Below are 57,671 nucleotides of genomic sequence, written 5' to 3' on the forward strand. Positions count from 1 at the left end.
AATAATAATATCCGGGGAGGGCGTTTTTGCAAAAACGCCCTCCCCGCACCCCTCCCCAAAAACTCCCGTATCATGGGATGTTAGGTCGACCGGTCTTGCAAGAGGTAGGCCCTCGGGTAACAAAAGTCACGGTTGGGGTTGATTTTGACTCGGGCACGGACCTGGCAAAACCCAAGTCCGTGGCACCCAACAGCGGCTTTGCCGTGTCCCGATTACTTGCGTGGGGCCGGAACTGGTGAAGGTTATTGTCGAAGTCTCGTAATCGACCTCAACAGATATGAAAGTTTTTTGAAGGGGGGTGCGGGGGGAAACTTTTGTTCACAAAAGTTTCCCCCCGCATATTCTCCTCTCCACTCTTCTTCTCCTCCTCCTCCTCCTTCTCCTTCTCCCGTCTCACCTGCTACGCAGGTGGAGCGGGGCAGAGTTCACGGCGGTCGCAGGATGTGCAGTGGGCTCCCATCCAGACGTAGTCGAAGTAATCCACGAATGGTTCGGTTTCTTCTTCTCCTTCGAACAGGAAGGCTATTTCGAAATTCCTTTTGGCCTTGCCCTTTGCTCCGATTCCTGCGCCGGTGAGGTTGGGGCTCCCGACAAGGGCTACTTGCCCGTCAACGATGAAGATCTTGGCGTGCATGCGAATGCACTGAAGGAATTCAACACCTGCGCTAAGCTGCCCTTTCGTGTCGAGTTGCTCGTACCGCTCGCGGAATGGCCCGGAAGGAAGTTCCGCGTGAATTATGCGGAAAGACACCCCGCGATTCACGAGTATAGCCATCAAATCTACGAATGATATAAACTTGTTACGATAACGAAGGCCGGTACCTTTTATGTTTGCCGTCGCAATCCAGACGAAGCGTTGAGCCCTCACCAGCATGGTCTCAGTGAACTCTTCATAAATTTCTCGATCCCGGAGAATTCTCATGGCGGCGCCTGCGAAGTTGGAGATCTTAAGGATGAAGCCTGTGAGAGAATATTGTTACAAAAAATGGTTCTCCCAACGGCTTCTCCGGCCTGTTCATGCCTGTTCCTCATATCTGACTGCTTTGGCCCATGCGCCCCTCTGTTCCAGGTCCTTGTCGAGTTCAAGGTCGGGCCTGGACGCTGCCAGCAACTCCACGCCTTCTTGCTCAAGAATGAGGCGCCAGAGGGTCACAAGGCCTTTTTCCGCGAGTCTTTTCATGACCGCCTCTACGCGGGGCAGATCGTCATCCGAAAATTGCCCTCGCGGGTCCTTGAGAACAGCCCGCGTCGAAAACCAGCCCGGCTGTTCTATTCGGGCCAATACGATCTTCTCGATCTTTTCGTCCATCACTCACCCCTTTCGGGAACCGCTTTACCACTAATGCACGCGACTTGGAACCTGAATATTCATAGGGTTAAGTGCACTGGTGTCCCAGTACTACTCAATTAGTGATTGTCCGCGGCGGTGGCAACATTGCTCCATGCTCTCTTAGATCTCAATAACGCGAACGCCACCATGGGGACGCGGCAGGATTTCCAGCGAGGTTTGCCGAACGAGCGGGTGTGAAACGGGGTGTCTTCTAACTGAGGCTCTTGACACCCCTTGAGGACGATGATAGCGAGACTAACAATTAACCCTGGAATGACCGGCAGTGAGGACGGCAATGGGCCGCATCAGAAGAATGCTGGGGTCGCTAGGCAACTTTTACGGCGTTTTCGCGGTAATTTGCCTGAATTCTTTGCTACTTTTCGTGTTGATCAATCTGGTTGCCCAAGCCGCCTTGGACGTAAGAACATATTTCCAAAAAAGGGCCGCGATGCAAGGAACTCCCTGGGCATACAGAGGATTTCACGAATCCTTAACCGCTCTCCACCCGGGCATGACCAAGGAACAGATTAGCAGGCTTATCGCGGAGACGAGAAGGCTTACCCAAGGTTATGATTGCTACACCCAGTTCAAGGAAAACCCCTGTGCAGGCGAATACGTTAAGGTAGACGCGCGCGGGTTCCGACCAATAGGGAATCAAAAGCCTTGGCCTCCTCCGGACGGGGAATTCATAGTCTTTGTCTTTGGTGGTTCAACAACTTTTGGGTATGGAGTAGCGGACGACTCTACAATTGCGTCGCACTTCCAAGAGCTGCTGGCGGCCCGTTACGGTGTTTCGGCAAGCGTATACAATTTTGGACGAGGAAGTTACTTTTCTGTGCAGGAAAGACTGCTCTTTGAGAAGTTGCTACTCGCTGGATTTGTGCCGAATATGGCAATATTTATCGACGGCTTGAACGATCTGACGCTATACGACGGCGAGCCGGCCCGTACCGGAGATCTGAAGAAATTGATGGAGGAAGGCGAGGTGCCTTTGGACCGAAAGGTTATGCGGGCACTCCCGGTGGTGCGGGCCTGGGAGGCAATATCACCGTGGAGTGAAAGCAACAAGCCCACCAAGCTCCAAGAGTCCTTCCGGCGGGCATCCCCGGACCAGCGAGTCAAGCTCCTTCAAAACGTCGTGGACCGTTACCGAATAAACAAACGGATTACTGAGGCCATTGCCGGAGAGTTCCAGGTTGTTCCGGTCTTTGTTTGGCAGCCGGTACCGGTCTACAAGTACGACGCGCAGTACAACGTGTTTGGGAAGTTCGATTACGAGGCGGACCTTCCTTGGCTCAAACCCGGATACACGTTGATGGCTAGCGAAATTAAGGCCCATCCTCTTGGCCCGAATTTCATCTGGTCCGCGGACATTCAAGAGACTCTGCAAAAGCCTCTGTATGTCGACGCGGTACACTACAGCAGTGAGATGTCCAAAATCTTAGGGGGGCACATTCTCGATGCAATCATTGACCGCGGGCTTGGTGCCAAGTTCTACTCCGCGAAGCCTCTTTCGCAGAGTGGTGAAGGCCACCACTTGGCAGCCGAATTCTAACGCCCGCTGACTGCAATCGGGACCGGCGGGTCCTTGGCCGAATCCTCAGCCAAATGGGCTCTCAGCGGTTTGGCATTTTGGGTGAACACATAAAAGTCCTTGGTACCCGGAACCAGGTTCCAACCTTCGTCACTGAGCTTGGCAAAGTCTTTTCCTTTGGCCACTACTGCACTTACCCCTGCCGATTTCAGCTTGTCTAAAGCGACTTCCCTCTCTTCGCGAGTAACAGACAACATTTCTTCGTTATTGGTAATTTCGCCGACGATCTTCACCCCGGCCATTCGACCCCAATAGGAAGCGGGAAAAGCTACCACAGCCACCTGGGACCCAGCCGGCAACCCTTGACCATTCAGATAGTCTTTCACCGCGACCAGGTGAAAAAAAGTCTCTTTGTACGAAGGTTTTTCAGGGTTAGGGACCAGGCTCCTGACGCTCTGATCGTGCACCGTAGTCACTGTCAGTCCGAGCAGCAGGGCGAGCAACATCAACGCGGAGGCCATACATTGGAGCCTTGAGGCGACATTTCCCTCACGGTACCTTGCACAAAGGATAGTGCCCATAAACACAAGGAATATGAATGGGGCCACATATCGCATCTCCACATGTATGAAGCTGTACATCAGGATGCCGATCACTGCCGGCAGAGCCAAACACAAAGGAACGGAAAGTGGCCGTATCCGTCCTATCCTCAGCGAGCCGAAGTGGATATTGCAGGCGACCCACAGGAGCATTGCCACGATGAGACAAGGCCGGTCCCAACAGATCTGGCCAATGTGCTCCACAAGACGATTGGCAAGCATTCCGGGATCGAAGAGCGGCTCTATTCCTATCTTCCAATAGCTGGGGTCAAAGGTAGCCGGCCTCGTGGAATTCTTGAAAGGGCTGTCTTGGTACAGAAGTATTTCAGGTCTCGCGGTCAATAAGGCCGGCGTATGAGCGCTCTCGCCTTGACCCTTGATATAGAGGCCGTAGTTCAGTCTGCCTGTTTCGCCGTACGATGGCCGCCCCGCCTTATATGACAGGGCAACCAGCCAGGGCGAAGCAACCAAGATCATGATTACGGCAGCAAGTGCAATTCTTGGGAGAGCTTTCTTTAGTGACCCGGCGGTCAAGGCTGCCGTCGCGAAGAAAAAGACCGAAAACGGAAAAAAAAACGTCTTGAATAGATACGCCAGTCCCGTTGAAAGTCCTAACAAAACGAAGGTTACGTACCTATCAGGGTCTTCTTTGATCCGGAGAATGATGGCCATTGTCACCAAAACGAATGCAAAAACGGCCATGTCCGGAGCGATCGTCCGGGGGCGGACCCAGTTAAGAGCACAGAATAAGAACATACTGTACGTCAGAGCCATGATCATGGCCCAAGGCAGGGGAGCAACCCCCCCCTCGACAAACCTCGCGTAATGTCTTTTCGCTGATGTCAGTAAGAGATCGCAGGCCCACATTGCAAATATCAGGCAGCCGAAGTTTATGGCCTTCAGGAGAGGTATCTCGTTGATCTGATTCGTATTTAGAAGGATCTGTCCCAGTCCCAGGAGAGCGGCATAACCGGGACTGGCCGTCAAGTTGACGAAATCTCGCCAATTGCCGTACCGCAGCGCCTCCCCCATTTCTATGTAATTGATAGCGTCGCCGTTGATGAAGTGCCGGGTGGTATAGGTAAGGATGCCTCCCAAAAGGACCCCGAGAACCCAGAAAATTACGCGAGTCCTTATTTCCCATTTATCGGAAACGAGCATGTTCAGCGTAGTGCTCATCAGGGGCTTCCCAGCATACGAGTGTCGGCAGCCTACAACCGCTGTTCAATAATCGTCGGCAAGGTCGAGAAAGTGAAAACAAGTCCAAAGCGGCCGCGCAATTGCCAAGAATCCGAAATAACGCGAATAATGAGATCTTTCTTGCCGAGAATTAACAAATAATAGCAAAAATACCGAGAAAAGTCAAAGACTTCTCCTCAGCGCAGGTAAGTATTCAGTAACGGGAAGGAACAAGGCAGGGTCTTCTCGCCGAGCCTTGAGGATTCCATTCAAAATCCCCCTCAGTCCTCCTTTATAAAAGGGGGAGAAAGCCACTCCCACCCCCCTTGGTAAAGGGGGGCAGGGGGGATTTTTCCGCGTACCTAAAGGGTTACAACCCCGGGGAAGAAATTCTTGACACCGGGCCATCTCAATATTATTCTACTCCTTCGTATCATTGTTCGGCAATGATGACGGTGTACGGCCCTCCAGGGCTCTCGGAGAGAGCTTTTTAATACAATCCGACAGAGCTGATCGTGCAGGTGACGGAGGTGAAGTGCCCGCCAGGGGAGCCCAAAGACATCTCCCGGCAACAGCTGTTTCCCGAGCCCGCACGACGCTGATAAAGAGGAATCATGGCAGGATCCACTTTTCCCAAAGGCGGGGTACATCCCGAAGAGCACAAAGAACTGACCGAGCACCTTGCGATAGAGGAAATGCCTGCGCCCGCAGAGGTTGTTTTACCGCTGTCCATGCATTTCGGCGCTCCGGCCAAACCTGTCGTCAAGAAGAAACAGGAAGTGCAGGAGGGCGAGGTCATCGCCACCGTGGAAAAAGCGCTCGGCGCCACTATCCATAGCAGTGTGACAGGTGTCGTGAAGGCAATCGAGCCAAGGCCTCATCCGACCATGGTAAGGTGCGAGGCTGTGGTCATCGAGACCAATCCCGAAGCGCCCCCCCGCAAGTATGAACCCGAAGACTGGCGTAAGCTGACCGGGGAGCAGCTCCTGGCAAGGGTCAAGGACGCGGGAATAGTCGGGCTGGGCGGTGCGGGATTCCCGACCCATGTGAAATTGTCACCACCACCGACGGCCAAGGTCGATACTCTCGTCCTTAATGGCGCTGAATGCGAGCCTTATCTGACCACCGATCACCGCATCATGCTGGAACAGCCGGAAAAAGTGGTCGAAGGGGTACAGATACTTCTTAAGGTATTGGGGATCAAACGCGGGATCATAGGGATCGAACTGAACAAGCCCGACGCGATCAATGCCATGAACAAGGCGGCTCAGAAGTCCTCAGGATCCGATGGCGCAACCGTCCAGGTCCAGGGGATGGTGGTCAAATATCCGCAAGGTTCGGAAAAGCAGCTAATATATTCGCTTACACAGAGGTCGGTGCCTGGTGGAGGTCTTCCCTTCGATGTAGGCGTGATCGTGCAGAATATCTCTACAGCGTTGGCGATTTACGAGGCAGCGACTTTGAACAAACCGCTGTACGAAAAAATCGCCACGTTTTCCGGACGAGCGATCAAGCGGCAGGCAAACCTAAAAGTAAAGGTCGGCACACTCCTGTCCGACGTAGTGGCCTATCTCGGAGGAACGACCGACGACCTCCTCAAAATAGTGTCGGGTGGTCCGATGATGGGCTTTGCCGTGTCCAATATCGACGTACCTGTGGTGAAGACCACGTCGGGCGTCCTCTTTTTGAACAAGGACGAGACGGACACCGATACCTTCGGCCCCTGCATTCACTGCGGGTGGTGCCTGGAGGCCTGCCCCATGGGCCTTTTGCCTAAGGAAGTGGCAATCTATGTGGAAGCAGGTAAGGGACATTTGACCGAGAAGTTCGGTGTTTTTGAATGCTTCGAGTGCGGTTGCTGTGCTTATGTATGCCCTGCAAAGCGCCCGCTGGTCCAATTTGCCAGGCTGGCCAAAATAGCGATTAAGAAACACGGGTAACGGCCAGGCGGGGAGAACCTTTTTGTAAAAAGGTCCCTCCCCGCACCCCTCTCCAAAAACTTCTATAGTCTGTTCGCTGGGTAGCTTCCGCTGCCGGCGGATGCTACCCAGCGGGCAAGATATGGAGTTTTTTGAAGGGGGCACGGGGGAAACTTTTTTACACAAAAAAGTTTCCCTCGGATCTGATTTTTATTCCGGGGAGGATGGAAAGATAGAAACACTAGAGCAAAGAGATCGAGGTATAGAACCTCAATGGGCTGTTTCTGTATCTCCCCATATACGAATGGGGAAAACCACATCGGGGATCATGTGGACCGTGTCCGCGTCGTTGATTCCCGTAATGTTGCTGTCAATCTACAACTTCGGCTTGCGCGGGCTCATCATAACGTTGATAAGTGTGATTTCCTGCGTTGTCGTCGAAGCGATTTGCCAGAAGGCTATGGGAAGGCCCATCGCGGTCGCTGACGGCAGCGCGGTGCTGACCGGTATTCTCATGGCCTTTGTTATACCCCCGGGAGTCCCGTATTGGCTGCCGGCTGTAGGTGCTGTCGCTGCTATCTTCATCAATAAAGAGCTTATGGGAGGCCTGGGATTCAATGTCTGGAACCCCGCGTTGGTGGGACGGGCGTTTCTCATGGCTGCCTTTCCCGTGGCAATGACTGCCGCGTGGGTCCCTTCTGTGGACTGGTCCAAATCGGCCCTAAACGTTTACCTGGCTCCGGGGGCCTTGGACGCGGTTTCCACTGCTACACCTCTTTATATTTTGAAGCATTACGGCCTCGGCGCGTTGACCGAGAAGTTCGGTGGGCTCACCACCATATACCGGGATTTCTTTGTCGGCTTGAGACCCGGTTGCATCGGGGAGACATCTTCGGGTTTAATCCTTCTCGGCGGGCTATTCCTCATGGTCCGAGGCATCATCACGTGGCATATTCCGGTTTCCACTATCGGCACGGTTGCTTTGCTCACCTGGATATTCGGCGGAGAGAGCTGGTTCACGGGTCAGCCGCTTGTGGCAGTCCTTTCCGGGGGACTCATGCTGGGGGCCTTTTACATGTGCACGGACTATGTGACTTCTCCCACCATGAAATCAGGGCAGATCGTGTTCGGCATGGGCGTTGGCCTTCTCACCGTGCTCATTCGCCTCAAGGGTGGATATCCGGAAGGGGTGGCGTACGCGATCCTGTTGATGAACTGCCTAACGCCGGCACTGGATGAATGGTTCCAACCAAAGAGATTCGCACCTCCGAAGCAGGCGCCGGTCGCGGCTGTCAAGTAGGGGCTTTGGTCTAATAAGAGGGTTCAATGAAAGAAATCATCAAGATCACTTTCAGTCTGACGGTTATATGTATTGCTGCGGCTCTGATACTGGGCGCGGTGTTTGCAAAAACGGACCATGCCCGTAAGGAAATCAAGGAAGAACAAGACGCTGAAACAGATCGAGGTCTTATCGGCTTTGGGGCAGGGAAAAAGGTACCGGCAGACCTCAAGATCTATCCGGTTTACCGGTACGTTATAAAGGACGAGAAGGGCGCTACGGTACTAGGGTACCTCTTGCCCTTGAAAGATAAGGGCCAGGCCCTGCTTGAGATAGACCTTTCCGGCAAACCCCTAAAGGCTGTGCCGGTGCAGGGAGACGCCGTCCAGTTGGCGGACAGGGCCACAAGGGACAAGGCAGTCAGCGATGCCCTGGGAAAAGGGTCGCAGGCAACGTATGCAGAGACATTCAACATCGCGAATCTGGGTGACAAACGATTGGCGTACGTGATTCCGGGGAGCAGCCAGGGGTTCAAGGAACGCATCAAGCTCAAGGTTTCGTTGGAGCCGGAACTTACTGTTATGGGTGTGGCCATAGAGGAGTCCAAGGAAGACCCTGGCCTGGGTGATAAAATCAAAGAGGATTTCTTTAGGAATCAGTTCGTGGGCAAGACCCACGATCTCCTCAAAGAACTAAAAGTCATCAAGGAGCCTTTGCCCGCTGACTACCTTCCGGCGCTCGAACCTGAAAGGGCCAAGAAAGACAAGTTGACCCCTGAACAGGTCAAGGAAATCAAACAAAAGCATCTCAAGGATGACATATACGCTCTAACCGGCGCGACCATTTCAAGTCGAGCGGTGACCGTCGGCGTAAAGGATACGGTCCGAAGGTTCACGTACAGGCTTGGGATCCTGAACGACGCCATCAAACAAGAAAAAATCCAGGTTGCCTTTTAGCGGAGGTTTGGAGTGAACAGGAATATACAACTTCTCTGGAACGGGCTGATACCCGAGAATCCGATTTTCCGACTGGCATTGAGCCTGTGCCCCGCGGTCGCAGTGACTACGTCGGTGAAGAATGGCGTGCTGCTGGGAGCCGCTGTGCTTTTCGTCCAGGTGGCGTCAAGCTGCACGGTCACGCTACTAAAATCGTTCATACATCCTCGCATCCGAATCCCGGCTTACGTCATCATCATTGCGACATGGGTGAGCGTAATCGACATGGTGCTCCCGGTTGTGTCACCCGCTGCGTACAATGAGGTTAAGCTTTTCGTGGCACTCATAGTCGTGTTTGCAATTATTATTTCACGGTTGGAGTTGTTCGCTTCAAAAGAGCCTTTTGTCCCGTCTTTTTTTGACGGTATGGGCATGGGCATTGGCTTTCTTTTTGGGCTTACGGTCACATCGGCAATTAGGGAGTTCTTCGGGGCGGGAAAGATTTGGGAACACGACATTCTGGGATTCGAACCGCTGCTGATAATGATCTTGCCGGCTGGAGGCTTTTTCGTCATTGGCTTCATCATGGCGACATTCAACTGGTTGGAGTACAAGATTACCGGCAAGATACCAGCATCAGGCGGAGGGCACTAGCATGAGAATCGCCAAGGTCCTGATCGCAGTCGGCGTCCTCCTGGCATTTACCCTGCTAACGGTCGGCCTTTCCGCGGCCCAGACTATGGGCAGCGGATCATTCAAGAAAGACAAAGAAATAGAAATACCCTTCGGTGTTCCAGTTGACGAGGCTTGGGCCAAGAACACGGACAACTACGCAGTATATGAGAAGCCGGATCCGGACATTCGTGTAAAGCCGGAGTCGGTAACTCTGGATCCAAGAAAGACCACCGGGACGCTCAAGTTCAAGGAAGCCCTAAATACTTCCGCCGAATACATAGTCGACGTCAAAGACATAGTTTCAGACGGCAAGGCCATCGGCTCGCGGGAGTTTTTGGTAAAGAAGGGGCAAGCTCAGATTCTTTTCGGCCTTCTTCTCGGCGCGATGCTCATAAACAACTTCGTTTTTACGCAGTACCTTGGATTGTGCATCTTCTTCGGAGTTTCCCAGAAGAAGGACACAGCCATCGGAATGGGTATTACCTTTACTGTGGTAATGTTCCTCAGCGCGATCATGTGCTGGGCCTTGTACACCTTCTTCCTGGAGGTGTTGCACCTGGACTTTCTCAAGATCATCGTGTTCATCGGAATGGTGGCTATATTTGTGCAGGCCATGGACACGATCCTGAGGAAAGTGAACCCTTTCTTGTTCAAGAAGCTGGGCGTGTACCTCGTGTTGATAACCACCAACTGCATCATTCTGGCCGTGCCTCTTCTGAACGTGGATACCAGCCGCGGACCTGTCGGTAGTATGACCTTTGGCCTGGGCGCGGGGGTTGGATTCGCACTGGCGTTGTTCCTTATGGCCTGCGTCAGGGAGAAGCTGGAAGTGTCCCGTGTGCCCTTAATGTTCAAAGGGCTCCCGATTGCATTCATAGTCACCGGGCTTTTTGCGCTGGCTTTTCTGGGCTTCTCGGGGCTTGCGATCTTCTAGTTGAGGGACTTGATCGAAAGAGAACAAGAGATTATTATATGTATTCGGAGCGTTCACATAACTCGCCAATATATCCCATCGTCGTTGATTCGTGAACGAGAGAACAAGCACTGCCGCGAATATGACTCGCGGCCTGTTTAGAGGTGTTAACGTATGGAAAACGTTTGGGCTATAGCAAGTTTTGGTATCATATTCTTTGCCGGCTTCGGCATAATCTGCGGAGTGGCTTTGGCGTACGCGGCAAAGCGCTTTGCCGTGCAGGTGGATCCGAAGATAGAAGCTGTTAGAGCTTGTCTACCCGGCGCTAATTGCGGCGCTTGCGGATTCGCAGGTTGTGAAGGGTACGCTGAGGCGGTAGTTACCGATCCGAGTTGTCCGGCGGGAAAATGCGCACCGGGCAAGGGGCCTGTAGCGGAAAAAGTGGCGGAAATCACCGGCAAAGCCGCTGGTGGGGCCAGCCCCGTCATCTCCTTCCTACGCTGCTCCAGGAACGACGGCGAGGTCAAAAGGAAGCATTCCTACGTGGGATTCGATACCTGCCAGGCCGCTTCCATAGCTTTCGGCGGACCGTACGAGTGTGACTTCGCGTGCGTAGGCTACGGTGACTGCGAAGCCGCGTGTCCTTTCCACGCGATCCACATGAAAGACAACCAGCCGGTTATAGACCCTGAGGCCTGCACCGGCTGCGGCGTTTGCGTGAAGACCTGCCCGAAAGCCGTGCTGCAACTGCTACCCAAGGACGCGACCTGCTATGTCCCGTGCAGCAACCATGATTCCGGCAAGGCTGTTACCAACGTGTGCAAGGCCGGCTGCATCCATTGCATGGCCTGCACGAGGAAAGCCAAAGATGTCGTAAACATGGTCAAGGACCGCATCGAAATAGACTACGAAAAGTGCGACGAAGAATGCGCCAAAGCAGGCGTCTGGGCATGCAACCGCCAGTTCATCTTCCGATACACCGACCCCGAACGCCAGGCAAAGGCTGTAGCTGACATCAAAGCCGACCAAGCCGCCAAAAAGGCCGCTGCCGCCGCTAAGAAAGAAAAAGAAGCGGCTGTCGAAGAGGCAGTGGGATAAGAGAGAAAGCAATGCGGGGTGCAACTTTTGTGAACAAAAGTTTCCCCCCGCACCCCCCTTCAAAAAACTTCCTATCATGTAGGGTTCGCTCCGATCCATTGAGAATAGCGGGGTGAGACCCGCTTCCTCAAAATCCTCCAAATCAAATTGCATTTCCCGCAGCAAAGCGGTACCAAGGACCGTAGGGGCACGGCGTGCCGTGCCCAACCCAAGTTGGGGCGGGAGGCGGGGAGCCAAACGAACCGCATCGGTCGCGTTTCCTATCGAACGACGTTGTTTCCGTTGGAGGCGGCATTTTCGGGTGCTTTGTTTGCCAGCGCATCTTTCTAGGTTGACAGGCAGACTTATTAGACGTATCTTTTGGGTAGGAATATACGGCACGTGGATAGCAAGGCAGTCCATGCAGACAAAACTCACGCTGCGGCTGGATGAAGATTTGATCCGACGAGCCAAGTCCTTCGCCAAGGATAAAAGCAAATCGGTCTCTCAGATTGTGGCCGACTATTTCGCTTCCCTGGAAAACGAGCCACCAACGAAACAGAGGAAAGAACTAACTCCCATCGTTCGTTCTCTTAAAGGAGCATTGCGCGGGGCTGATGTTGAAATTGAGGATTATCATCGGCATCTTGAGGAACGACACCTTTGAAGATCATTTTCGACACCAATGTAGTCCTGGATGTCCTGCTGGACCGAGAGCCGTTTTCAAATCCTGCCGCCCAATTGTTTTCCAAAGTTGAAAAGGGGGAGCTTTCAGGCTACCTTTGCGCTACGACGATCACCACAGTCTATTACCTCGCGTGCAAGACATTGGGAAGCCGCCAGGCAGCGAAGCATGTCGGGAGTCTTATGTCCCTCTTTGAAATTGCGCCCGTTAATCGTGCGGTTTTGGAGGGGGCTCTTCGATCCCGATTTGCGGATTTCGAAGACGCAGTGATTCATGAGGCCGCAATACATGCCGGCACGCAGGCACTGGTTACCCGCAACTCTAATGACTTCAAGAAGGCTAAGATCCCGGTCTATTCACCTGACGAGCTGCTCCGAGTCCTGGCAGTGAATCCGCAACCTGAATAGCCTGTGTAAACAAACACGGGCGTATGGATCAGGCAAACAGATTGCCCGACGGGGCTTCATGAGCACGACATGGCGGCCGTCTGAAACCCGCAAAACCGGTTGCGACCAGCGCCATGTGTTGTACGGCGCGGTTCGTGAACCGCCCCTACACGACCACCTCTGCTCTTCATAGATTGGAGACAGCGTCCGGGTCGCGCAGCGACAAGAGGTGATTTCCGGCCCGAGAGTAGCCCCGACAGTCGTTGGTGGGGCAGTGCCTTGAGAACAGCCCCTCCTGTTCCTTCGGAACCCGGACGCAGTGGCGTCCGGGCCACCCGCCAGCCCAAGGGGCTGCAAGGGCACGGCATGTCGTGCCCCTACCATTTCCGTCCCTTGCTTGTTTGCACGGTGGGCCGGGATTAGCACTGCTGGACAAGCCAGCAGTGGCACCCGGAGGAAAAGGATTTTCCGCAGCGCCCTCTAAAAGCCTCGATATTCGGCTCACTGAGGGGCGTTCGCTAGCAGCGAACGCCCCTCAGTGAGAGATATAGAGTTTTTTGAAGGGGGTCCGGGGGAAAGCTTTTTTGCACAAAAAAGTTTCCCCCGGATATCTTCCTCTCTTCTCTTCTTTCTCTAATCCTTCTTCAAGTATTCGTGGGCGGTGTTGCGGAGGCCTTTGTTCTGGAGCATGTGGAAGGTGCGCATTCGCTTGACGTGGAGGGGGTTGAGCGAGCCCAGCGGGATATAGATCACGCGTTTGCCCATGCTTTTGGCTAGCTTTTTCCAACGCAAGGCAGGGGGCTTCTTCGCGACGTATACTATGCCGGTCTTTTCCGAATAGGCTATTCCCGCGACCAAAAGCCGTTCGTGCCGCGTGGGGACGAAATCGAAGTCCGGATCCATCCATACGTCGAACATCCTCAGCGGAGGGTACGACATTACGAACCCGCCATATTCCATTCGGCTGATTCCAGGGCCGATGATTTCGGCTCCAGGCAGCGTTGAGTAGAAGGCCATGTCCGATTCCTGAGAATGTTCCCCGAGCCATGTCATCTGGAACGGATAATGGATGAACTTCTCGTCGTCGTCGAATACCACCACAATAGATCCGAATTCCAGCCCGCCTTGATCTTCGGTTTTTACATAGATTCGGTTCTCATAGAACCTGCGTAACATCTCTCGGATGTCCGGTCCGCCTCCGAAGTCTGCCACAAAGGGTTCGGCGTCGGTGTGAGCGGATTGGAGAAGATGGTTGGCATGCTTCATGAGCGTGAAGCCCCAGCGTTCCACCTCCACGTCTTCCGGCGGAAATGAGCAGATGTCCACTTCACGGGGATCAGCGGTCTCCCATTTGCGCTTGAGATGCTCCTTCCACTTGGTATCCCCAACCGCCTTCATGCGATATTTTTTTGACGCGTGGAAAAGCGACCGGAGCTTCTTGTGCAGGACGATCTTGTGCCCGTGAAACATGAGGTTGTCTTCGTCGAGCAGAACCGCGGAAGGGTCCATAGGATCGTTGGCCCAAGCATAGTCGGACACGAATTCGTGAACGTGATACGCGAAATCCTCGTCCATGGCCGCTCGCGCGGAGGCAACCAGATGATAAAGGTCGGGCAGTATCTCACCCTTGAACGCAAGCCATTTCCTGAGAAATTTCGCCCAGGTTAATCGAACATATTCCGGCACTTCCTGCCGCGTCAGCCGGCTGAAATACGCGGCGGATTCGACCATAAGAGACAGGATCAGCTCATGACGGTTCTCCGGCGGTGGCTCCTCCGGGTTCTTGCGCCAGTTCTCGAATGCCTCGGTTATCTTGGGTATCTCGCTGAAGCCCTTCTTCAATGAATCAGGGTGCAGCGGCGCGACCACAGCCGCGGACACACCGGTTTTCATCAAAGGGAGCGCTTGAGGCTGGTCGAACCTGGCCATGATGCCGGGAACATGGCCGAGCCCGCCCACGAAAAGGACCTTGTCGTACTCCTTGGAGGCTTCCTGTAATCGAGCCGCCATGAAGGTTTCTCGCAGCGAGTTGTCTTCGTCGTTTTGGAGGGGCTGCTTGGATTCCGACCGCAGGATATCCAGAAAGGTCTTCTGTCCAATGCGGTCTATCAGATAGGCGTCGGGAACGCGATCGTTGAAGAGAGGGTAGCGCAACGGCAAAGGGTCGATGAATCTGAGAGGCGTTTCCGTTTCCAGGGCGCACCGAACGGCCTCCTGCACCCCGTCTGCACCCTCCATAATGAGAACCGCGTTCTCCTTTGCAGCGGTCTCGTAGAGAATAACCGAATGGTGAGGCAACTGCCGCACGGCAGATGCGATTTCATTGCGCAGAGCATGTGGAAGCTCCACGCAGATGCAATCCGGCTTTTCGTTTCTGATGAACGTGTTCACCAGGACCGAAAACTCAATCCGGTAATGGAGGACCCCTATGAGGGTGATATTGCGGACCTTGACGAGATCAGACCAGTTTTGGCCCATCAAGTGCGGCACGATTCTCTCCTGTTACTTGCAGGATTGACTGGTCAAGGGCTTTCCGCTCACCCAGTCTAGGGCTTGTTTTAAGTAGCCTGTGAGCATATCGGGCAATATTGAGGCCGTCGCGAACGCTCAAGTCTTCGTCTCTTACGTGTGATTGCTGAAGAACATCAACCACTTGTCGGATGAGTTCATCTGAAGGGCCGTCCAGCTTGCCTCTTAGAATGCGGAACTCCTCGTCTCTACTGGGGAAGTCCATGGTTATGGCCGGCTGCAACCTCGAGTGGATATACTCCGGCACCTCGAAAGTGGAAGCATCCTCGTTCATCGTCACGCATACCCGGAACTCGGGCCTGGCTTTGATTTCTACCCCTGCCACGATGGAATAGACACTGCGGCGCATGTCCAAGAGCGGCGCGATGGAAGCCCAACTCTTTTCACTCATGCGGTTGCCTTCGTCCAACAGGCAGATTCCGCCTCGAACCATGGCCGTGACCAAAGGTGAAGCCATGTATCTGATCTTGCCGTTGTCTGCAATTACCGGCGAAACGATGAGGTCCTCGGGCTTGGTGTCAACCGTGCACTGGGTGATGTAAAGGTCCTGTTTCATTCTCTTGGCAGCGGTTATCGCCAGGGAGGTCTTCCCGACCCCTGGTTTGCCCAATATTCTGGGTTGCATAGGCGGATCGATTCCGTCATCCGACCAGGCGGCCAAGAGCTGAGTCAACGGCTCTTTCATTCCCACCCATTCCACTTCGAGCGCGGGCGGGTCCATCAAATGGATTTCAATACCTTTAACTGTAATCTTGTCCAATGTTTGATGCATCATGTTCCTATTTTATCCTTTTCCCGCCGCGTATGACAGGAACTCAGGCATTGCTTCGCTAGAGATCAAATCGCAAATAAATTCTAGGGGACTGGGCACAAGCTGTCAACCTAGCTGGAGCGGGGGTAGTGGGTCAGTTTCTAGTTCGTTTCCCTGGATTTCCGCAACGGGGCGTGGCATTCTCATCGGGACATCCCTAGTCGCTGGAGGAGAGTGAAGTGGAGTATGCGCCACATTTGGCGAAGCTGTTGGAGGGCGTTGAGGCTTGGAACGCGTGGCGGGAAGCCAATCCTGAGATAAAACCCATCCTTCATGGGGTTGATTTATCGCCACAAAATCTCACTGGAACATCGCTCTATGCCCGAGACGATCTTGACGGCCACCCGTATGCTAAACTTCAGAATGTGAATCTTGCGGGGGCTACCCTTACTAGCTCGAATCTTCAATTCGTAAACCTTTGTCGAGCTAATCTGCGGGGGGCATTCCTGACTTATTCGAACATTCAGTTTGCCAAGTTCGGTGCTGCTTGCCTCCAAAAGGCGCATTTCGGGTGGGGAGACATTAGGAATGCAAGCTTTGGTGATGCGGATCTCCAGCGAGCATATTTCGAGGACGCGGATTTGAGCGGTTCCGATTTTCGAAAGGCGAACCTCCAGGGCGCAATCCTTCGAGGCTCAAAACTTTGCGGTGCAAACTTAGGCGGAGCTAATGTCAGTGGTGCCGACTTCAAGCGAGCTGATTTGGAAGGCGCAAATGTAACCGGCGTGAATTTTTACCCTAATTCACGTCAACGTAAATTTCAGGGCATCCGAGCTGCAACCTGCTATGGCAATCAGATTTTCAGAAGTTTCGCGCAGGACCAGGATTACATCGAGACACTTCGTGCCACAGGGCTGTCGGGTGAGGTGAAATTCTGGCTATGGTGGCTCTTTGCTGATTGCGGTCGTTCATTTGTCCGCTGGGCTCTCTGGTCGTTAGGACTTGCTATCCTATTCGGATATATCTATTACTGGATGGGATCCTCCCATTTCAAGCTGGACCATTTGACCTTTGATTTCTTGTCCATGACTTATTACAGCGTGGTCACGTTCACCACTTTAGGCTTCGGAGATGTGAAACCCTGTACGCCGGAGGGAGCGGCAGTCGTCGTAATAGAGGTCATTCTCGGATACCTGATGCTAGGGGGCCTGATCTCGATTCTTGCAAACAAGATAGCTCGCCGCGCGTGAACTGCTTGACGTTTCAAACTGACCCACTACCGGAGCGGGCAGGAGGTTATACCCACCTGGAAAAAACTGTATTGGAAAGAAGCCGGCCTCTATCGGTCAAAGAAAGGACGGCTCCATTAAAGACAAAAAGCCCGGCGTCCGACAGGTCTCCGATGGATTCCATTACAAACGAAACTGCATCCACTCCGTACCGTCTTCCCAGGACCGCCAGGTCCATTCCTTTTACCAGCCGCAATCCCATAATGAGGGCATCCTTGAAACGGACTTCGGGGGGCAGCGCCGCTGAGGATTCAAAAGGCAGGTTTCCTGCATTCACAGCAGCTTCGTAGTCTGCCAGGGTCGCCACATTCGCGTACCGATCCCGACCTGTCATGCCGTGGGCTCCCATGCCGAGCCCCAGGAATACTTGATCCTGCCAATATTTCATGTTGTGGCGGGACTGGTAGCCGGCGAGGGCAAAGTTGGAGATTTCATAGTGCTCTAACCCGGCCCCTTGGGCGATTTCACGAACATCCTCGTACATATCCGCGGCGAGATCTTCATCAGGACCGGGGATTTTGCCCGCTCGTATCATCGCATCCAGGTGGGTGGCGCTCTTGACTTCCAGAAGGTACACCGAAAGATGCTCGGGGCGTAATCGGAGCACCCGCGAGAGGGTTGCCCTTACGGATTCCCTGGATTGACCGGGAAAACCTGCTATCAGATCAATTGAGACGTTATCGAATCCTGCTGAACGTAGGTCCTCATAACTTTTCAGGGCCTCTTGAGAGGTGTGGCGCCGGCCCATCATTTCGAGTTCCGCATCGTCCAGTGATTGAATCCCCAGACTTACGCGGTTAACTCCGGCTCGCCGAAGAGTAGACAAAGCCGCCCTTGTCACCGTTGCAGGGTTCATCTCGATGGTCACTTCGCTGTCTGGGGAGATGCGGAACGCCGACCTGCACGCTTCGATCAGTTCGGCTATAAGGTCGGGCTTCAAAAGGGAAGGGGTGCCTCCACCGAAGTATATTGTGTCAGCTTCCAGCTTGCTCAGACGCGGGTCTGCACCAAAAGAGTCCTTCCAGAGGCCCAATTCCTTGATGACAGACCTGATGTAACGCTCCTCTAATACCGCGTCGTGCGGATTGGTAACGAACGCACAGTAATTGCATCGCCCAAGACAGAACGGCACATGGACGTAAATGCCTATGTGGCCATCATCATTGGGAAACACTGGATTAGAGCTTTTCATTGGTCGTTCACATTGATGTAAGACCGTCATTGCGGCCGCGCAAGCCCTAGGTAATCTCTATTGGTGGGACAGGCTTCCAGCCTGTCTATTGGAATGACTGGCAAGATGCCCGTTGCACCGAAAATGATATTGCCTTGTCGTTTCGCTCCTGGCCCTCACACAAAAAGTAATAATCACTTGCTCCTAATTCCTGTGGGTAACTGAAGCCCAACATTCAGAGCGACGTTATCTTGATTTCTATCCGGCGGTTCAGTCTTTTGGCATCCGGCGAGTCTCCCTTTTCCACGGGATGGAATTCCCCGAGCGCGGCCGCTCCCAGCCTTGTGGCCGGGATTCCTTTCTCGATCAGGTATCGGACTACCTGCATGGCTCGATCCGAAGAAAGCTCCCAGTTGGTTCGATATTTGGCAGACCTTACAGGATCGATGTCGGTATGCCCTTGAATCAGAATTATCAGGTCAACTCCTGTGGGGATCTTCGGAATCATTTCTTTGTAGATGCCTGCGAACTTGTCCAATTCCTTTTTGCCGGACTCGTTTATCTCGGCCCTGCCGGAGGCAAATAGTATCTCGGACTGAAAAATAAATCGGTCGCCTTGCACTTTGATGTCGGATATTCCGGCAAACACCTCTTCGAGCTTGGCCAGAAATTCGCTGCGATACCGCGCGAGCTTTCTCAGCCGATCAATCTCCTGGTCTTTCTGTCCCAATAGGTCCACTAACTGAGACAACCGAAACTTCTTTTCAGCCTCGGCCTCGGTGCCGGCCAACTTGCTCGATATTTCCTCCAGTTTGGATTGCAATGAGACGATTTCCTTTTGCAAGGCCGCTGCTTTGGTTTTTTCAGTAGTTTTCGAATCCTGCGACTCTGCAAGCAGTTGATTCAATCGGCTTACTTCGGCGACGTAACCTGCTATTTTTTCGTTGAGGCCCGCGACGCGGCTGTTCAGCATTTCCAGCCTTGCTCTCAAATCCAGGAGTGACTTCTCTTTGTCCGACAGTTCAGCCTTGGTTTTGGTAAGGTCCTGGTCCTTGTCACTGAGTTTCAGTCCCATTTCCCATATGCGCTGTTCCCTGTCCTGCAAGAGGGTCGTCTTTTCTTTGATGCCTTCAAGGGCCGATTCCACTTCCTTTTTCTGGTGAGTGAGCCGTTCATCCTTTGCCGCGAGAAGTTCAGTATTGGCCTTAATCTCCGCCAGGGCCAGCTCAAGCTCTTTGCCCCTTGAAGCCAATTGCTCGTGCAATTTTGTCGCGCTGTCCACCTGAGCCTGGAAGAGCTGCTCCAATTTGCTGATCTCCAAGCTCAGCCGCTCCAATTCCTGACTCTTGGCAGAGATTTCCCCGTGCAGTCGCTGCAATTCCACATCCTTCGTGGTGAGGACACGGGAGAGGATGGTTTGGGTCATGGTAAAGAGGGTCACAACAAAGACGAATACCAGGAGCAAGCCTACTATAATGTCCGTAAAGCCCGGCCAGACGTTGAAACTCTCATGAAATGAACCCGCTCTGCGACTCCTCATGGCGATTCATCCTTTTTGGGCTCTGCCCTTGGGTCGCCCTTCCGGCGAATGGAGTCGAGTTTTCTAACCAGGTCGCCAAATCCCATTGACAGGGTCTTGTTGGTAATTTCTCCTTCCAGCTTCAATCTATCCAAAACCGTCTTGGCCATTCGTTCGGACGACTCGCGAGCAAGCCTAGTCTCCTTTACCAGCAACTCAATCTGGCGTCCCATGGTATCAATGTGTTCCAGAAGACTTTGGCGCATCTGATTGGCCATGACCGCGGCTTCTCGGCTCCGAAGCTCTTCTTCTCCAAGACTCTCGATCATGCCCTTGATCTCTACGATGGAGTCGGTGATCTTTTCATCCGTTGTTCCCTGAAGGGCTATGACCTCGGTGAGTCGGCGGAGGTTCTCGCCGAGCGCCTGTTGAGATGCCACTAGGTAGAGTTCCCCATCCCCGGACTCGATCCGTTTGGACACCGGTTCCACAGTCACAACGCCTCGTTCCTGTCGCGCCGCGGGCATGAGAATCGTGACTACGAACCGATCCAAATCTGCGAGAAAGCTCGATCGAGCCTGGCGGGTTTGCACCTCGACGAATCCAAGGATAACCGATCCCGCCAAACCGAAAAGCGATGTGCTGAACGCTGTGGATAGTCCTCCAAGCATCCCGCCGACAGAGGACTTGAGTTGGCTGATGAAAGCGACGGGGTCATCTACTCGTGACGGGTCCAATGCCTGCAACACGTTCTGGACTCCGCCGACGGTAATAAGCACGCCCCAGAACGTACCAATTAGGCCGAGGAAGACCATCACTCCCAAAATATATCGAGCAAGCGCTCCACGGCTTTCAGCGGCTTCCGCGTCCGCGTCGGAAAGCAGCGAAAGCCCCAGGGAAGCATTGCCCGTATCCTGACTCATGAGTTTTATTGACCGCAAAGAGCGATCTCTGACAGCGCCGCGGCTCGCTTCGTTGAGGACCTCTTCCAGGGCCTGGCGGGAGGCCACTGACCGAGGAGAAAGAGCCTCAACCATTGAATCCATGCTGCGCGCCTGCACCAGGAGTCGCATAAGCTCGACAAACGACAGGCAGAGCCCCAGAATGCCGAGGCCGAAAATCACCGCATTGATGGAAGGACGTGTCATGAAGAACTGGACGAGGTCGTCCCTGATCCAATAGCAACCAACCGCGACAAGACCGAGGAAAATCACAGCGAACGCAAGGGCTCGATAGACACGCGGAGCACAAGGCGGATAGTCCATGAATTACCTCCCGAGAGAAGGGCTGAGCGCGAGGTTGGACAACAGGTACAAGAGGATAATGGCATAGCCGGCCGGAGTCATCCCGGCCGTTCGAACAAAGCCCGCTCCGAAACGGCAATTCCCGGCGAGGCGGCTAGACAGGGAATGCCCGAGCGAGGTACCATATTCTAGTCAATGCAGCGCATTAGTGCAAATCACCTGTTCGTTTTCCCGCAGAGGGCCTCGTACCAAGTCGCGTTCAAACAGTGAAAAGTCTGTTAGATCCAGCACAGACCTGGGCAAGCTGTGGACCGTGGCACCCCAGGGCCGCTCCTGATTGGCTGTTGGGTGCCACTGACCTGGGCACCAGGTCAGTGCTGATTTGGCCCTACGCTAATTGCCAGAATTGATGCCCGTTGGCCCTCGACGGCCCTCCCCGGACATTTCTGCTTTACTCACCTCGTCGTTCCCGCGAAGGCGGGAACCCAGGGAATCCCGAGAGACGCGGGACTGGATTCCTGCTTCCGCAGGAATGACGGAATGGAGTTCACCCGAATCGGACAAGAATTTGGCAACTAACGTAAATCATCCTCCCGTTTGAAAGCGAACTCGTATCAGACAGCCCACGTACACCGATCGTCAAAATCAGTGTCCGCAAAGTGGCCCGATCGAGAGTGTAGGGAGGAATCAGGATTGGCGAGCACGGCGCGCCCTACGATTGGCTGACGCGCCTCCTGTAGGGCGGGCTGTTCCCGCCCCACTACAGTGATTTCCAGAAAAAGATGTCGGAATGGGGGGTGCGGTTGTAACGCCGCAACTTGAGGGATGGTTTATGTTCTACGGCACTATAGCGGGCACCAACAGTTCCCACTCTCCTGAGCGAAGCGCTTCCGCTGCATCGGCGTCAGCCCGTGAATGATCTCTAGGCACAAAGTCTACCTGCGGGAGGTTCACTGACGTGCCGCGGGCGTTTCTTTCCTTCAAGGGACTGGTGGCATGGCACACACTCAGGATGACTACTACTACAAAGATCAACGCAACCGCCACCGGAAAGAGATCGGCAATGACACTGGCTATTTTTTTCAATTGATCCGTTCTCCTTTCATACTAGCCTTAACGTACAATACCGAGGTCCGACCTCGATCTCGCGAAAAAGTTCCCGGCAAAACTGCGTGTACGCGATCAGGGAGAGACGCGGGGGGAAAATAGCTTCGTACAAATCAACTCAGACTGGATTCGCTGAAAAATCTTCTGTAATGTGCATTGCAGAGTTCGTAGGAAAGGGGGTTGTATACATGAAACATAGGCTGGTGCTGTGGCGAATTGCTCTGCTGTCCGTGGCCGCTCTTCTCGGTTCCACATCTTACGTGCACTCCCAGGACCTTTTCCGTGACATGGACCAGGTAAAACGGGACCTTACTGAATTGAAGAATGAAGTGAACCAGCTTCGGACCTTGGTTTACAGTCTCAGGGAGGCAGTGTTGAAGTCCGTCACTTCTCAGGATCAGGGACAGCCTGAGAAAGCGCGACCCAAAGAAGAGAAGGCGGCAAAATCGGAAATCCCCGCGGATGACAAGGAAATCACCCGCGAGGTGTGCCCGGTTGTCGGCAAATTCTTTACCGAAGTCGACGCTGCGCTGAAGGCAAGCGATGATTCTGCCGCCGAAGCCAGAATGCGAGAGGCCTCTCGTAAAATGAACGCGTCACTAGCCAAGTACGCTGGTACTCACAGGGTCTCCAAGCTTCTGACTATTTATGAGGGGCTCGCCTGGGACACCTACGTGGCTGTGGAACTCCGCGGAAGTATCCAAGGAAACCAGGAATTTATCGAAGCCCTAAACAGGCACAAGCGAAAATACCGCGAAACGTGCGTTGGAAATTGAGACAAATTCTCCTGCACGCAAGAATTCCACCAGGGGGAAACTCTCAAGTAGCGAGGATTTCGCTAGTAGCGCGATCTGCGGTTGTCGGCAGCCTTCGAGGTCACTCCCCGAAGGGCGGAGACCCCATGAGCCATCGAAAGAGGCCGGTTGCCTTACCCCAATAAATGCCAAGTCTTCCGGCGGGATACCCTATGATGCCCGGGCAACAGGCAGTTGATCCGAAACCAAAGGATCGAGTTTCAACAGGCGAGCCGCATTGTTCCAGAACATGGCCTTTATTGTTTCGTCCCTCAATGGCAGCTTCCGAATCTGTTGTATCTGCGCTGCTATGGATTTCACCAATGGCCAATCCGTTCCAAATAGAAAGCGATCGGCAAGCTTATCCAGCTTAGGAAATACTCTTGGAAGATGCTTTGGAGGGATGCCGGCGACATCGATGTAGGTGTTCTTGTGGCGCCGAAGCAACCATTCTGCTTCAGCATACCAAAAGGGTCGTCCACCATGGGACATAACGATGGTTAGGGTAGGGAACTGGGCTGCGACATCATCCAGGAGAAGGGGATGAGCATACCGAATCCGAGTGTCCGGAAAGAGCGATGTCCCGGTGTGAAACATGACCGGAATCCCGGCATCTCGGGCAACTTCATATGCCGGCATCATTCGGGGATTGTCAGGGTAAAAATGGGAATAAGAGGGGAGAAGCTTCAGCCCTCTGCAACCAAGTCTTATCAGATCTTCAGTTTGAGTTGCGGGAAGGACCTCGCTTTCAAAGAGAATCGATCCGAAGGGAATCAATCGATCTGAACCACGACAGAATTCGACCGTGAACTCGTTCGGTATCACACCACTGGTTTTAGGGGTTGCTTCTGCCAGCACTACGGCTGCTTCAACTCCCTCCCTGTTCAAATAGTCTATTAGACCTTTCGGAGTGAGTCCATCCAAGAATTTCAGTGCATGCGGTCCGATCCTGTCTTCCATGGCAGAAATCAGCCACGAAGTGAAATGATGTTTCCTGCCAACATGAACGTGAAAATCGAGAACCTTCACCAAAATCCTCCTTGGAGTGCTCTCATTCCTGTCGCATGGACATCGGGTAGGCGGAGTTCACGAAGCTATTGCCGCCAGGGTCGAAAAACGCCTTTCGACGCTGGATCGCCAATTGTGAGGACTGCCTCCCTGATTACGGGAAGTCACCCTACCGCAATGAATTCGAGGTCCAAGGGAAGATTACCGGTTCTTATTGATTACAAATTCACAGTCCTGCTATGTAGTTCGCAAATAGCGGAGGAGATTTCTAACCGTGAGCGCATCGAGTTCTTCCACAGTCTTGACGCCTTTCAAATTCAAGATCTTCTGCAATTCCTTGGGGTCCAGTTCTTCAAGTATTATTAGGGCCTTGATCGCTCCCATATCCATCTGCGAGGCCTTGTCGCCGTCCCATAATGGACTGTCATCGCAGATCGTGTCTTGTCCTCTTTCCCTCATCATCAGGGTTCGTCCTGTAATGGATAGATGACTAACTGCCCCAAACCCAGGAACCTCGGCTTTACCACCGGTAGGGCTTAAATCACACGGAAGAGATCTTTGCAAGTCTTTTTTTGAGAAGGCGGAAACGGCCGGGAATTCAACAAATTGCATTAACGGGCAGGTCTTGCAAGGCGATTTGCGAGGGCAAAAGAGACCCTAACTATCCAATATTCTCCGAACCATTTCGTGAAGTTCTTTCGCACAGTATGGTTTTGTCAGGACTGCTTTGGCTCCCCAATCAACCGCCTCTTTCATGGCGTTTTCAGAATAGCCACTAGCGATTATGATTTTGGCTTTTGGGTCAATCTTAAGAAGTTCGGCCAGACACTGCTTGCCACCCAACCCGGGCATTATCAAATCCAGAATGACGAGGGCTATTTGCTTTTCTCGTTTGCGGTAATTCTCTAAACCTTCCCTTCCGTTAGCGGCCGTGATCACCATGTACCCAGCCGGAGTGAGCATACGTTTTGTCAGGTCCCTCACGTGGTCGTCATCGTCTATTACCAGTATAGCTTCCGATCCTGTCGGCGGTTTAGTTTCGACAATCGACGCCTCCCGGCTCAGTGTGGATTCGATAGCCGGCAAATAAATCCTGAATGCGGTACCTTCCCCCGGTTCGCTGTAACACCAGATATAACCGCCATGTTGTTTGACAATTCCGTAAGCTATGGCAAGTCCCAAGCCGGTTCCTTTGCCCATCTCTTTCGTGGTAAAGAATGGCTCGAAAATATGATCAATAGTGCTCTTGTCCATGCCATGTCCCGTATCCGACACGGTAAGCTGAACGTAGTCTCCTGGTCTCGCCCCCAAATGTGTTCTCGAGTAGGATTCATCCAAGTAAATATTTTGCGTCTCGAACATAAGAGTTCCGCCGTCAGGCATGGCGTCCTTTGCGTTAACCGCCAGATTTAACAAAACTTGTTCTATTTGAGCCGGATCCGCGTTCGCTGAGGCCAGACGCTCGGCCAAGTGAAGCTCAACTTGAATCATCTTGGGAATCGTCCGCGTCAATATCTTCTTGATCTGCTCCACTGCATCATTCAGATTGATGGGACGCATATCCATGTCAACTTTCCTGCTGAATGAGAGCAGTCTCCGAACCAGCTCAGCCCCGTGTTTTCCTGCTTGGGTTATCCTTTCGATGTCTCTCCGGCAGTTATCCGGTATATCTGCCTGGGATAGGATTATCTCGGAATAGCCCAACACCGCCTGCAGGATGTTGTTGAAATCATGTGCAATTCCTGCGGCTAGTGTCCCGACAGCTTCCATTTTTTGGGCGTGTCGAAGTTGCCTTTCCAAAGCAACTTCCTGCGTTATGTCTCTTTTAACAGCTACGTAGTTAGTTATCTTTCCTGAGGTGTCTCGCATAGGAAACACCGTCCCATCCTCTTCGTACAGACTTCCGTCCTTCTTTCTATTCACAAGACGTCCTGTCCAGACCAGTCCGTTGGCAATTCGCCGCCATAGCTCCTGCCCGAACTCTGTATCATACAATCTACTTTCACCCAGATTCGGCTTTTGGCCTATTACTTCCTCTCGCGAATATCCTGAAATTCGTTCAAAAGCAGGGTTCAGGTAAACGATGTTCCAGTCCGCATCGGTGATGAAAATGGATTCGGCAGCTTGCTCAACGACCGCCGCAAGAAGCCTCAAAGCCTCTCGCGACTTCTTGCGATCGCTGACGTCACGCAGCGTTACTATATGGCCGGCCGGATTGCCGTTCTCGTCTCTGAATAGGGCGGAACTTATATGAACATCAAGAATCTTGCCGTCCTTAGTTACGCGTTTGGTATCAAAGGAAGGAACCGGATCGCCCGAGAAAAGACTTTTCAGCGTTGCCTCAGTATGCGAAATGCACTCTGCGGGCACGTATGGAATGCTCTGGCCAATCAATTCTTCCGGAAGCCATCCGAAGGTGTTGACGAAGGCCTTGTTCACGTAAAGGGTGATTCCGTCCTTGTCGTACACAACGATCGGTTCAGGAGAGGAGTCCAGAAGAGACTTGTGCCTTGTCTCGCTTTCTCTGAGTCGTACATAAGCCTTCTGACATTCCTTTTCCAATTTTTCGAATCGTTTTACTTGACCATGCATTTCTAGCAACGCTGCAATCAGCTGCTTTTTCGTCATCTCCTGATAGTTCATAGGCTCAACACCCTCTCATCGAAATTCCCCAATTAAGGCGGTTACCCAAATTAATGTCCGTTATAACAGGGACACGGCATATGAACGCTGGAAATGGTGGCAAGCGCCGGTGCGAGAGCGCAAGCCCGAAGCACTTTCTCATACCAAGCAAGGAAGATCATTCAGCGAGACCCGAGATCGTTTCACTCCCTGAAATGAAGGCGATATAGTTTCCCCCAACCAACCACCCTCAGCCAATCGGATAAAATTCTTGCCGACACCTAGAGTATCTTTCAAATGAGTTCCGTGTTCAAACAAAATCGGCTCATCACTTGTGTTGGCCGGTCTGGAAGCAATTCAGTGGCCCTGTGTCAGACCGCGATCTTATGTATTCTTTTTGCTCCGCGTCTGCACGAAGCACGGACCGACTCATGTGCATGACCGGAATCCGTCGCGGCCGGAAGGCCCGGTCCAGGTAATGTTACGTTTTTCCCCTGGTGGCGAATATTCCCTACAGAGGTTGGAAACTTAGAACCTCGCCATGCGGAAAAATGGAAGCCAAGGGGGACCAAAAATGAACTCAAATGCCGGACCAGCGAGAATACTCTACATTTTGACGGGTGTCCTTATTGTCCTTGTAAGCACGAGCCTATGCCTCGCAGCGCCTCCGGGACAAGGTCAGCTGACAATCATAGAACCCGATGGAAAGCCGGGTTCAGGCTGTCCGCTGGAGCACACATCCGTACAGTCCGAGATTTCAGGATTTGTTGCCAGAGTCGAAGTCAAACAGATCTTCCACAACCCGCGTCAGGAAAAGATTGAAGCCGTCTATACCTTCCCGCTGTCCGCGGCCGCGGCCGTGGATGAGATGTTGATGAAAGTGGGCGAAAGGACGGTTCGCGGGGAAATCAAGCGCCGGGAAGAAGCCAGGCGCATTTACGAAGCCGCGCGCGACAAAGGCCATGTGGCCTCCCTTCTCGACCAGGAACGGCCCAACATCTTCACTCAATCCGTTGCCAACATCATGCCGGGTGAGAGAGTCGAGATTACCATCAAGTACGTCGAGGTCCTCAATTACGAAGACGGGGCCTTCAGATTTGTTTTTCCCATGGTGGTCGGCCCAAGGTTTATTCCCGGCAAGCCCGAAGGCAAGCAGGGAACGGGATGGGCGAAAGACACAGCCTCGGTACCAGACGCAAGCCGTATAACGCCTCCCGTGGCTGAAGAGGGGCAGAGGGCCGGCCATGACATAGATATTACTGTTTCTATCGACGCAGGAGTCCCGGTGGACAAGGTGGACTCGCTTCTGCACGAGGTGGATACCACCAAAAGGGACAAGAACAAGGTAACGGTGACTCTCAAGAACAAGAAAGAAATCCCGAACAAGGACTTCGTTTTGAAGTATCTAGTCGCGGCCGACCGGATTCGTTCCGGCGTATTGGCTCACAAGGCGGGTGAAGACGGCTATGTGACCGTAATCATGATTCCTCCCAAACGAGTCACACCCGAACAGGTGGCTCCGAGGGAGTTGATATTTATCATCGACACATCAGGGTCCCAGCGGGGTTTCCCGCTTGAAAAGGCCAAGGAAACGACCAAATACGCGATTGACCGCATGAACCCGAATGACACATTCAACGTCATTGATTTCAACGACACATCTCGTGTGCTCTTTTCATCTCCGAAAAAGAACACTCCGGAGAACCGGGAAAAGGCCCTGAAGTACATTGCATCGCTTGAAGGCAATGGAGGGACTCGGATGATTCCTGCAATCTGGGAGGCGCTTAGTACGTCACCCGCTGATAACCGGCTCCGGGTCGTCACCTTTATGACCGACGGCCTTGTGGGGAACGACTTCGAGGTCATTTCAATGATCAAGAAACTCCGGGACCAGAGCCGGTGGTTCTCATTCGGCACGGGCAACTCCGTGAACCGGTTCCTCCTGGACAATGTAGCGCGAGTTGGCGGCGGAGAAGTGGATTATATTTTGCTCAACACTTCCGGAGACGCGGTGGCCAAGAAGTTCTACGAACGGATAGCAGCTCCGGTCTTGACTGATTTGTCGCTGACCTTCAGCGGAGTGGCTCTGGAAGAAGTGTATCCAAAGGTTGTTTCGGATCTTTGGTCTCACAAGCCTTTGATCTTCAAGGCGCGATACTCCAAACCAGGAGAAGGAACCGTAACAATAAAGGGATTCAAGGGCGGCAAGCCGTACGAGGAGACCCTAAGAGTGAAGCTTCCTGAAAAGGAACCCGCCAACAGCTCGGTGAAATCCCTGTGGGCCCGGGCAAAGGTGGACGATCTCACTGACCGAGACCTGATGGGCATCCAGCGGGGCAACCCGAAGCAAGAAGTCAAGGAGGAGATCGTCAAGGTTGCTCTTTCCCACAAGATTATGACTCAATTTACCAGCTTCGTGGCGGTAGAAGAAGCCATGGTAACCGTAGACGGCAAACCCACGAAGGTGACCGTTCCCGTGGAAATGCCTGAAGGGGTGAGCCGGGAAGGCGTCTTTGGCGAAAGAAGGCCTGCGACTGTTGCAGCTCCCAGCAGTCCGCCGGGGGCGTGGAACCTTCCCCTTGCCAAAGGCCGAGTGCTCCAAGGCAGCCTCCAGACGCAGAAACTGGAAGGATTCGCCATGGCGAAAGGCCTGTCAAAACCTGCCGGCTCGTTTGCCCCTTCCGCGGTGGAAGAAAAGAAGGGGCTTCTATCTGATAAGGAAGCGAGAGCTGACCTGGCTGCTTCCAAGCTTTCACCGGAACTTGCGGAATTGCTGGCGATGAAGGAGAAGCCACGGACTTTTGCCAAGGGTAAGGTCTCAGTAAAAGACGGCAAAATAGCCGTTCAGGTGTGGCTTAACCGTTCCGGCGAGGATGTAATAAAACTTCTGAAAGAAAAAGGGCTGAAAATAACCTTCACTGCTTCCACAGGAAAGACGGTCATCGGAGAAATTTCGATCGAGCTGCTTGAGGAACTGGCGAAAGTCCCGGAAGTTCGACTGATTGAACCCTTCACTGTTGCGGGTTGATTTCGGAGCAAACGGGAGGCTGCTTTATAACGGTTGTCAAAATTTCTGTCGTTTTTCATCCGTCCTCGAAAGAGCACAGATGGTCGCTTGGGTGCCACTGCTGGCTTGTCCAGCAGTGCATCCTCCAAGAACACAGCTGGACAAGCCAGCAGTGGCACACGCAATTCAATCCGTGATTACTTCTGAGAACCGCTATAATCGGTAACTTCGCCCGGTTATAAGGCGAGGCCCAGGCAGGAGGCAACTTGCCGGATGGGATTTGTCCCGGGATACGACCGGGAAGATCGCGATTGACCGGGAAACCAGGGGCGAGGTATCCTTATAAGATGGACACGAGCCGCAGCATTACTTCGGGACGAAAACTGTAAAAGCTGTGGGAGCACACTTCAGGGGGGATGGTGCCATGAAACGGGAAACTATGTTTTCGGCAACAGCAATCCTGTTAGCTCTGGCAGGGTTTGCATATTGTTTTCAAGTGCGCCCGGCGGATTCTCCAACGCAGGCCGCCGGGGGGCCGCAGTACGGCAATATTGACCTTTTTCAAGGAGCTTCTGGCCGAGACGATTGCCTGCGAGATTGCAGGGAACGTTACGGCGTAATGTTTGGTCCCAATGATCCGCGAGCCAATCTTTACGCCCGATGCGTTCAGGAATGCGAGCAGCAGTTCTGGCAAGACTTTGACCGCCGAGAAAAGGACCTGGAACAACAGAAATAGTAGAAACGGTTCCGGAACTCACGCCACAATAGAAAAGCCGAGCACGCCAGGAAAATCGCGGATGAGTACTGGAGACCTCACATGCGGGGAATCCTGTCTACAGTCCCGATCCTCTGGACCCGTCTTTCTAATTTGCTCATCCGAAGGTCTATTAGTAATATCTTTGCAAAACCAGATAGTTATCCTAAGATTTGTTGCCGGTGGGATTTGGTACACAAGTTGCTTTGCAGGAGTGCGCAAGAAAAACATACACTAGAAACGCCAGCCCGCCTAACCCCCCCACGGACACTGGCGTTTCATTTTTGATACACCTCCGTCCAACGCTGAAAAACCTCGGGGAATTTGCATAGGGATGTTAGAATGAAGTGGGTCCTTCCTACCTTCCCAAGCCATCCGCTTTCCATCCGGGGAGGAAAGATTTATATAGTTCTAACTTAACAAGTGGTACATAATCTGGGGGCATGTCAACAATTTGAAGGCTTTCCGGATCTGACGTACTTTTGACCTGCCGGTCACCTGGGAGATCAGCCGGTTAACCAGGCCCAAAGGGGTTCTCATGGATCATGAAAGAAGATTAAAGCTACCGGTGATTGTTCTGGTGCTTCTGCTTATAGGGCTTTCAGCGGCAACCCCACCTTTATCGAGCGCTGCGGGCACGGAAAGGCCGAACATAGTATTCATCCTCACCGACGATCATCGCTGGGACTTCATGAGCTGTGCGGGCCATCCGGTCGTCAAGACCCCAAACCTGGATCGGTTGGCCTCCGATGGGATGCTCTTTTCAAACGCGTTTGTCACATCTGCGCTGTGTAGTCCCAGCAGGGCGAGCTTTCTTACCGGCCTGTACGCCCACAGCCACGGCGTTCAGAACAACCTTACGCCTTGGAAAGACCAAAGCGTCACGTTTCTGGAACTCTTCAAGCAAGCAGGTTACGACACTGCGTTTATAGGTAAGTGGCATATGCCTGGACGGTTGCCGAAGCTGCGGGGCGTGGATCTATTCGTGACTTTCACGATCCAAGGTGGGCAAGGGCGGTACTGGAACTGCCCCCTTATTGTGAATGGCGTGGAAACCCCGTCTCGTAAACCATACGTCACGGAAGAACTCACTGACCTGGCCATGGAGTTCATCTCCAAGAAACGTGACAATCCTTTTTGCGTGTACCTGTCGCACAAGGCGGTCCACCATGAATGGAGTCCCCCCAAGGACTTGGCCCGCTTATACGAGGACGTGAAGATTTCCTATCCCAAGGAGTCCGATACCTGGGTAACCTCGATGAACGGCGCGGTGTACGCGGGCACATTCGGGACGCTCGATCATCATTACCGAAATTACTGCCGCGTGGTCGTAGACGTGGACCGAAACGTAGGCCGCCTTTTGAAGAAACTTGACGAGTCGGGGCTCGCTGACAACACCATCGTGGTGTACGGAGGAGACAACGGATATTTCTGGGGCGAACATCGCCTGGTAGACAAGCGATGGGCTTACGAGGAGGCCATACGCATTCCGTTGATCGTGCGTTGTCCTTGGCTGATCAAAGACCCGGGTAGACGAGCGGAACAGATGGTGCTGAACGTAGACCTTGCGCCGAGTCTGCTGGAAGCCGCAGGCTTGCCGGTACCCGAACACATGCAAGGGGAAAGCTTTGTGCCCATATTGAAATCCGAGTCCTCTCCCGGGAGAAAGGCCTGGTTGTACGAGTATTTCAAGGACTTCCCGTACAACGTGCCCGGTATAAATGCAGTGCGGACTAAGACGCACATATATATTGAATATTCGAGCAAACGGCCCCCGGAGCTATACGATGTGGTCAAAGATCCTCGCCAACAGCATAATCTCATCAACACCGATGAGGGAAAGCGTCTCCTGCCTGAAATGAAGGGGATGCTGGAGGACCTGAAAAAGGGGAAGAAGATCGAATAATCGTGCAAGAGACGGCTCCGTGGGTTGGCATCGTCATCCAGCGAACTCTGTCCCATGTTCCCGACATTCAGGGGTTGGCCATGCAAAGAACGACTTTGGCACAACGGTTCGTGTTTCCTGCGGCCGCAGGCGTGGCAATAGTGCTTGGCATGCTGCTGATCTACAATGCGGCCTGGCGGATTAACAATGAGGCACTACACCAGTGGACGGCTTTTTTTGCCGGTCTCGGGCACATTGTGATCCTTATGGGCGGCTCTCTGATTATCTATCCTATTGCTTTTTTCAGAGGCGCGAGTTTGAGAGAAAGGGTTGTTGCCTGTCTGGCGATCCCCCTGTTTTGGTCTGTTACCGAAATCATTAGGGTAACGGAGTTCTTCACATTGGGTGAGTCTCTGTACTACGCCCTGAACAGTCAGTTTATCGTGTACCTGGCGGCCGCGTCGCTGCAGATGGGCCTGTGCGAAATAGTCTGTCGCTGGTGGGTCCGATCGAGTCACGACGCTCCGACAAAGGTGGTCCCCTTGGGCGCCGTGATCTCCATTCTGGCGGGAGCCGCGGGAGTGTATATCGTCATGATTTGGGGCGGCGGAGTACATTGGTTCTACCTTTACCAACAGGGTTATAAAGCACTTTTTCTTTAATGAGTATTGGGACGGTAGGAAGCATACGTTTCCAGGCGTTTTGCACGCCGAGATGCATGTCAGCAAAATTGAAGTTAGTCTGGCAAGAGAGCAATCGAGTGCCGGCAGATAATATTTGTTACGCACGACACATTTTTCTAGGGTCGGTCTGAAGGGGATTACAAATGCTGTGGCATCTGGATGTTCAATTATCAAGGAGTTTCACCATGTCAGGGAACACAATTGGCGTCTTGGCACCGAGGCGGCTGAAGCTCAATTCATCCATAGGTTTCTTGTGCGCGTATGCTTTGGCGGCTATTCTGGGGCTGGGGTATGCCACCACGGCTCACTCACTATCGTTTCCACCAACGACTATGAGACAGCTTGCAAGTGAGGCGGATTTAATTGTCGTGGCGAAATTACGTGAGACCAGATCTCGATGGCTAAATGAGTCTAAGACAGTGATAGTTACTGATCACGCTTTCGACGTGGAAGATGTCATTGGATCCTTCCAACCTTTCGCACTCAAAACCTTTCACCTGGAACTATGGGGCGGTACGCTGAACGGCAGGTCCATGCAGATATTAGGCATGCCAGAGTTTGAAAAGGAAAGAACCTATTTGTTGATGTTAGATAAGGACTGGCAAAGCAACAAAGCCGTCGTGCCGTTCTCCGGGGGTGACCAGGGAGTGTTTAGAGTGGTCGAAAAGAATGGAGAGAAATTGGTTGCTCCATTAGTTAGTTCGCCTTCGGGAGGCCAGCCATGTTGTACCAGTCTCAGGGATTTTGCTGAGTACCTGAAAGCTGTCAGGCGCTCAAGCACGAGTCCGCGCGACAAGTCTCTGACGCATCCGGGACTTGCCCCCAAAGCGCCCTCTGAACCCAATGCGGCGGAAGTGTGTTGCCCCACCTCACAAAAATCTGGGATGGTCACCGCTCAGAGTGCCAAGCTCCCCATCGAGGTGAACATCCCTATGAGCGACCCGTGGAGCGGCCTTGTTAAGAATGGAATGGACATTTGGAGTGATTTCCGGCCCGGGTTACTTGTTCAGCGGGCAGGATCAAGTACCCCTGCTTGGACTGGAGGAACGGGAGACAACGTTTTCGATATTCACGGATTCGTTGACGATGACTATCTTCAAAGACAATTTGGGCGGGTTTTTGGCAGGGCTTCAGGTGTTACTGCGGCCGCTTCTGACTCGACGGGGCAAATCTTGGAAGCTGACATCTTCTTCAAAGGTCCTGACTCGCTATGGACCTCGACCGAAGACGAATCGTGGTATCAGGGTACTTCACCGAAATGGCCTTTTCGGAATCTAGCGCTCCATGAACTCGGCCATATGTGGGGTGAAAAACACGTGGCTGGTTTTCCCTCGATAATGAACTACCCGGAGCCTGGAAATTATGGGGCAATTGCTACGCTGTGGGTCCATGATGTCTCGACCCTTTTGCAACGATACCCTGGGGGGGAGTTGCCCAGATTCCGGGATCACGCTGTTCATCTTTTCACAGTGGAGCCTGCCAGCAGCCCCGACCCTGCTACACCTCGACACGTGTATACGGAGTCCAGCTTTCCGAAAGAAATAAGTCGGGGAGAATCGTTCAATCTTGACAAGGTCACTATTACTAGCATCAGTTTGGGCAACAATGAAGCGGCACGAATTGATTTCTCTCTGGTAGACCACAGACGCGCCGATGATCCGATTGGTTCGTCCTGGCCCATTGGCAGCTACAAGCTACCCAATAGCTTTCCAGGCTTAATAGTAGTGCAGAATGGAATCAAATGCGTAGTGCCGACAGATATTCCGCCTGGCTACTACTTCATTAAGGCGGAAGTCGATTTCGGAGACCGCCGAGGGTGTGACTGGGGTATCAGCTTCCCTTTCAACAACAATGTCAGTTTCAGCTTGCACCAGATCCAGGTGAAGTAGCCGGATACAATCGGAAAGGCCGACCAACTAAAAGACCGGGTTTATTGGTCTGAGTGCAAGCAGGTCTTTAAGTAGGCCGTAATGGTAGTCCATGAAAGTCTCACAGCACAGGGCGCGGCAGCCTCATGTAATGGCTCGCGCCTCAAAGCCTTCCTCCGAGGCGAGGGGTTTTCTCACTCCTCTTATTTGTAGAGGCTCCGGAGGTCGCCGAACATCCTTGGGGATTGTAAGAAACGATTTGCCAAGGGGGGTACCAAGCTAGTGGGCACTTGTGACGGTTTGGTGTCAGTCACAGTGAACGAAATTGTGGGAAGGTTCGCAGGTGAAGGTAAAGGCGCCTCTGTAGAATTTGCATCGGGATTTGAAGGAAGGCGATTCTAGTTATTTCAGTGGGTTACTGGCTGGGGGACGACGATTTGCCCCCCGGACTTTCGGTCAATGAGCAAAGACGGTCACCTTTTCTCTTCCAAGTCTTTGTCTTTTTGATCGACTTTCTTCCAGAATTCCCGGCTACAACGATCCAGACACTCGGCAATAACTTGATAGGGACCTACTCTTCCCCCCATTTCCGTGCGGATGCCGCATCGTCGCTCACAATCGGTAATTGTCTCCTGAGAAAATACGTTCATAGAGATCGCCAGCAACAAAGTCAGAGTGAGTATTGAAATGGATAACAACTTCGTCATTGATTCACCTCTATCATTCGTCTTGCATAGTCTATAGCTGTTCTCGAAAGTAATCACGAATTGACTAACCCATGCCTCTGGCAGCTGCATGGTAGATCAATGTGCTGGTCAGACAGCCTGCCAAAGCTGCGAGGAGATACTCCACGGGATTTGCTGCGAGATCCTCACCCAAGAGGACCGGAGGCTCATCCTTGTCAATGACGAAAGGCTTGCTGTGCTTATGTGTTTCGCAAGCTCCGTAGAATTCCTCGATCGTGGTTCGATTGCGGCCGCCTTTAATCCATTGATTCTTGGCACGAAACGTAAATTTCGCGATTCCCGGCTTCTCGGTTATCGCGTCGACCATTGCGGACAATTGGTCAACATCCACACCATTAATAATTCCTTTTTCCGCCATCTTGCAAACCTCCTGTACCCACGGGTTACGCTTTCGGGTCCCACTAATTCCGAGGTGTCCCTAATGTAGAGATGCACCGCTGATCCGATAGGATTCCGGTTTTTTGAGAGCGGGACTATGTCTGAGGGAAGAAGGCTGGCGAAACGGCTATCGAACAGGCGTTCCAATTCTTCTCATGTCATCCGCCCAATAGATATACAGAGGCTTTCCTGTTATTTCGCGGATATCTACAAAACCAAAGAACCTGCTGTCATGGGAGAATTCTCGGTTGTCCCCCATGACAAACACATGGCCTTTTGGCACAATTACTGGCCGGACATTGTCTCGTGGTCCTTTCGCCTCGGGCCAGATTTCAGGCGAGCGATGAACTGCCCAAGGCTCCACTAATTCTTGGTCATCCACAAAGAGCTTTTTGTCGCGGATTTCAAGCTTTTGACCTTCAACGGCCACAACTCGTTTAATGAAATCCAATTCCTTTGACGGTTCCCCCCGGTACACAAAAACCACAATTTCTGATTGCTTTGGTTTGTTATGGGCGTAGTAGTCCGTTCGCGCGATGAGGTGGTCGCCAGGTCTGAGAGTGGGTTCCATTGAAGTTGCTGGCATCCTGTAGCTCTCCACCCTATAGAGAGCCCGGTCTGACCAAACGAAGTGATTAACCACCGCCTGGATGACTATCAAGAGGACATACACGTACCACCTGTTGTATCGCCGCAAAACGATTGAACCTAACCTGCGAGAGGTCATGACTGCTTCGACAATTGCTGCCGCGCTCAAGATAAATGGGAAGGCAAGGAAGGCAACCAGTCCCCAGAGATTGAAAAGCAGCCCGCTCAAGCCCGCAACCAAGATAAACAAATCCAGCGTAACATAGAAAACCACGCCTTTTAGTACCTGCCCATTGTAAACCTGACCAAGGCCGGGTACGACGAGTGACAAGACTCCAGCCCAAAGAGGGTTCCGACGTTTCGCACCGACCTTGACAGAATTTTTTATGGCTGCGGGCACCCCTGAAATGAAATCGAACCCGCAGGAGCATTTCGTCGCGGATTCCGGGCTTTCCAATCCGCAGTTAGGACATTTCATGTCCAACCCCCTAAGGTATGGGACAGCAAAAAATAGCGGTTAGTCGGTTCGCCAATGGCAACTGATTTGCCATAACACGAATGCTGCTTTTGGAATTCAACATGACATGCAAACTGCAGACACTTCTTTGAAGGACGTAAGCCTAATGATATGAAAGAGTTACTGGCTGGGGGACGAGGAAGCGACTCCCCGGACTTTCGGTCAATGAGCAAAGACGGTCACCTTGTCTCTTCCAGGTCTTTGTCTTTTTGATCGACCTTCTTCCAGAATTCCCTGCTACAACGATCCATACACTCAGCAATAGCTTGATAGGGACCTACTCTTGCCCCCATGTCCGTGCGGCGGCCGCATCGTTGCTCACAATCGGTAATTGTCTCTTGAGCAAAAACGTTCAGAGAAACCACTAGCATTAAAGTCAGAGCGATTATTAGACTGGATAACAACTTCGTCATGTATTCACCTCTATCGTTCGTGCTGCATACTCTAACACAACGTTGGTCGAATGCTCTAAGTCTCTTTTGATCCCAGTTCGCCATTATTTTCGTAACACGCGTGATGAGAGCTGTCATTGCAGGGAGAGAATAGTGGGACAGGCCTCCCGCCTGTCTATCAAGGATGACCGGCAAGATGCCGGTCCCACTAGCAATCTCTCACTGCTGAGATTGCTTCGGGCTTGACGCCCTCGCAATGACAACTGTCGGGAATGTTATATCTTTTTTGGCGAGTGGTATAAGGAGTGCTGACTGTGATTATTTCAATGGGTTATTGGCTGGGGGACGAGGATTCGAACCTCGGTTAACGGGGCCAGAACCCGCCGTCCTGCCGCTAGACGATCCCCCAGCATGGCAGCCTATCTTAATGTCTGGCGTCAGGCATGTCAAGGCCATTTGCGGAGTTGCAATCCGTTACCGCAGAGAACGCAGAGGCCGCAGAGAAGAGGTAGGATCGCACGACCGTGCGACCCTACACTCAGCGATCTCCGCGTTCTCCGCGGTGAAATGGTATTTGCGGGTATCAACCGCCGGGATGTCAACGAACCCAGAGAGCTTCACATGCCATGTTGTTGCAGCAGTTGCGTTATCTTTGCTTTTGGCACGGCTCCCACAAAAGACTCCATGACCTCACCGTTTCTGACCACGTATATGGCCGGGACACTCCTTATACCGAACGTCCTTACCAGGTTCCTGTCGGTGGTCATAACAATCCCGATCACGGCTTTCCCCTTGGTCTCCTTCGCCACTTCCCTGAAGACGGATGCCATCCGCCTGCAAGCAGGTCAAGTGTCGCTGTAAAACTGGAAAATCACTGGAAAGGTTTTTGATGCCTCGACGACCTCTTTCTTAAAATCCGCCGAGGTAAAACGTCGCAGTTCGCCCGTGACGTACTGGCCTTTGTCAGCGGGCGGCATTGGAATGCTTTGGACAGGCGCCCGAGAATGAACAATCTCCTTTCCGGGCCCTTCTCTCGCTGGTTCTAATGCTTCGGGTTCTCCTGTCGCGACAACGCCTTCCTGGGATTCTACTGTCATCGGCTCACTATCAGCATCGATTTCCGTAGACTGATCTTCACTGGCGTCTTCTTCCGAAGCATCTGACTGGCCGGCGACCTCCTCGACCGCCTGAGGCGCGTCAGCTGTGGCGACTCGCAGCTTTTCTTTGTCTCGGTGAACAGCCCACAGAATCAACGCCACTCCGCAGACGGCCAGTACGATGATACTCAATGCAATGGATACCCATTTCCGTGAGGGGTTGGAGTCAAACTCCGAATCGTCGACTGGGCCCAGGTGGACAGAGTAAGCTGGTTCCTCGATGGGAGCGAACTTTGATAGCACAATCCCGCATTTCGGGCATTCCGCCGATCCTGTAGGCACGGGAGCGTTGCAGGAAGGGCAAAGTGGTCCCGGGGTTGGGCCTTTCTCTTGGCTTTCCTCGTTCTCGCCGGACCCAGAAGCCAGCCGGCCCCGAATCTCGACTTCCTTTAGCGCCCCGGCCCTTATCAATTTGCCGTAAACCGATTCAAGGGCTTCATGTGAAAGGCCGTATTTCCGTTGAAGCCGCGCGTCATCCAGGCCCGCCCGGATGTCGGCCACGATTTGCTTCGCGCTGATTTTGCGTTTGTCGAAATCGGCCATTTGCGTTTCCTCGCTTCTATTGGCCTATAGGATGATATTCCTCGGGAAAGTAAGAGATCTTTCACCGCAGAGAACGCCGAGGGCGCAGAGAAGACGCAGAAAAAACGCAGAGACAGGTAGGAGCGCACGGCCGTGCGCTCTTACCCTCGGCGATCTCCGCGGTCTCTGCGGTGAAATGGTTTTTCGAAACCTATCGGCGTAACCGAACACTTACACCTGAACCAAATTGAATCCGGCATCCCTTATCCTGGCCAGAGATATGGCTCCTTCCCTGATGACTCGCAAGCTTTCTCCTACGGGTTCCACCACGGTGGAGGGCTTTCCGCCAGGCGCAGGCCCAAGATCAAGGACCATATCCGCGGCCCGTTGCACCTCTCGCGCTATGTCGGCTAATCGCTTAGGGTTCGCGTGCCCGGACAAATTGGCGCTGGTGGCTGTTATCCATCCGCCAACGCGTTCCGCCAAAGTTCTGGCAGGGCAGGGTGGCGGCACCCTGACTCCGATCTTCCCGGAGGGTCCTCTTAATAGCTCGAACACAGGAATCGCCACTTCGAGTAGTATGGTTAAGCTCCCAGGCCAGAAGCTATCCATCAGCCGCTTCGTGAGAGGTGCAAGATTTGCAATGACCTTGTCCACGGTCCCTCGGTCCGCGGCTATGAGCGGGAGCGGCATGCTCTCATCCCGCAGCTTAGCCTGAAAAACCCTTCGCACTGCTCCTTCCTGAAAAGGGTCAGCCGCCAACGCATAAAAAGTCTCGGTCGGGACTATCACCAGACCGCCGGACCGGATGACTTCCGCGGCACGGTCAAGCAGCGATTCGTGTTCATCATCTTTCATCATCTCTTCCGGACCGGCAATTCGATGAGAAATCGAGCCCCGCCTCCGGGATTGTCCTTCACTCTGATGAAGCCATTGTGATCCGAAACGATTGTGCTAACTATGGTTAACCCCAGCCCGGTCCCGCCCGGTGTTCTCGAAAAGTACGGCTCGAACAACCGATCTCGGTCGCTCGGAGCGATTCCCGAGCCATTGTCCGCGACCTCGATAGACGCGATGGAAAGCTCGGGGTCGTAGGCTGTTCTCACGAACACCCGGCCGTCAGTGCCGGACGCTCTGACCGCATTGTCCAGGAGATTGACCATTGCTCGCTTCATCTGCTCCTTGTCCAGATCGAAAATCGGGACCGATTGATCGGGGAAGAAAGAGAATCCGGTCTTGAGATGTCCTTGACGATAGAGTTCCACAACCTCGCCGACCAACATATTGAGATCGTTAGGGACCGGATTGGCCGCGGGCATTCGAGCGAACTGCGAGAACTCGTTGACCATGTGCTTGAGCTGCTCGACCTGATCCACAATGGCCCGAGTGCATGTATCGAGCACTGCGGTGTCCGGTTTGAGCACTTCCATGTACTTTCGGCGGATGCGCTGAGCATTAAGCTGAATCGGTGTCAGGGGATTCTTTATCTCATGCGCTATCCTACGTGCCACTTCGCGCCAGGCAGCCATTCGCTGCGCTTTGATCAAATGCGTCATGTCCTCGAAAACCAGCACGACTCCCAGATCGTGAGATTCGTCGTCCCGCAGGCTGTTGGCGTAACAAAGCAGGGAAAGAGACTTCTCGGGGAATGAGAGCGCTATCTGTCTCTCCAGGGCTTCAGCGTCGGAGTCTTGCAGGCTTTCGAGGACCTCGGAAATGGGTGTCTCGGACTCCTCGGGAAGGATTTCGTGCAACGGCCGCCCGACAGGATCTGTCTCGGAAATACCGAGTAGACGTTTGGCTGAATTATTGATCGCTGTCACGGTCTTTTCCGAATCCAACGCCATGACCCCGGCCGCGACGTTTTTCAATACTGTTTCCATGTACTTGCGGCGGCTCTCAAGGTCAAGGTTCATCCTGACCAGTTCCTCGCGGTTCTTTCGCAAATCAGCGGCCATCTGATTGAACGATCGCACAAGCACACTTAATTCGTCGTCCCCCACGGGCTCTACGTACACATCGAGGTCTCCGGCCGCGATCTTGCCGGTCCCCTCCGCAAGCCCCAGTATGGGGTCGGTAATGTCTCTGGCGATGGACATACCGAACCAGAACCCGATGAAAATTACCAGCAGAGCCACCATGAGCAGTATAAGGACGTAGATGGTCTTCACCGGCCCTTTCATCCGTTTGGCTTCCTGGTAATCGCCGAAAGCGTTGGAAATGGCAAAGAGCCTGGCTGCCAGGGAGCGCGGAATGTAATAATCCGCCACCAACGCGGCCTGAACAGGGCCGTTGTCACCGGCCACTACGGGAAATATGCCTCTGATAACGTCGCCGCCGCCTTCAAGCGGTATTATCTGGGACGTCTTTTCACCCTGGAACCCTATTTTGAGGAAGCTTGACACCGGAGCCGGCAGGGCTACTTCTTTCAAAGCCGGGTCCTTCGCAAACAGAGGGGGGGCGGAATCCCGGAAATAAATGTACAAGCCGCTTAGACCGTCCGCGGCTCTCCACGTTTCCATTGACACCTTTAAGTCGTCTCGACGAGGCGGATCGAGGAGGGCACTGGAGGCAATTAGTGACGCGGCCCTGGAACCCGCACCGACCACTTTGTCCGAAGCGTTCTGATAATAGGCCTGGGCAACTACCAGGGAAGATTGGAGCGAGTCCTCCACCTGAGCCGTAAACCAGCTCTCGATCGTCGTGTGCAGGACGCTGGCGCTGGCTATGAACAGCACCACGGTCGGGACCAAGGTCAAGGCCACGAACGCCAGGGTAAGACGCGTTTTCAGCTTTGAGCCCAGCACCCTTTGCCGGCGCTCGAACAACATTTTGAAGAGGTTGCGGATCAAAAAGAAGATCACGAGAATGAGCAGGAGGGTCACCACGGAGAGCAGGCCGAAAAGCAACAGGTGCCCGGCAAAAGGTATTTCTTCCGCTGAACGAGCGATCTCCGATTCTACAAGGAATATAATCGCTATGAGAATTGCGGCCACGAGTGCCACATACAGCTCTCTTCGCCGCTTTCTCTTTTCTTGCTCCATGGGAACAGCTTTCTTCACTTGGTCTGCCCCGTCATTTCTTCCAGTTCGTCATCGTCAAAGCCGAAATGGTGTCCTACTTCGTGGATGACCACTTCTCTGATCGTAGTCACCACGTTCTGAAGGCTGCCGGCCGCGCGAAGAATGGGCCTCCGGTAAAGGTAAATACGGTCGGGAAGGTAGCCGGGGCTGAAAACGCTTCGCTCGTTAATCGGGACTCCCACGTATAATCCCAGCAGCTCCCACGGCGATTCGAGGTCCAGGGAGTGAAGTGTCTCCATGTCCGCAAAGTCCTCCACCAGGACCTCGACGTTCTCCATTCTCTCTTGAAACTCCGCGGGCAATTCTTCCAAGGCTTTGGCTACATGTTTACTGAAGGCTTGGGGCGTCACATTGGGGCCACCGACTTGACACTTCACGCAACTTGCGCGTAAACAGTGCTGTAGCAGAAAAGAGGAGAAATGGGAAGGTGCGAGGCAGCCCTTCGGGCCACCAAATAATGATAGTAGGACTCGGAAATCCGGGAAAGAATTACGCTCGCCACCGTCACAATCTGGGGTTTATGGTTGTAAACGAATTGGCCGGGCAGACTGATGCCTCATGGAAGACAAACCGGGAAAAGAGCCTGATTTGCGATATTGAAATCGCGGATAAAAGAGTAACGTTGCTCAAACCCCAGACATTCATGAATCTGAGCGGCAAAGCCGTGGCGCCGGTATTGCGTAGGCTGAACGCCAACCCGGAAGCCATGATAGCGATCCATGACGACCTGGATCTCGCTTTCGGCAAGGTCCGTATCAAGGTGGGAGGCGGTGACGGCGGGCATAAAGGTATCCGCTCCATAGCCGACTCGTTGAGGTTTCGGGACTTTGTCAGAGTGAGGCTCGGCATAGGCAGGCCGCCTGCAGGGGTCGCGCCGGATGAGTTTGTGCTCACGAATTTCGCGTCCGAAGAGGATTCGACGGTCAAGGACCTAATAGAAATGGGGTCCTGTGCAGTGCGGCTCATATTGAACTTTGGAGTGGAACAGGCCCAAAATGCGATACACGCCGGCCGGAAGGCCGCTTGTGATGCGGCCATTGGTTCGTAACAGCGGTTTTTCGCTTGCCTATTTTTGGGCCGTGTAATAGACTTGGTGTCTTATCTAGTTGAGGGAACGTCTGACAGGGGGTTATAGGATGAACGATACGATGGTGAGTGAGGATCATGCTCCACTCCGCCGGTTGTTGCGACCAGTGGTCAAGGTCCTGAGAACGGCATATATTCAGGGGACCACCATAGTGAAGTTGCTGCCGTCGGAGAGAGCAATCCAGCTCTATTATAAGTACCGCCGCAAAAGTTACGACCTGCAATGGGCCATGGACCCTGGCTATAAAAAAGGCCTCCGACGCATGATCGAATTGACCGTCACGGATGACGACAGGGTCCTTGACGTCGGTTGCGGCACGGGTTCGGCCACGGTGGTCGCGGCCGGAACCGCGAAGGAAGTCGTTGGTATAGACCTTTCTCCGGACATGATAGAGTTAGCCGAAGAGAAAGTGCAGAAGAAATGCCTGGAAAACACTTGCCTTCACGCCACATCGGTTGAAGACTACAGCCCTGAAAAGCCATTCGACAAGGTTATCAGCTCTTTCATGATTCCCCACGTTAAACCACACCTGCGCCCGGCAATTTATTCCTGTATGTTCAATTTCTTGGTGCCTGGCGGGACGGTGGGATTGTTCGGGTCTCGTGGGGAAGTCTGCGATGTTTACGAGACGCGCGAAGAAATCGAGGACAATCTTACGCGGGCAGGGTTCGAGGAAATTGAGGTGTACGACGTATATGACATCTATCGGATTGCACTGGCTCGCAGACCAGTGAATCAGCAAACCGCGAACTAACTTCCAAGACGTTCCTCTGAGAAATTCAGCCCCGTGGATCACATGTCTACGGGGCTGTTTCTTGTTTTTATCAGGAGGAGCGAACCCTGGAGGTATCCCCCTTCTATTTTGTCGGTCGGCTCCAGAATGGGCCGGTTCTGCCCATTTCTTTTAGTGTTGCCAGCATTTCCATGGCGTAGTCTCGCATGCAGGATACCCAATCGGGATCAAGGCGCTTGCGAAAATAGCTGCCTGAGAAAAGCTTCACCACATCGTTCAGCGGAAGGATCCCCTCTTCTGTCCCGGCATCGAACTGTGCCCAGTTTCGAATGTGCTCTTCCGACCGGAAGAGATTCATTGTGCTTCAAGCATAGGGCAGGTCGTTTCGCCACTTCCCGAAAGGAACCGCCACATACGCGATAACGCTTTCGGGTTCCGCTCGAAGAACCACCCCATCACGTATTTCCATGCTGATGGGGAGTCCGCAGTCCAGACATGGGCAATCTACCTGCACCGTTTTCCCGGGAAAGAGCCAGCAGACCGCCAGCGATTCAAGCCCTCACTGGCCGAACCACTTCTGCTGACCGTCAATGGTTATCCTGTACTGTGTGGGAAGGTTGTTAAAGGGCGCAAAGGAAGCAATCAGGCTCGTGTTGGGGAAAAGCCACCCCGGAATCCCCGACTCGAAAAGTTTGTGCAGGACTTTTCGCCCTTCTTCCATGGAGAGGTCCAGCTTCTGCGCGAGTTCCGTGTAATGTGGAGCCTGACCGGTTTCCACCATGTGTGTCATGATGATATGAAACGTCCGGTCCAATATGGTCGGATCACTCATAGTCGTCGCACCCCCCTTTCTCGAATTTCCAAGCCTCACAGAGAGAGCTTGTTGGATCCGTCGCGAATCGGCGGGCACGGCCCGCCCTACAAGAACCAAGACAGGCGTCGGGTTCACGTGTAGGGGCTGTGCCCGCCGTCTTACGGGTTGCCTTTCCAGGAAATTTAGCGCCAGCCTAAAAATCCGGCGTCAGCACGATCCGTTTCGTCAAGCCGCCGCTGTGGGCCTCTTCAAAGGCCTGGGCTATGGTGGACATGGGACGAGTCTCCAACAACGGGTCGATCTGAATCTTGCCGGATTGCACCATTTCCAAGACCTTGGGATAATACTTCGGCAGACACCCCCACGTTCCGATGACTTCCGCGTCAAAAGCCATTAGACGGGACATGCTGTAAGAGTTCTTCTGCATGCCAAAGCCGACCACTATTAGCTTGCCTATGAACCCCAGAAGTCCTAAAGCGGTGTCCTGAGCCGCGCCGACTCCCGTGCACTCGAAGATCTTCCACCCTACGTTGTGTTTGGCGCCGGCTTGCTTTGCTATGCCACGGAATTCTTCCTGGATGCCTTTAAAGTCTTTGCCTTTCGAGTTGATCACGTAGTCAACTCCCAGAGCTAGGGCCCTCTGGAGCTTCTCTTCGTTGCGGGCCATCCCCACGATGGGCTTTGCGCCAAAGGCTTTGGCCACCTGTGCCATGTACACGCCGACTCCGCCTGTCACGCCGGTTATTAACACCGGCTCGCCGGCCTTTAGATCCGCCCTTATGGCTGCCTGATAAGGCGTGGTAGCCGCGTCGGCTATTACCGCGTAGTTTTCCAACGGCCGTCCCTTCAGGTCGTTGACCGGGCACAGGTCCTGCGCGGGGACGGGAATATGGCTGGAAAAGCCTCCGTAAATCCCCAGAGAGTTCCCTGGCATTTTCTGGGCTAAGCAGCGATTGTTTCGTCCCTGTTGGCATATGTCGCAGCTATTGCAGGGCATTACAGCAGGCACGATGACGTCTTTGTTCATCCACGATTCCGCGCCCGGGCCCGCGGCCACCACTGTTCCTGATATCTCGTGCCCGAGAGTCAGCGGTGGCTTGGTCACCGTGGGAACGCCGTCGTAGAAATAGGACATGTCTGTGTGACAAACACCGCAACCCGCTATTTTGACCAGTACTTCGCCTGATCCCAATTCGGGAACCGGGATTTCCGTTTTCTGTAGTTCTCCGGGAGCCGTGACCTTCTGGGCTTCCTTGTCATAGGTTGGCCCTTTCACCATTTGCCACGTTTGGATCTTGTCAGGAACACTCACAACTGCACCTCCTGCGCCGGCCGGAATATGTTACTCCGCCCGCAAAATGGGATTGACTAATTCATCTGGGAAAAAACTGATCCGCGTGATTAGAATATCGCTTGGTGTCCAAGCTTCTGTCAAGAGAAATTATGCCCCGCGGTAGGTCGCGAACTCTGCGAGTCAGAGGACACTAATTTCATAGGCAAAATGTTCGCGGAACTGCCGGAGCAAAGCCTTTGAAGCGTTCACTATCAGGAACAGAACAGGCTCAGGGGGATCACCGTTCAGTACGATTCAAGATATTCCTGAACCGCTTCCATTACTCTTCTTGTTACCGGACCCGGCAAGCCCGTTCCAATTACCGTATCATCAACCCGCGTCACGGGCAGCACATTGCGTGTTGTCGAGGCCAAGAAGGCCTCCGGGAAAGATATGACTTGATCGAGCGTCAACGGCTCCTCGCGAAGATTGAGGTCGTTTCGCTTTGAACAGACCTCAAGAACAACTCGCCGGGTGATGCTGTCCAGAATGCGTCCATTCAACGGAGGGGTCACGATGTCACCTTGCGGCTCGACAAAGAAAATGGTGAATGTTGATCCCTCCAGGACTGTTCGGCGATTTTGAGGGTCCACAAATAGCACGTCCCAGGCTCCTTGTTGAGGGACAACCGTAGAGTGGGCCAAGACAGCGCCTATGTAGTTCAGGAGCTTTACGTCCGGGCACAATCTCAGGTGCGGGAATGTGGCTAGCGGCACGCCTTTTTCGTAAGCTTCCGGCGGCGGCGGTTCCATCGGTTGCACCGCAATGTACAGGTGAGCGCCTGCTCCCGATTGCTTCATAGTGCTGCCGTGAAGTCCTCCGCTGAAAACCACGTCTATAAGCAAATCCCCTTCCGGGTTGGTGGCCGTATTTTTCTGGACCACCTCGGCCAACAGTTCCCGGAGCTTATCCCTGGAAAGGGGCGGAATCATGAAAATGGCTGAAGCAGAGTAATACAGCCTGTCCAGATGATCCTCCAGCCTGAAGATCTTGCCTCTCACGGTCCGGCACGCGGTGAAAATCCTATAACCGCGAATTGTGCCGCTCACGTCGTCCAGGAAAGGCATGACCAAGTCCGAGGTGTCAACATAATGATCTCGCTGATAAGATATGATTTTCCTGCCCTCCGTTATCAACTTCAAGTGGGTCCTCGAAACCTTAATAAATGTCCAAGACGGTCTCCGGTTTTACGGTCATTTATAGTGTTTAGCGACAGTAATGCCTTAATCACCGGCTTTCGTCGGAATGACGCTGCAGGCCACTCGAAACGGCCAAACTTTTGGCAACAGCTATAATGACGGCTGCCAGGCCAGGGCAGATCACGAAGCGGAGCACAGTACTCGCCGGACGGCTGGCGACCAGCCAAGCTTCTACCAGGATTACGCGGCCTTTCCGCAACATTTCTTGTATTTTTTCCCGGAGCCGCAGGGACAAGGATCATTCCGTCCTATCTTGTCGACCTGGCGGCGTACGGTGCGAGGTTTGGAGCCGTCTCCCTCTCCGCCGTGGGAGAGGAGCATTTCCTGTTCTTTGGGGGGCGCCAACTCTTCAAGGTCCTCCTGGCCTGCGATCTTAACAAGGAAAAGGTTTCGAACGGTTTCCTCCTTAATGCGGTTACTCATGTCAAGGAAAGTCTCATAGCCTTCTCTCTGGTACTCCTTCAGGGGGTCTCTTTGGCCGTAGCCTCTAAGGCCTATCCCTTCCTTCAGGTGGTCCATGCTCAGCAGATGGTCTTTCCACTGGTTGTCTACGGCCTGGAGCATAATGAACTTTTCCAGTTCCCGCATAATTTCAGGAGTGACTTCTCGCTCCTTGTTCTCGTAACCTTCTAATGCTCGCTCACGGACATATTCCGTAAGGCCCTCCACGGTTTGTTCTTTGGGATCTAACGAATCAAAGTTGAACTTCAGCCCGAATTGCCCCCACAGGGCCTCCTTCAAGGCGGGAACGTCCCAATCTTCATAATGGGAACGTTCGTCGGTGAAACGGCCGACTATGTCCTCAGCGATGTCCTCGATCATATCTTGAACAGCTTCTTTGAGATCATTTCCACCGAGAATGAAGCGGCGTTGCGAGTAAATAACTTCTCTCTGCTTGTTCATCACGTCGTCGAATTCCAGCAAATGCTTCCTGATGTCGAAGTTGTGCGCCTCTACCTTCTTTTGAGCGCTTTCGATAGCCTTGGTGGTATACCGGTGTTCAATGGGCTCTCCGTCTTCCATCCCGACTCGTTCCATTAGCATTTTCACCCTTTCGCCGCCGAAAATGCGCATCAAGTCGTCTTCCAGGCTGAGGTAGAACCTGCTGGACCCGGGGTCGCCCTGACGTCCGGAGCGGCCTCGGAGCTGGTTGTCAATCCTCCGAGACTCGTGGCGTTCTGTTCCAAGGATGTGGAGTCCGCCGGCTTCTATGACCTTTTTCTTTTCTTCTTCACATTGGACCTTGAACTGCTCCAAAAGCTCCTTATACTCGTCGGTGCCTTCGCCTTTCTTCGATTTGGATCGAGCAAGAAAGACAGGATTGCCTCCAAGAATAATGTCGGTGCCTCGGCCGGCCATGTTGGTGGAAATTGTAACCCCTTTATAACGTCCGGCTTGGGCCACTATTTCGGCTTCGCCCGCGTGGTTCTTGGCGTTGAGCACGTTGTGGGGAATGCCCAGTTTCTTGAGACGCCTGGCCAACAGCTCGGACTTCTCGATTGAGATGGTCCCGACCAGTGCGGGTTGGCCACGCTGGTAAAGGTCCCGAATTTCCTCGATAGCGGCATCGAACTTCTCGGCCTCCGTCTTGTAGATGAGGTCCGAGTTGTCGTCGCGTATCATAGGCAGATTGGTCGGTATGATCACTACTTCCAGGTTATAGATCTTCTTAAATTCCGCTGCCTCGGTATCCGCCGTGCCAGTCATTCCGGCAAGTTTGTCGTACATGCGGAAGTAGTTCTGGAACGTAATGGTTGCCAGCGTTTGGTTCTCGTTTTCGATTCGGACTGCCTCCTTGGCTTCCAGGGCCTGATGCAGTCCGTCAGAATAACGGCGGCCGGGCATAAGTCTGCCGGTGAACTCGTCAACGATGATGACCTGCCCGTCCTTTACGATGTAGTCCACATCCTTCTTAAACAAGGTGTGGGCCTTGAGGCCCTGGGTCACATGGTGGAGGGTCTCAATCTGAGCAGGATCGTACAGGTTGGAGACGTTTAAGGCCTTCTCCACACGTGAAACACCTTCCTCGGTGAGAACTACGCTACGAGCCTTTTCGTCTATGGTGTAATGAGCGTCTTTGTGCAAGCCGGGGATTATTCGGTTAATCTTGTAGTACCGATCTGTATTCTCGTGGGTGGGACCGGAAATAATAAGAGGGGTCCTGGCCTCGTCAACCAAGATGCTGTCAACCTCGTCCACTATTGCGTAATGCAGTTCCCGCTGGACGTAATCCGCGAGGGAAAACTTCATGTTGTCCCGAAGGTAGTCGAACCCGAACTCATTGTTGGTGCCGTACGTGATATCCGAGTTGTATGCCGCGCGGCGTTGTTCATCGTCCAGATCGTGAACAATGACCCCTACGGACAGACCCAGAAAGTTATAGATCGCTCCCATCCATTCCGAGTCGCGCTGAGCCAGGTAATCGTTGACCGTGACGATGTGGACCCCCCGCCCGGTTAGGGCGTTGAGGCAGACCGGCAGAGTAGCAGCAAGGGTTTTGCCCTCGCCGGTTTTCATTTCCGCTATTTTCCCTTGGTGCAGAACCAGGCCGCCGATAAGCTGAACGTCGAAATGCCTCATACCCAGCGTTCTTATGGAAGCCTCCCTGACCAGAGCGAACACCTCCGGAAGGAGGTCGTCCAGCATTTCGCCGTTGGCGACCCGATCTTTGAACTCAAGCGTCTTGGCTTTCATTTGGTCATCGGAAAGCCCCTTCATGGCCTGTTCCAACTCATTTATGGTCCGGACAATCGGGTCCAACTTCCTGAGATCTCGTTCATTCTTGCTACCGAACAGTTTGCGCGCAATTCCACCTAACATGCTGACTCCTCACTTATATCCGTCAATACGGCTCTGGGGCGCACGGTTTTCCATCCTGCGCCATGGTCCGCCTCCATGTTCCATTATAGGCCTTCGCTTGCCGCCTTGCAGCACAGCCGCATGAAAAACCTCCCGTTTGTTCCGAATCGGATGTCCTTTCCGGAGAAACGATGTCTGTCCCCGTTATTGAAAGACAAGACTGGAGCCATAAGGTTCGGGTTCCACAAAAGTAAATTGTGAAAGGCCAGCCGATCGTTCATCGGAGGGGCCCGGGGATCCGGGGCATTAGCAATCGAAGTCTTCCAGGGCACATCTCGACTAGTGACGTGGGTTTCCGGAAAAGGAGCATCGGCGATTTACTTGCCTACTAAACTTCCCGGATGGCTTTGCTCAAGGCTCACGTCAGTCGCCTCCGCTTCTAGCATAGGGCTATGCCGGTGTCAACCGGCGGACCATCGGGGAGTAGTTTGCAGATCAGTGACTGCCATAGTTTTTTTTGCGCCGAACTGACCGTGAACCGCTCCGAACCATTACCGCTTGAGAATCGCGGCGTACTCGGATGCTTGATATCAATACACCGTGATGTTAAGATGATACCTGTGTAGCATAGATCCGGTATCCATTTGATTGTTTATGCTTGCGTTTTCGCAATGATTTGATATCATTCGCACCCACAGAATGGACTCGGAGGTCTGTATGTTCCCGCATCGTGTCCCCGTCATACTAATCGCTTTGTTGGCAGCTGCACTTCTCGCGGGCTGCGCCGAAGAAACCGCGGACCTGAAACAACAGATCGCCACGCTCGAGAAAAAACTTCAAAAGCAAGAAAACGATCTGAAGGACTTCACCGGGAAATTCGCTCCTTCCAAGGACCTGAGCGCGGACGTCCAACGCATCGAGGATCAACAGGATAGGATCTCGCAGGACCTGAAAACCAAGGTTGAGCCCGTAAATAGTAAGCTCGAAGAATTCCGCGATTGGGCCCAGGAAGCACAAAAGGACCGAGAGGCTGTGGCCAAGAGGTTAAAGGCGCTGGAACAGGGCCTGGCTGAAGGTCAAAAAAAGGTGGAGTCCGACAATCGCGAAGTGGTTCGTTTCGGGAAAGAGCTGGCTGCGAACAAAAAGTCCCTGACCGCACTTTCCAAGGGTCTTGAGGACGCGTCCAAGAGCATGGTCGATCTTGCCAAGCACGTGGCGGAGATCCGCAGGGAAGTCCTGGATAACAATACCAAGTTGGTCAATGCAGTGAAAAAGACGCTCCCGAAACTCAAAGAATCGGTGATCGCGGACCTTCAAGGCAAAATCGGCCCGTTGGAGGCAGGACTGTCCGAGGTTAAAGCAACGGTGGATACGGAGCGCAAGGCTGTCGCAGCAGCTCCGGGCGCGCCGACGCCTCCCCCCGCGCCGGCCCCTGTGCCTGAAGCAGTTAAAGAGAAGGAAAAGGAGAGGCAAAGAGAAGTCCAGGCCCTTGTTAGAAAGACAAAGGAGTTGGAAGAGATAGCCGCGTCGCAGAAAGCCTATTTGCTGGAAATGGGTTCAAAGGTCCATAAGCTGGAAGTCCAACTAAAGCAGGCCCTGGAGCAGTAAAGTCCGTGGATTTACCTTGGGGCTCTGACTCGGGCGGCGAGAAATTCCCCAGAAATACTCGGCCCGAATGGGCTTGATCTGCGTTTCTGTCCCCAAACCAGTGGTCGGCTTCTCAGGATCGCGCTTCCGTAATTGCCTCCTGGAAACCTTTCAGAGATCCCTCTATCGTCTCGTCCGACACGCAATAGGCTATACGAAAATAACCGGGGCCGCCGAATCCTGTGCCGGGCACAGTCAGTATGAGTTTCTTCTGCAAACTGGCTACAAATTCCACGTCATCTGCGATAGGCGCTTTGGGAAAAAGGTAAAATGCCCCCTCCGGCTTGACGCATTCGTAGCCAAACCCGGTCAAGGCCCCGTACAGTCTGTCCCTCCTACGTTTGTAGATCGATATGTCCACTTTCTCCCGCAGCACGCTTTTTACGGCACGCTGAATCAGCGCCGGCGCGTTAACAAACCCGAGAATCCGGTTGCATAGAACAAGACCGTCCATGGTCGCTTGTGCGTTGTCCATTCCGGGGTTCACGGCTATATATCCGAGCCGTTCCCCCGGCAAAGACAGATCCTTCGAAAACGAAGTGGCGACTATGCTGTTGGCGTAAGTCTTCAGAATGCTCGGGACGGTCAGATTGTCGTAAGTTATCCCTCTGTACGGTTCGTCGGAAATGAGTACTATCGCTCGTCCGAACTCTTTGCTCTTTCGGTCCAGAAGGTCGCCTAGCCCCAGAATTTCCTGTTCCGAATATACTTTTCCAGTGGGATTGTTGGGAGAATTGATCAGTACAGCAGCGGTTTTGGAATTGATTGCTTTTTCAATCTCGCCAAGATCCAGTGAGAAATCGTCTCGCGTTGGGACCGGTACCGCCTTGCCGCCATGGTTGTCGACATAGAATACGTATTCCACGAAGAAAGGCTTGGGGACTATGACCTCATCGCCGGGGTTCAGGATTGTCTTTAGACATACGTTCAGGGCCCCGCCCGCGCCCACGGTCATGACGATGAAGTTCTCGTTAATTTCCACCCCTTCGTCTTCGCTGATCTTTTGAGCAACGGCAGCTCTAACGTGGGGGAAGCCGGCATTCGGCATATATGCGTGCAAGCCGGGTGAGGGATCTTGCGCAGCATTGACGATGGATTCTTTGACCTTATCGGGTGGGTCCACATTCGGATTGCCAAGGCTGAAGTCGAAGACATTCTGTGCCCCGTGCTCCTGTTTGAGTCGAGCCCCTTCCTCGAACATCTTCCTGATCCACGACGACCTTTGTGCGAAGTCTGCAATCTTTTCAGATACCGGCATGTCGGCTCTCCTCCCCATAGGAATTCTGTACAAACGAAAGCCCGGCTTTCGCAACTGCATCCAGGTGAAGCGCCGGGCTCTCGACCTTGCATCAGCCCTGTTTTTTTCAGGGTTCCTAATGGTAGCATAACGGTAAAAGAAATGTCAAACGGAATATGAAGCGGTTGAGCCCCTCATTTCGAATTCTTGGCACATTTGGTGACACTATGCTAGAATTATTTCATAAACTGTGTAGAGCGGCTTTGACGGTTCTTCGATCTGCGTTGCTAAAGAACCGGAATTATAAATTGTATTGATCATCTACCCTCACGCGTAGAGGTTTGTGTTTGCGGGTAGCGTATCGCACAATTTTGAGCGACCGTGCCTGGGGCCGCGTTCAGATAGGAACGGTCCGTACCTGACCAATGTGCCCTCGTTTCATCCCGATTGATCCGAAAATTGGAGCGAAAAGACTCAATTCATGTCTCGCAAATTAATTGATTGGCTCGGTATCACAATAATACTCGCTGTGGTCCCTCTTTATTCGTCAACCCACTCACTCGCTGCCGACGATTTTGAGATGGGGCTGACCGCAGCCAAAGCCGGACAACTGGATCAAGCGGTTAGCCTATGGACCCGTTTCATCGAAAGGAGCCCCAAGTCCTACTCTGCGTACGTCAACCGCGGCAGCGCCTACATGAGGAGCGGATATGTATTCCGAGCGGTAATGGACTGGCACGAGGCCCGGAAATTGTCGCCTTTGTTCGCCTTCGGGGTGTACGGCCGCGACTACATCGCTCAAGCCTCGGGCGACACGGCCATGTTGAATTATGCCAGTCCTCTCGAGTTGGACCCCGAGCACATAGCGTCGGTCGCCATGATGGGTATCGCATATCTGGAGCTTGGTCAAAAGGCCAAGGCAGTGGAGTTATACCGCAAGTCCGTCGACCTCACTAAAAATCCCCTTCTGAAGACCCATCTGGAGCACTGGGCTGACGCGATTGAGTCTTCAGCGAAAGAATAAAGTGGCTGATCTGCCTCGACACCACTTTCTCGGCATTAGGTGATCGCAGCACTTCACGGACGTCCACAGCCGCGGGAAGCGGGTTTTAGCTTGTTAACCTCCAGCAATTCCTATATATTGTGGATATGATTTGACCGTCAAAACCGCGCTCTAGCGCATGGTTGCGCAGTGACTGCCCAGAGCCGTTGGAGGAGGAAAGAGTATGCCCGACGAGAAATTCAAATTACCGCTCTCGTCTTACGAAGAGTTGGTAAAAATAATCAAGGCATATGGCCACGTATCGCAACCGGCGAGTCTCGATGAAATGAGTAAGCTTGTCGGGATACACCGAACGGTCATTAGTGCCAACGCAGGTTTTCTGACGGCGACGGGAATCTTGGAGTCAGGGCGGGAGAAAATGCCCACGTCACTGGGTCGGGAACTGGCATTGGCATTAGGACACGAAATGCCGCCTGAAATCAGAAGATTCTGGCGGCGCGTTGTTGAGGGAAACGACTTTCTGAGTAAATTGCTGGCTGCCATAAAAATTCGCAATGGCATGGACGAGCAAACATTGCAAGCCCATATTGCATATTCCGCGGGGCAACCCAAGAAGGCACAATTCATGACAGGCGCGAGAACGGTAATTGGAATTCTTCGCGCTGCCGAACTAATCAAGGAAGTTGACGGGAAAATTATAGTAGATCGCGAGCCGGAGTCATCAACAGCAGAACCCGGGCTGATTCAACCGCTGTCCCCTCCCATCCCTCAGGTAGAGCCGGCCAGAATAGTGCAATCGGTGGCCCCGGTTGGCACAAGATCTCATGTCCAGATTCAAATCCAGATTAATGTAAACTGCTCAGCGCAAGAGGTAGAGACGTTGGGTCCAAAGTTGCAGTCGCTAATTTCTTCACTTGCCTGTGCTCCCAATGACAAGATCGATGACAATTCCGAGGATCGGTAGGCATGCCCCGTCACTTCGCCCACAGTACGGCAGAACAGGTGGTGCAAGCTGTAGAGGCCGTTCAGGCAAGTGGTCGTGCGACTCTCGATGGCGTGGAAAGCTTCTGTGACCTGTCACGCGCTCAAGCCGAAAATGCCCTTACCCTCGCATGCGACCTCGGCCTAACAAGGCTTGATGGCACAGTCTACGAACCTGCCAATCCGTTGGTAGCATTTGTGGCCTCGCCGGACGAAAACCGAAAGGCAGCTTTGCTTAGGGTCGTGTTGGAGTCCTATCAGCCTTTCATAGTTTTTCGGAACAGACTGGCGGCGACCAACTCAGGAGATACTGCCGCACAACAAACCAAGACATTGCTTGATCTGGATGCACATAGGGAAGAAATCAAGGACACTTTGATCAGCCTGGGCACGTACACTAGTGCGCTCGTTAGCCAAGGGGGCGGTCGGTACGCTAGCTCAAACCAGGGGGTAGACCATCATCTTTTGTCGTTGGCAGATGCAGCTAACGATCAGGCCTCTGCTGAAGCAACTATCCTGAGTTCTATTGGTACGAGAGCAGATCTCCTGGACAGAAATGAAGTAATTATTCCGTTGGCAACGGCCTTGCTGAAGGCCAAGGCAAGTCAGGCCAATGAGGCAGTTGGCGACGCGGCTAGAGCAGTTGAGTCTTTTCTAGCACGACTCGCAGCGAGAATGGGGGTAAATCTTACGGGAGCCGCCGGGATCTGTCAGAAACTGGACAAATTTCGAACAGGAAATCGCCTCCCAAAGAAGGTGGTGGAAGCCGCGAAGTACTTGGGCCACGTCAGAAATGCAGCAGACCACGGCGTTGACGTGGATCCCGACGTGGGAACCGTCTGGGAAATTCAAGAGGCGACTGCGTTGCATTATGTCTTCGTTGCATGCTCCTTTTTGACTGCCGCCCTGGAGCGGGAAGCGGGCGGTAGATTCATCATTTGAAGGTCCGTTCGCACCATGACTACGCTACAGAAGATCTGAGCCTGTGCCTATACAAGGGTTCACCTGACTCACTGAGTCGGAGAGGCCACGTGCCCGAGAGAGGTAAGATAGTTTGGAACCCCGCGACGAAAATATTGCCGATCCTCAGATAGAATCCTCAAGCCGGACGTGAGCAGGCAGGGCGTCGTTCCGCAGTGGTGCTTTCGCCCCAAGCCTACAATGCTAGAGTCGGGCTTGCTCTTTTTTGCCCTGTCACGAATCAAATCAAAGGTTATCCCTTTGAGGTTCTTATTCCTGAAGGACTAGCGTTGACTGGCGCAATCCTGGCCGACCAAATCAAGAGTTTGGATTGGCGGGCCAGAAACGCACAGACGGTATGCATTCTGCCTCCGGAGACGATTTCCGAAATCCTTCAAAAGGTCGCGACGTTGTTGTCGGGGGACTAAACCGAGGGGCCAGTAGGACTGAAAAAGGGCAATTACGCGGGAAGATCCCGAAGCTGTAGAGTAGGACCGGCCGGATGCCGGCCGTACTGACGTCCTTACCACCGCGCGTCCAACCCTTGTATACGTCGGTGACCGGTCACGAAGCCCGGAGTTTTCTGTTGACAGGAGTATTTCCCGGCGTTAATCTACATATTTGTCCCACCAATCCAGGAGAACCACAGTGAAAGGCCGAATCGAGATCGACAAAGAGAGGTGCAAAGGCTGCGGCCTGTGCATCGTTGTCTGCCCCAAGAAAAACATCGAGATTTCCGATAAGCTGAACCTCAAAGGGTACTATCCAGCCCGATCGCCGAAAGAGTCCGACAAAAAAAGCAAGCAAGAATGCATCGGTTGCGCGCTTTGTGCGATCACCTGTCCGGATGTCGCCATCGAGGTTTATCGCGAGGTGAAAGACAAAGACAAGGATAAGGATAAAGATAAATCAAAGCACCACGCGGATCACAAGAAGGAAAAGAAAGCCAAGAAAGCGAAGAAGTCGTAACAAGAGGAACGCAACATGTCAGGCAAAGTACTCATGCGGGGGACGCATGTGCTGGGAGAAGCCGCAATCCGATCCGGCTGTCGGGCCTATTTCGGCTATCCCATTACCCCTCAGAATGAACTTCCGGAATATATGGCCGCTGCTTTCGCTAAGATGGACGACGCCGTGTTCGTTCAGGCGGAGAGCGAGTTGGCTTCGATTAACATGGTGATGGGGGCCAGCATCGCAGGAGCAAGGGTGATGACCTCGTCATCCAGCCCTGGAATAAGCCTGAAGCAGGAAGGGATCTCCTATCTGGCAGGCATGGAACTGCCCGCGGTCATCGTGAACATGATGCGTGGCGGCCCCGGATTGGGTAACATCGCACCCGCACAGGGTGACTATTTTCAGGCCACCAAGGGAGGCGGCCACGGTGATTACCGGTTGATAGTGTTTGCTCCTGCATATGGCCAGGAAATTGCCGACATGACCCGCGCTGCCTTTGACATGGCGGACAAGTACCGCAATCCGGTGATGATACTTGGCGACGGGATGATGGGCCAGATGATGGAGCCGGTAGTTTTTCCGGAGCCCGTAGATCCGGCTGCTCTGCCAAAAAAGGAGTGGGTCCTGGACGGGGCGAAAGGCAGGCCTAGCCGAATCATCCGTTCCCTGTGGCTTGATACGGCGCTGGAAGAAGAGCTGAACTGGCGTTTGGTCAGGAAATACGAAAGAATTACCGAGGAGATCCCCGACCAGGAGATCTATATGTGCGATGATGCCGAACTGATCATCGTAGCGTATG

At 53.2% G+C, this 57,671-nt stretch carries 53 protein-coding genes and 1 tRNA gene (1 of these 54 running past the window's edge); 25 read left to right on the forward strand and 29 right to left on the reverse strand.

Annotated elements, in window-relative coordinates; genetic code table 11:
- Window positions 1–400: 400 nt before the first annotated feature.
- Window positions 401–922, reverse strand: coding sequence for a phospholipase D family protein (locus HY913_16080; GenBank protein MBI4964794.1), 522 nt, complete (start codon window positions 920–922; stop codon window positions 401–403).
- Window positions 923–1,015: 93 nt separating this feature from the next.
- Window positions 1,016–1,309, reverse strand: coding sequence for a hypothetical protein (locus tag HY913_16085; GenBank protein MBI4964795.1), 294 nt, complete (start codon window positions 1,307–1,309; stop codon window positions 1,016–1,018).
- A 316-nt stretch (window positions 1,310–1,625) separates the two neighbouring features.
- On the opposite strand from HY913_16085, the gene HY913_16090 reads away from it, so the two are divergent.
- Entirely contained in the window at window positions 1,626–2,885 is a 1,260-nt protein-coding gene (locus HY913_16090; GenBank protein ID MBI4964796.1) for an SGNH/GDSL hydrolase family protein, read from the forward strand.
- On the opposite strand, the gene HY913_16095 is transcribed toward HY913_16090, so the two are convergent.
- Window positions 2,882–4,642: a hypothetical protein gene (locus tag HY913_16095; GenBank protein ID MBI4964797.1), complete on the reverse strand. Its 1,761-nt coding sequence runs from the start codon at window positions 4,640–4,642 to the stop codon at window positions 2,882–2,884. The genes HY913_16090 and HY913_16095 overlap by 4 nt on opposite strands.
- A 614-nt stretch (window positions 4,643–5,256) precedes the next feature.
- Between HY913_16095 and rsxC the strand changes: the two genes are divergently transcribed.
- From rsxC to HY913_16135, 8 genes are all read left to right on the forward strand, one after another.
- The gene (gene rsxC, locus HY913_16100) at window positions 5,257–6,582 is read left to right on the forward strand and encodes an electron transport complex subunit RsxC (protein ID MBI4964798.1); all 1,326 of its coding nucleotides are present in this window, start codon (window positions 5,257–5,259) and stop codon (window positions 6,580–6,582) included.
- Between the two features lie 121 nt (window positions 6,583–6,703).
- Window positions 6,704–7,861, forward strand: a complete 1,158-nt coding sequence (locus HY913_16105; protein MBI4964799.1) for an RnfABCDGE type electron transport complex subunit D — start codon at window positions 6,704–6,706, stop codon at window positions 7,859–7,861.
- Between the two features lie 26 nt (window positions 7,862–7,887).
- A complete protein-coding gene (locus tag HY913_16110; GenBank protein MBI4964800.1) occupies window positions 7,888–8,796 on the forward strand; it encodes an FMN-binding protein in 909 nt (302 codons plus the stop codon).
- Between the two features lie 12 nt (window positions 8,797–8,808).
- Window positions 8,809–9,429 carry an electron transport complex subunit RsxE gene (rsxE, locus tag HY913_16115; GenBank protein MBI4964801.1) on the forward strand — a complete coding sequence of 207 codons (621 nt, stop codon included), beginning with the start codon at window positions 8,809–8,811 and terminating at the stop codon, window positions 9,427–9,429.
- Between the two features lie 85 nt (window positions 9,430–9,514).
- Entirely contained in the window at window positions 9,515–10,384 is an 870-nt protein-coding gene (locus HY913_16120) for an NADH-quinone reductase (GenBank protein MBI4964802.1), read from the forward strand.
- 153 nt (window positions 10,385–10,537) lie between these two features.
- Complete coding sequence (locus HY913_16125) at window positions 10,538–11,461, forward strand: Fe-S cluster domain-containing protein (GenBank protein MBI4964803.1); 924 nt, start codon at window positions 10,538–10,540, stop codon at window positions 11,459–11,461.
- 400 nt (window positions 11,462–11,861) lie between these two features.
- Window positions 11,862–12,107 (forward strand): antitoxin, encoded by a 246-nt coding sequence (locus HY913_16130; GenBank protein ID MBI4964804.1) that lies wholly within the window; start codon window positions 11,862–11,864, stop codon window positions 12,105–12,107.
- Complete coding sequence (locus tag HY913_16135; GenBank protein MBI4964805.1) at window positions 12,104–12,532, forward strand: PIN domain-containing protein; 429 nt, start codon at window positions 12,104–12,106, stop codon at window positions 12,530–12,532. Before HY913_16130 ends, HY913_16135 begins: the two co-directional genes overlap by 4 nt.
- Window positions 12,533–13,144: 612 nt before the next feature.
- Here HY913_16135 and HY913_16140 read toward each other — a convergent pair.
- Both HY913_16140 and HY913_16145 read right to left on the reverse strand, forming a co-directional pair.
- Window positions 13,145–15,001: a hypothetical protein gene (locus HY913_16140; protein ID MBI4964806.1), complete on the reverse strand. Its 1,857-nt coding sequence runs from the start codon at window positions 14,999–15,001 to the stop codon at window positions 13,145–13,147.
- On the reverse strand, window positions 14,970–15,812 hold the full coding sequence (locus HY913_16145; protein MBI4964807.1) for an AAA family ATPase: 843 nt from the start codon (window positions 15,810–15,812) through the stop codon (window positions 14,970–14,972). Before HY913_16145 ends, HY913_16140 begins: the two co-directional genes overlap by 32 nt.
- A 218-nt stretch (window positions 15,813–16,030) precedes the next feature.
- Here HY913_16145 and HY913_16150 point away from each other — a divergent pair, with 218 nt between their 5' ends.
- Window positions 16,031–17,041 (forward strand): pentapeptide repeat-containing protein, encoded by a 1,011-nt coding sequence (locus HY913_16150; protein ID MBI4964808.1) that lies wholly within the window; start codon window positions 16,031–16,033, stop codon window positions 17,039–17,041.
- 46 nt (window positions 17,042–17,087) lie between these two features.
- On the opposite strand, the gene hemW is transcribed toward HY913_16150, so the two are convergent.
- From hemW to HY913_16170, 4 genes are all read right to left on the reverse strand, one after another.
- Complete coding sequence (gene hemW / locus HY913_16155) at window positions 17,088–18,272, reverse strand: radical SAM family heme chaperone HemW (GenBank protein MBI4964809.1); 1,185 nt, start codon at window positions 18,270–18,272, stop codon at window positions 17,088–17,090.
- Window positions 18,273–18,486: 214 nt separating this feature from the next.
- Window positions 18,487–19,791: an OmpA family protein gene (locus tag HY913_16160; protein ID MBI4964810.1), complete on the reverse strand. Its 1,305-nt coding sequence runs from the start codon at window positions 19,789–19,791 to the stop codon at window positions 18,487–18,489.
- The gene (locus HY913_16165; GenBank protein ID MBI4964811.1) at window positions 19,788–21,035 is read right to left on the reverse strand and encodes a hypothetical protein; all 1,248 of its coding nucleotides are present in this window, start codon (window positions 21,033–21,035) and stop codon (window positions 19,788–19,790) included. The genes HY913_16160 and HY913_16165 overlap by 4 nt, the downstream gene beginning before the upstream one ends.
- A gap of 816 nt (window positions 21,036–21,851) precedes the next feature.
- Entirely contained in the window at window positions 21,852–22,100 is a 249-nt protein-coding gene (locus HY913_16170; protein MBI4964812.1) for a hypothetical protein, read from the reverse strand.
- A gap of 209 nt (window positions 22,101–22,309) precedes the next feature.
- On the opposite strand from HY913_16170, the gene HY913_16175 reads away from it, so the two are divergent.
- On the forward strand, window positions 22,310–22,897 hold the full coding sequence (locus tag HY913_16175) for a hypothetical protein (GenBank protein MBI4964813.1): 588 nt from the start codon (window positions 22,310–22,312) through the stop codon (window positions 22,895–22,897).
- 189 nt (window positions 22,898–23,086) lie between these two features.
- Here the strand turns inward: HY913_16175 and HY913_16180 are convergent, their stop codons facing one another.
- From HY913_16180 to HY913_16190, 3 genes are all read right to left on the reverse strand, one after another.
- Window positions 23,087–23,944 (reverse strand): amidohydrolase, encoded by an 858-nt coding sequence (locus HY913_16180; GenBank protein ID MBI4964814.1) that lies wholly within the window; start codon window positions 23,942–23,944, stop codon window positions 23,087–23,089.
- A gap of 216 nt (window positions 23,945–24,160) precedes the next feature.
- On the reverse strand, window positions 24,161–24,385 hold the full coding sequence (locus HY913_16185; protein MBI4964815.1) for a hypothetical protein: 225 nt from the start codon (window positions 24,383–24,385) through the stop codon (window positions 24,161–24,163).
- Window positions 24,386–24,580: 195 nt separating this feature from the next.
- Window positions 24,581–26,566 (reverse strand): PAS domain S-box protein, encoded by a 1,986-nt coding sequence (locus HY913_16190; GenBank protein ID MBI4964816.1) that lies wholly within the window; start codon window positions 26,564–26,566, stop codon window positions 24,581–24,583.
- Window positions 26,567–27,119: 553 nt separating this feature from the next.
- Between HY913_16190 and HY913_16195 the strand changes: the two genes are divergently transcribed.
- From HY913_16195 to HY913_16215, 5 genes are all read left to right on the forward strand, one after another.
- A complete protein-coding gene (locus HY913_16195) occupies window positions 27,120–29,573 on the forward strand; it encodes a VWA domain-containing protein (protein MBI4964817.1) in 2,454 nt (817 codons plus the stop codon).
- A 403-nt stretch (window positions 29,574–29,976) separates the two neighbouring features.
- The gene (locus HY913_16200) at window positions 29,977–30,288 is read left to right on the forward strand and encodes a hypothetical protein (GenBank protein MBI4964818.1); all 312 of its coding nucleotides are present in this window, start codon (window positions 29,977–29,979) and stop codon (window positions 30,286–30,288) included.
- 556 nt (window positions 30,289–30,844) lie between these two features.
- The gene (locus tag HY913_16205) at window positions 30,845–32,212 is read left to right on the forward strand and encodes a sulfatase (protein MBI4964819.1); all 1,368 of its coding nucleotides are present in this window, start codon (window positions 30,845–30,847) and stop codon (window positions 32,210–32,212) included.
- Window positions 32,213–32,292: 80 nt separating this feature from the next.
- Window positions 32,293–32,853, forward strand: a complete 561-nt coding sequence (locus HY913_16210; protein ID MBI4964820.1) for a hypothetical protein — start codon at window positions 32,293–32,295, stop codon at window positions 32,851–32,853.
- A gap of 206 nt (window positions 32,854–33,059) precedes the next feature.
- Window positions 33,060–34,763, forward strand: a complete 1,704-nt coding sequence (locus tag HY913_16215; protein MBI4964821.1) for a hypothetical protein — start codon at window positions 33,060–33,062, stop codon at window positions 34,761–34,763.
- A gap of 452 nt (window positions 34,764–35,215) precedes the next feature.
- Here the strand turns inward: HY913_16215 and HY913_16220 are convergent, their stop codons facing one another.
- The 10 genes from HY913_16220 to HY913_16265 form a co-directional block, all read right to left on the reverse strand.
- A complete protein-coding gene (locus HY913_16220; GenBank protein ID MBI4964822.1) occupies window positions 35,216–35,449 on the reverse strand; it encodes a hypothetical protein in 234 nt (77 codons plus the stop codon).
- Window positions 35,450–35,513: 64 nt separating this feature from the next.
- Entirely contained in the window at window positions 35,514–35,846 is a 333-nt protein-coding gene (locus HY913_16225; GenBank protein ID MBI4964823.1) for an OsmC family protein, read from the reverse strand.
- Window positions 35,847–35,993: 147 nt separating this feature from the next.
- On the reverse strand, window positions 35,994–36,932 hold the full coding sequence (lepB, locus tag HY913_16230) for a signal peptidase I (protein MBI4964824.1): 939 nt from the start codon (window positions 36,930–36,932) through the stop codon (window positions 35,994–35,996).
- A 218-nt stretch (window positions 36,933–37,150) separates the two neighbouring features.
- Window positions 37,151–37,384, reverse strand: a complete 234-nt coding sequence (locus HY913_16235) for a hypothetical protein (protein ID MBI4964825.1) — start codon at window positions 37,382–37,384, stop codon at window positions 37,151–37,153.
- Window positions 37,385–37,698: 314 nt separating this feature from the next.
- Window positions 37,699–37,772 (reverse strand) — tRNA-Gln (locus HY913_16240).
- A gap of 208 nt (window positions 37,773–37,980) precedes the next feature.
- Window positions 37,981–38,193, reverse strand: coding sequence for a hypothetical protein (locus HY913_16245; GenBank protein MBI4964826.1), 213 nt, complete (start codon window positions 38,191–38,193; stop codon window positions 37,981–37,983).
- Between the two features lie 15 nt (window positions 38,194–38,208).
- Window positions 38,209–39,063 carry a zinc ribbon domain-containing protein gene (locus HY913_16250; protein MBI4964827.1) on the reverse strand — a complete coding sequence of 285 codons (855 nt, stop codon included), beginning with the start codon at window positions 39,061–39,063 and terminating at the stop codon, window positions 38,209–38,211.
- 210 nt (window positions 39,064–39,273) lie between these two features.
- Entirely contained in the window at window positions 39,274–39,900 is a 627-nt protein-coding gene (locus HY913_16255; GenBank protein MBI4964828.1) for a threonylcarbamoyl-AMP synthase, read from the reverse strand.
- Window positions 39,900–42,104: a HAMP domain-containing protein gene (locus HY913_16260; GenBank protein ID MBI4964829.1), complete on the reverse strand. Its 2,205-nt coding sequence runs from the start codon at window positions 42,102–42,104 to the stop codon at window positions 39,900–39,902. The genes HY913_16255 and HY913_16260 overlap by 1 nt, the downstream gene beginning before the upstream one ends.
- On the reverse strand, window positions 42,101–42,403 hold the full coding sequence (locus HY913_16265) for a metallopeptidase family protein (protein ID MBI4964830.1): 303 nt from the start codon (window positions 42,401–42,403) through the stop codon (window positions 42,101–42,103). The genes HY913_16260 and HY913_16265 overlap by 4 nt, the downstream gene beginning before the upstream one ends.
- 149 nt (window positions 42,404–42,552) lie before the next feature.
- On the opposite strand from HY913_16265, the gene HY913_16270 reads away from it, so the two are divergent.
- Both HY913_16270 and HY913_16275 read left to right on the forward strand, forming a co-directional pair.
- Window positions 42,553–43,173 carry an aminoacyl-tRNA hydrolase gene (locus HY913_16270; protein MBI4964831.1) on the forward strand — a complete coding sequence of 207 codons (621 nt, stop codon included), beginning with the start codon at window positions 42,553–42,555 and terminating at the stop codon, window positions 43,171–43,173.
- An 88-nt stretch (window positions 43,174–43,261) separates the two neighbouring features.
- Window positions 43,262–43,966 (forward strand): methyltransferase domain-containing protein, encoded by a 705-nt coding sequence (locus HY913_16275; protein MBI4964832.1) that lies wholly within the window; start codon window positions 43,262–43,264, stop codon window positions 43,964–43,966.
- Window positions 43,967–44,069: 103 nt separating this feature from the next.
- Here the strand turns inward: HY913_16275 and HY913_16280 are convergent, their stop codons facing one another.
- The 6 genes from HY913_16280 to secA all read right to left on the reverse strand — a co-directional run bounded on the left by HY913_16280 (window position 44,070) and on the right by secA (window position 50,111).
- Window positions 44,070–44,303 (reverse strand): hypothetical protein, encoded by a 234-nt coding sequence (locus HY913_16280; GenBank protein MBI4964833.1) that lies wholly within the window; start codon window positions 44,301–44,303, stop codon window positions 44,070–44,072.
- A gap of 6 nt (window positions 44,304–44,309) precedes the next feature.
- On the reverse strand, window positions 44,310–44,459 hold the full coding sequence (locus HY913_16285) for a hypothetical protein (protein MBI4964834.1): 150 nt from the start codon (window positions 44,457–44,459) through the stop codon (window positions 44,310–44,312).
- A gap of 45 nt (window positions 44,460–44,504) precedes the next feature.
- The gene (locus HY913_16290; protein MBI4964835.1) at window positions 44,505–44,777 is read right to left on the reverse strand and encodes a hypothetical protein; all 273 of its coding nucleotides are present in this window, start codon (window positions 44,775–44,777) and stop codon (window positions 44,505–44,507) included.
- A gap of 175 nt (window positions 44,778–44,952) precedes the next feature.
- The gene (gene had / locus HY913_16295) at window positions 44,953–46,038 is read right to left on the reverse strand and encodes a 6-hydroxycyclohex-1-ene-1-carbonyl-CoA dehydrogenase (GenBank protein MBI4964836.1); all 1,086 of its coding nucleotides are present in this window, start codon (window positions 46,036–46,038) and stop codon (window positions 44,953–44,955) included.
- A gap of 299 nt (window positions 46,039–46,337) precedes the next feature.
- Window positions 46,338–47,234, reverse strand: a complete 897-nt coding sequence (locus HY913_16300; protein MBI4964837.1) for an aminotransferase class IV — start codon at window positions 47,232–47,234, stop codon at window positions 46,338–46,340.
- A gap of 237 nt (window positions 47,235–47,471) precedes the next feature.
- Window positions 47,472–50,111 (reverse strand): preprotein translocase subunit SecA, encoded by a 2,640-nt coding sequence (gene secA, locus HY913_16305; GenBank protein ID MBI4964838.1) that lies wholly within the window; start codon window positions 50,109–50,111, stop codon window positions 47,472–47,474.
- A 696-nt stretch (window positions 50,112–50,807) separates the two neighbouring features.
- On the opposite strand from secA, the gene HY913_16310 reads away from it, so the two are divergent.
- Window positions 50,808–51,698 carry a hypothetical protein gene (locus tag HY913_16310; GenBank protein ID MBI4964839.1) on the forward strand — a complete coding sequence of 297 codons (891 nt, stop codon included), beginning with the start codon at window positions 50,808–50,810 and terminating at the stop codon, window positions 51,696–51,698.
- 112 nt (window positions 51,699–51,810) lie between these two features.
- Here the strand turns inward: HY913_16310 and HY913_16315 are convergent, their stop codons facing one another.
- Complete coding sequence (locus tag HY913_16315) at window positions 51,811–52,995, reverse strand: pyridoxal phosphate-dependent aminotransferase (GenBank protein MBI4964840.1); 1,185 nt, start codon at window positions 52,993–52,995, stop codon at window positions 51,811–51,813.
- Between the two features lie 460 nt (window positions 52,996–53,455).
- On the opposite strand from HY913_16315, the gene HY913_16320 reads away from it, so the two are divergent.
- From HY913_16320 to vorB, 6 genes are all read left to right on the forward strand, one after another.
- On the forward strand, window positions 53,456–53,998 hold the full coding sequence (locus HY913_16320; GenBank protein MBI4964841.1) for a tetratricopeptide repeat protein: 543 nt from the start codon (window positions 53,456–53,458) through the stop codon (window positions 53,996–53,998).
- Between the two features lie 202 nt (window positions 53,999–54,200).
- Window positions 54,201–54,941 (forward strand): hypothetical protein, encoded by a 741-nt coding sequence (locus tag HY913_16325; protein MBI4964842.1) that lies wholly within the window; start codon window positions 54,201–54,203, stop codon window positions 54,939–54,941.
- 2 nt (window positions 54,942–54,943) lie between these two features.
- Window positions 54,944–55,900, forward strand: coding sequence for a hypothetical protein (locus HY913_16330; GenBank protein MBI4964843.1), 957 nt, complete (start codon window positions 54,944–54,946; stop codon window positions 55,898–55,900).
- A 194-nt stretch (window positions 55,901–56,094) separates the two neighbouring features.
- Window positions 56,095–56,346 carry a type II toxin-antitoxin system PemK/MazF family toxin gene (locus HY913_16335; GenBank protein MBI4964844.1) on the forward strand — a complete coding sequence of 84 codons (252 nt, stop codon included), beginning with the start codon at window positions 56,095–56,097 and terminating at the stop codon, window positions 56,344–56,346.
- 220 nt (window positions 56,347–56,566) lie between these two features.
- A complete protein-coding gene (locus tag HY913_16340) occupies window positions 56,567–56,887 on the forward strand; it encodes a ferredoxin family protein (protein MBI4964845.1) in 321 nt (106 codons plus the stop codon).
- A 15-nt stretch (window positions 56,888–56,902) separates the two neighbouring features.
- On the forward strand, window positions 56,903–57,671 hold the 5' portion of the coding sequence (gene vorB / locus HY913_16345; protein ID MBI4964846.1) for a 3-methyl-2-oxobutanoate dehydrogenase subunit VorB. It continues 362 nt past the right edge of the window; 769 of the gene's 1,131 nt are visible here — the first part of the coding sequence; the start codon lies at window positions 56,903–56,905; the stop codon falls past the right edge of the window.

It is taken from the genome of Desulfomonile tiedjei, from assembly GCA_016212925.1.
GTDB lineage: Bacteria > Desulfobacterota > Desulfomonilia > Desulfomonilales > Desulfomonilaceae > JACRDF01.

Excerpts from the sequence above, each read along its gene's own strand:
- HY913_16320 (MBI4964841.1), top strand. The coding sequence starts at position 53,456 with ATGTCTCGCAAATTAATTGATTGGCTCGGTATCACAATAATACTCGCT.
- rsxC (MBI4964798.1), top strand. The coding sequence starts at position 5,257 with ATGGCAGGATCCACTTTTCCCAAAGGCGGGGTACATCCCGAAGAGCAC.
- HY913_16095 (MBI4964797.1), bottom strand. The coding sequence starts at position 4,642 with ATGAGCACTACGCTGAACATGCTCGTTTCCGATAAATGGGAAATAAGG.
- HY913_16330 (MBI4964843.1), top strand. The coding sequence starts at position 54,944 with ATGCCCCGTCACTTCGCCCACAGTACGGCAGAACAGGTGGTGCAAGCT.
- HY913_16220 (MBI4964822.1), bottom strand. The coding sequence starts at position 35,449 with ATGACGAAGTTGTTATCCATTTCAATACTCACTCTGACTTTGTTGCTG.
- HY913_16210 (MBI4964820.1), top strand. The coding sequence starts at position 32,293 with ATGCAAAGAACGACTTTGGCACAACGGTTCGTGTTTCCTGCGGCCGCA.
- HY913_16215 (MBI4964821.1), top strand. The coding sequence starts at position 33,060 with ATGTCAGGGAACACAATTGGCGTCTTGGCACCGAGGCGGCTGAAGCTC.
- HY913_16105 (MBI4964799.1), top strand. The coding sequence starts at position 6,704 with ATGGAGTTTTTTGAAGGGGGCACGGGGGAAACTTTTTTACACAAAAAA.
- HY913_16205 (MBI4964819.1), top strand. The coding sequence starts at position 30,845 with ATGGATCATGAAAGAAGATTAAAGCTACCGGTGATTGTTCTGGTGCTT.
- secA (MBI4964838.1), bottom strand. The coding sequence starts at position 50,111 with ATGTTAGGTGGAATTGCGCGCAAACTGTTCGGTAGCAAGAATGAACGA.
- HY913_16290 (MBI4964835.1), bottom strand. The coding sequence starts at position 44,777 with ATGAGTGATCCGACCATATTGGACCGGACGTTTCATATCATCATGACA.
- HY913_16315 (MBI4964840.1), bottom strand. The coding sequence starts at position 52,995 with ATGCCGGTATCTGAAAAGATTGCAGACTTCGCACAAAGGTCGTCGTGG.
- HY913_16080 (MBI4964794.1), bottom strand. The coding sequence starts at position 922 with ATGAGAATTCTCCGGGATCGAGAAATTTATGAAGAGTTCACTGAGACC.
- HY913_16275 (MBI4964832.1), top strand. The coding sequence starts at position 43,262 with ATGAACGATACGATGGTGAGTGAGGATCATGCTCCACTCCGCCGGTTG.
- HY913_16325 (MBI4964842.1), top strand. The coding sequence starts at position 54,201 with ATGCCCGACGAGAAATTCAAATTACCGCTCTCGTCTTACGAAGAGTTG.
- HY913_16200 (MBI4964818.1), top strand. The coding sequence starts at position 29,977 with ATGAAACGGGAAACTATGTTTTCGGCAACAGCAATCCTGTTAGCTCTG.
- had (MBI4964836.1), bottom strand. The coding sequence starts at position 46,038 with ATGGTGAAAGGGCCAACCTATGACAAGGAAGCCCAGAAGGTCACGGCT.
- HY913_16090 (MBI4964796.1), top strand. The coding sequence starts at position 1,626 with ATGGGCCGCATCAGAAGAATGCTGGGGTCGCTAGGCAACTTTTACGGC.
- HY913_16110 (MBI4964800.1), top strand. The coding sequence starts at position 7,888 with ATGAAAGAAATCATCAAGATCACTTTCAGTCTGACGGTTATATGTATT.
- HY913_16175 (MBI4964813.1), top strand. The coding sequence starts at position 22,310 with ATGAAACATAGGCTGGTGCTGTGGCGAATTGCTCTGCTGTCCGTGGCC.
- HY913_16255 (MBI4964828.1), bottom strand. The coding sequence starts at position 39,900 with ATGAAAGATGATGAACACGAATCGCTGCTTGACCGTGCCGCGGAAGTC.
- HY913_16165 (MBI4964811.1), bottom strand. The coding sequence starts at position 21,035 with ATGGACTATCCGCCTTGTGCTCCGCGTGTCTATCGAGCCCTTGCGTTC.
- HY913_16120 (MBI4964802.1), top strand. The coding sequence starts at position 9,515 with ATGGGCAGCGGATCATTCAAGAAAGACAAAGAAATAGAAATACCCTTC.
- HY913_16225 (MBI4964823.1), bottom strand. The coding sequence starts at position 35,846 with ATGGCGGAAAAAGGAATTATTAATGGTGTGGATGTTGACCAATTGTCC.
- HY913_16085 (MBI4964795.1), bottom strand. The coding sequence starts at position 1,309 with ATGGACGAAAAGATCGAGAAGATCGTATTGGCCCGAATAGAACAGCCG.
- HY913_16190 (MBI4964816.1), bottom strand. The coding sequence starts at position 26,566 with ATGAACTATCAGGAGATGACGAAAAAGCAGCTGATTGCAGCGTTGCTA.
- HY913_16125 (MBI4964803.1), top strand. The coding sequence starts at position 10,538 with ATGGAAAACGTTTGGGCTATAGCAAGTTTTGGTATCATATTCTTTGCC.
- lepB (MBI4964824.1), bottom strand. The coding sequence starts at position 36,932 with ATGAAATGTCCTAACTGCGGATTGGAAAGCCCGGAATCCGCGACGAAA.
- HY913_16195 (MBI4964817.1), top strand. The coding sequence starts at position 27,120 with ATGAACTCAAATGCCGGACCAGCGAGAATACTCTACATTTTGACGGGT.
- HY913_16145 (MBI4964807.1), bottom strand. The coding sequence starts at position 15,812 with ATGCATCAAACATTGGACAAGATTACAGTTAAAGGTATTGAAATCCAT.
- HY913_16265 (MBI4964830.1), bottom strand. The coding sequence starts at position 42,403 with ATGGAGAACGTCGAGGTCCTGGTGGAGGACTTTGCGGACATGGAGACA.
- HY913_16130 (MBI4964804.1), top strand. The coding sequence starts at position 11,862 with ATGCAGACAAAACTCACGCTGCGGCTGGATGAAGATTTGATCCGACGA.
- HY913_16310 (MBI4964839.1), top strand. The coding sequence starts at position 50,808 with ATGTTCCCGCATCGTGTCCCCGTCATACTAATCGCTTTGTTGGCAGCT.
- hemW (MBI4964809.1), bottom strand. The coding sequence starts at position 18,272 with ATGAAAAGCTCTAATCCAGTGTTTCCCAATGATGATGGCCACATAGGC.
- HY913_16280 (MBI4964833.1), bottom strand. The coding sequence starts at position 44,303 with ATGAATCTCTTCCGGTCGGAAGAGCACATTCGAAACTGGGCACAGTTC.
- HY913_16160 (MBI4964810.1), bottom strand. The coding sequence starts at position 19,791 with ATGAGGAGTCGCAGAGCGGGTTCATTTCATGAGAGTTTCAACGTCTGG.
- HY913_16245 (MBI4964826.1), bottom strand. The coding sequence starts at position 38,193 with ATGGCATCCGTCTTCAGGGAAGTGGCGAAGGAGACCAAGGGGAAAGCC.
- HY913_16185 (MBI4964815.1), bottom strand. The coding sequence starts at position 24,385 with ATGATGAGGGAAAGAGGACAAGACACGATCTGCGATGACAGTCCATTA.
- HY913_16250 (MBI4964827.1), bottom strand. The coding sequence starts at position 39,063 with ATGGCCGATTTCGACAAACGCAAAATCAGCGCGAAGCAAATCGTGGCC.
- HY913_16235 (MBI4964825.1), bottom strand. The coding sequence starts at position 37,384 with ATGACGAAGTTGTTATCCAGTCTAATAATCGCTCTGACTTTAATGCTA.